This window comes from Bradyrhizobium sp. MI1.3, assembly GCF_055811695.1.
Genome location: NZ_JBVVPQ010000010.1, coordinates 112,086 through 168,953 on the forward strand (window position 1 = coordinate 112,086; position 56,868 = coordinate 168,953).

Genomic DNA, 56,868 nt, shown 5'->3' on the forward strand with positions numbered 1-56,868 from the left:
TGTTCGCATTTATCCTAGTCTTTGGCGAAAACGTCCAAGCCGCATCCTGCGGTTGACGTTACGCAAGGACGATGTTCGATATTCCCGCATTTCGTTCCAACGTTTTCTCCGCGTCGAAGGCGGCGATTGACCGGCCCGTCTCCTCCGCCTGGCCCCGGATCGCGATCTCTCTCTCGCGCGCGAGCCATAGGCAGATTGCATCGTCCGGCCGATGACAATCCTCCACGCAAATCGATTTTCGTCCCTCGTCGGCGAGATCTACGACGCGGCGGTCGATCCCGCGTTGCGCAGCGGGGTGCTGGAACAGGTTTCGCATTTCGTCGGTGGATGTGCCGCGACCATCCTGTCCAGGGACAGAGCCCGGCTCTCGATCGAGATCCACGAGCATTTTGGCACCGAATCCCGCTTCCGCCAGCTTTATCGCGACCGATACGTGGAGCTGGACCCTCTGCTCGATCGTCATCTCTCGCTCGCGGCGGAGCAGACGATCGGCGTAGCCGACATCATGCCTCAGGCGGATTTCCTGGCAACGAGCTTCTATCGCGAGTGGGTCGAACCACAAGGAGCGATTGACCTTGCAACCGTCGCGCTCGAGAAGTCGGAGACACGCACCACGATCCTGCAGGTGTTGCGCCACCGCTCGCGCGGACTCGTTGACGAGCCGATGCGCGAGCGCATGCGGCTGCTCGCTCCGCACCTCCAGCGTTCCAGAATCATGGGCCGGCAGATCAGGGCACGCTCGCATACCGTGGACGACCTTGCCGATGTCCTCGATGGGCTGAGCACGGCGATCTGCCTGCTCGACGCAGATGGCCGGGTCGTGCATGCCAACGCAGCATCCCGCGGGCTGTTCGCCGATGCCAGCCTGCTCGCAATGGTCGGTGACCGGATCGTGGCCCGCAACACCCAGACGGACAAAATATTCCGCGGCCTGTGCGAAATCGATGCGGGCAACGAAACTCGTTGCGCTGCCCGCCGTCAGGTCGAGCTTGCGACATCAGTTGATGGGCAGCACTATCTGCTCCACGCTTTTCCCTTGAAGCGCGATCGCACTCCATCGCGAGATGCTGCAGCCACGGTGCTGTTCGTTCAGAAGGCATCGGCGGCGACATGGCTCGCAGCCGATGCGATCGCTGCGGCCTTCAGGCTGACACCGTCCGAATTGCGCGTATTGATGGCAATTATCGAGATTGGCGGCGTTCCCGACATTGCGGCAAAGCTCGGCATCGCCGAAACGACCGTGAAGACGCATCTCGGTCGCCTGTTCGAGAAGACTGGCGCCGGCAGGCAGGCCGACTTGGTCAAGATTGCCACCGGCTTTGCCGTTCCATTCGCGCGTCGCACGAACGACGGTGACGATGCCTTGTGATTTATTTCACATGGTTCGCCGGCTATGTGCCGCAATCTCAATCCATTGTGATGAGCCGAGCTCCGGTGTCCTCCGAATGCAGGACGCGAGTCATTTGAGACTTTCGTATATCGCGTTCTAGAAAAGTGAAGAGCAGCGAGCGCCGGCGAAGAGATGCCGCGACGGCGTCGAACGCGAGTGTGAGGAAACGACAGCGCGCGGCCGGACCTGCTCGTCGGTTGGAGGATTGCAGTGACCCAGTTTGATTTTTCCGTTATCAATGTTTCAACGAACGAAATTCCCGAAAACGAGCGTATCCCGCTGCTTCGCGATTTCTACTGTCGCGGGGTGTTGAAGGCGGAGGTCGAGGTGAGGGAAGGAAAGCCGTTCGCGGCGAGCTTCACGTCCCACGTCTTGCCGGAAGCCCAATTGCTGATCGGAGGATTGTGCGGAGCGCGGATCATTCGCACCAAGCACCTGATTGCCGATGGCGATGATAGTCTGGCCCTGATCGTGAATCGATCCGGCGTGCTTGGGATATCCGAGCGAGGGCACGATCTGAGCCTCCGTGCCGGAGAGGCTGTCCTGACGAGCGCGGAGGACGTCACGACGTTCGAGCGATTGTCGCTGGGTAGCTGTTTCTCGCTGCGTGTGCCGAGACGCGTGCTGGCGCCGATGATCGTGGATGTCGATGACGCCGTGATGCGGGTCATGCCGGAGAGTTCAACGGGACTTCGGCTGCTGGTCGATTACGCGGTGACGCTGGTGCGGGAGAAGGCATTCGCGATGCCCAATTTGCGCAAGCTCGGGGTCGGGCATCTGCACGATCTTCTGGCAATCGTACTCGGTGCCACCAATGAGCCGCGGGAGATGGCCGGTCGGCGCGGCCTAAAGGCGGCACGGCTGCAGAAGGCCAAAGTCTCCATCGCCAACAATTGCTGGCGGCAGGACCTGTCGGTTGCCACGGTCGCCCAGGAGCTCGGCGTGACGCCGCGTTATCTCCAACGCCTGTTCGAGGCCGACGGCAAGACGTTCTCGTCGTTCCTGATCGAACAACGCGTCAAGCGTGCGCATCGCATGTTGCGCGAGCCCGGATACGCCGAGCGGACGGTGAGCTCGATCGCCTACGATGTCGGCTTCGGCGATCTCTCCTATTTCAACCGCTGCTTCCGGCGGACTTATGGCGCCACGCCCAGTGACGTCAGGAGCGGCGAGATGTCGTGACCGCGCGCGGCTGAATTTCAGGTCAAATGCCGATGGAGATGGCACGGGCGTGCGCCGCCCGCAGTTGGAGTATTGCATGCGTCGTTTTTTCTTTGATCTTATCGTCGGCAATATCGTGAAGATCGATCCGGGCGGCATGGTGTTCGAATGCCCCGAAGCGACGCTCGTGGTGGCCAACGAGATGGCAAGCCACCTGTTCGTCTGGCGCGACGATTTGCGCGACCGCGATGCCTGCATCCGGGTCAGAGACGCCGTCGGGCGCGAGATCTATCGTGCCGCGGTGTGGTCGGAGAATGCGGACAAGGTCGGTTGGGATCAGGCGTGAGCGCCGCGGTGCTGTATCGCGACTCTGCATCAGTAGCGCCCGAAACGGATGTCCGTTCGTTGCCCGGCCGGCGCCTCCTCCGATCGGAGGATGCCGCATAGTGCGGTTGTGGTATGCTTGGTGATATTGATCACATAGGCCATTTATAGCCATGCACGGACCGCGGAAGCTGCCCGATCTCGTCGAAGCCATCTACGATGCCGGACTCGATCCTTCGCTGTGGAACAATGTCGTCACCGGCATTCGTGACTTCGTCGGCGGCCAGGCCTGCGGACTGTTTTCCAAGGATTCCATCAGCAAATTCGGCGTCACGCACTATTATTGCGGGGCTGACCCGCACTACATCCAGCTCTATTCCGCGACGCATTCGAAGTGCGACCCGCTGACAGTCCTGCCGCCGCACGGCCAGATCGTCAGCATTCCGGATCTCGTCAATTTCGATGAATACCGGGGTGGACGCTTTTACCAGGAATGGATGCGGCCGCAGGGTTGCAGCGATGCGGCCAACGTCGTGCTCGAGAATTCGAATGCGAGCTGCCCCGTGATGATGACGGTGCTGTCGGGCCGCCGGATGGTGGATCCGGTGATGAAGCACCGCCTCTCGCTGATCGTGCCGCACGCCAGCCGTGCGTTGCTGATCAACCGTGCCATGACCTCGCAACTGACGTTGGCGACGGCGTTGGCGGAGGTCCTGGACAATCTTGCCTGCGGCATCTTCCTGCTTGATCGCTTCTGCCGGCTGGTGCACGCGAATTCCGCGGGGCACGACTTGCTTGCGGCCGACGATCTGGTTCGGTCCGTTGCCGGGCAACTGGTGACCGGCAGTGCGGAGGCCAATCAGACGCTGCGGGAAGCGTTCGCGACCCGCAATGAAATTGCCCAGCTTGCCGCGAAGGGGCAGGCGTTTTCGCTGCTTTCGCCCTCGGGCGAGCGCTACGTCGCGCACATCCTGCCGCTCTCCTCGGTCCTGCGGCACGGCAGCGAGCGGGTGGTCGATGCCGTCGGTGCGCTGCTCCTGCGCAAGGTATCGCTCGGCGGACAGTCCTACGGCGAATTGATCGCGCGGACTTTCGACCTTACACCGGCCGAGCTGCGCGTCTTCCTGTCGATCGTCGAGGTTGGCGGCGTCCCGGAGACGGCGGTCGCGCTCGGTATCGCAGAAACGACGGCGAAGACGCATCTGCATCGCGTGTTCGCCAAGACGGGCGTTTCGCGTCAGGCCGATCTCGTCAAGCTCGCGGCAGGATTCTCCAATCCGCTGGTCAACTAGGCGGCTCATTGCGCCCTCAGGATTGAACCTTTCCCTCCCTCGCCAGACTCACAGAAGCCGCCGGGCATGAAGAACATGTCGCCATCTCCATGTGTCACCATTGGCTCTTCCGATGCCCCGACTTCCAAAACCGTCCGAGTTGATTGAGACTATCTATGACGCAGGTCTCCACCCGGAGTTGTGGAGCGAGGTCGTTGTCAAGCTCAATGCCTTCATCGGCAGCCAGGCCTGTGGTCTGATTTCGAAGGACCCGGTCAGCAAATCAGGCGCGACGCATTATTATTGCGGGGTCGATCCGCACTACATTCAGCTCTATGCGGAGACCTACTCCCGGTACGACCCGCTTGCTCGGCTTCCGCGCTATGGCGAGGTGCGCAACATCCCCGATCTCGTGGATTTCGACGAATATCGCCGCGGCCGCTTCTACCAGGAATGGCTGCGCCCCCAGGGCTGCGTCGACGTCGCCAACGTGGTGCTGGAGCAGTCGGAGTCGCCGTCTCCGATGCTGATGACCGTGATCCCGGGCAGGGAGATGCTCGACACCGAGCAACGGGCGCGGATGCAGTTCCTGGCTCCGCATGCGAGCCGGGCGTTGCTGATCAACCGGGCAATCGAGCGGAAGCAGCAGCGCGCGATCGCGCTCGCCGACGTCGTGGACCAACTGAATGCCGGTGTCATCCTGCTCGATTCGACCTGTCATATCGTCCACAGCAATCCGGCCGCGGCGACGATCCTGGCCGTCGACGATGTCCTGCGGTCTGTCTCGGGCCGGCTGGTGGCAAGATCCTCCGCTGCTAATTCGGCCCTGCGCGATATTTTCCGTGACACAAGCGAGGTCGCGTTGGCGGCATCTTCGGGACGGAAAATTCCGCTGATGTCGCATGACGGTTCTTACTACGTCGCGCAAATCATCGCGCTGCCATCACTGCTGCGCGAGGGTAGGGCCGAGCGCAGTTCGGCCGTCGGAGCCTTGGTCATCTGGAAAGCGGAGCTCGACGGCCGCTCGTGTGCCGGTCTCATTGACCGGACCTTCGAACTCACGCCTGCGGAACTGAGGGTCTTGCAGTCGATCGTCGATGTCGGCGGCGTGCCGGAGACGGCGGTTGCGCTCGGTATCGCGGAGACGACGGTGAAGACGCATCTGCATCGCGTGTTCGCCAAGACCGGCGTTTCTCGTCAGGCCGATCTCGTCAAGCTCGCAGCTGGATTCTCCAATCCGCTCGTGCACTGAGACGCCTTCAAAAACACACGCGAGTCGCTGCAGCTCGCAATAGGTTCAATCAGAAGCATCATTAGAAAGTTATCGCACGTCGTTCGATCGAATGACGCGATTTTCCACGCGCTATTCTACTGAACATCACACGGTCTGTTGTTCGACGCGTCAGGCATTTGTGTGAAGCAACTCACTGTAGGCGGAAGTGGATCCCGTCAATCTCTCGAACAGGTTGAGAGGAGATTGTCATGCGAACGACGTCACCGGTTCTGACAGGCAGGTTCCGCGATATCGTCGCCCGCATAGGCGCGATACTCCGCGCGCAGCGGGAAATCGACGCGCAGCGCGTGTTGCAACGCTATCGCCACCTGCTGGACCAGCCGCACGAAGCGCCGTGTTTGAATGAAATCATTCCCGTCTCCCGCGAAGAGGATACTTTTGAAAATGCCAACGGAGTTGATCCGCGCGAGCGCACGACCGGCCATCCCAAATTCGAGCGTGCGTAACGTCAGCATCGTCGCCATTGCGCTGACCGCGGCGCTCGTTGCTCTCCAACTGGTCGGCCTCGCGATGCTGGAGCGATCGCACGCTTACGCGCATCCGTCGGTTCCACTCGTGCCGGTCGTTTGCACCGAGAGCGCCGATATCCCTGTCTCGCAAATTCCCTACGACTGACCGGAGGGCGAATTGTGCCTGATGTCACGACTCTGATGCTGCTCAGCGTTGCCGTGTTCGCCGGTGCCTTCGTCTCCGGGCTCTCAGGTTTTGCCTTCTCGGCTGTGGCCGGCGCTATTTTGCTCCGAGTATTTCAGCCGCTTGAAGCCGTGCCGCTGATGATGGCGTGCAGCATCGGCGTGCAGGCGACCAATCTGTGGGCGCTTCGGCGCAATATCCGCTGGGAAGGCAGTCTGCTGCTGATCGTCGGTGGCTTGATCGGCGTTCCCATCGCGGTATCGCTGCTCCAGAGCACAGATACGCATCTGCTCCGGCGCGGCTTCGGCATTATCGTTGCACTCTATGCGGCCTACATGCTGCTGCGGCCGACGCTGGTGACGGCCGGCGAGGCGGTCGGGCGGCACTGGGTCGCGTTGATCGGGTTCGGGGGAGGGCTGGTCGGCGGGCTGACCGCGATGCCCGGCGCCATCCCGACGATCTGGTGCGACATGCGCGGCATGCCCAAGAGCGAGCAGCGCGGCCTGGTGCAGCCGTTCATCGCCGCGATGCAGCTGTTCGCGATCGCGCTGCTGGTCGGACATCAGGACCTGTCGTCGAAAGTCTTCGTCGATCTCGCGGTCAGCCTGCCGGCGCTGTTCGCAGGCTCCGCGCTCGGCGTGATCGCCTTTCACCGAGTCAACGAGACGGTCTTTCGGAAGACCGTGCTCGTTCTGTTGTTGCTGTCGGGGATTTCCCTGATCTAGTGCCCGGCGCCCTGAACCGGTGCCGCGCTGATGTCGCTGCCGTGATGGACCAGCGGCTTCATGCCGGTAACGGTCCGCAGCAGCACATAGAACACCGGCGTCAGGAACAGGCCGAACACGGTGACGCCGATCATGCCGGAGAACACGGCAACGCCCATGGCGCGCCGCATCTCCGAGCCGGCACCGGTCGAGAGCACCAGCGGCAGCACGCCCATGATGAACGCCATCGAGGTCATCAGGATTGGACGAAGCCGTAAGCGGCTCGCCTCGATCGCAGCCCGGATCGGCGTGCGTCCCGCAAATTCGAGCTCGCGCGCGAATTCGACGATCAGGATCGCGTTCTTGGCCGAGAGGCCCACCAGCACGATCAAGCCGATCTGGGTGAAGACGTTGTTGTCGCCCTTGGAGATCCAGACGCCGAACATCGCAGCCAGCAGGCCCATCGGCACGATCATGATGATCGAGAGCGGCAGGGTCAGGCTCTCATAGAGCGCGGCCAGCACCAAGAACACCAGGAGGATCGCCAGCGGGAACACCCACAGTCCGGAATTGCCGGCGATGAACTCCTGATAGGTCAAGTCGGTCCATTCGAAGGCAAAGCCGGGCGGTAGCGTTTCCGCCGCGATCCGCGTCGCGACCTCCTGCGCCTGACCGGAGGAGAAGCCGGGCGCAGCCGCCGCGTTGATGTCGGAGGACAGGAAGCCGTTGTAGCGGATCGCGCGCTCGGGACCTGCGCTCTGGCGAACGCTCAACAGCGCCGAGAGCGGCACCATGTCGCCCGAGGCCGAGCGCACCTTCAACTGCCGGATGTCGTCGGCGCGGGCGCGGAACGGCGCGTCGGCCTGCACCCGGACCGAATAGGTGCGGCCAAACTTGTTGAAGTCGTTGACGTAGTAGGAGCCCAGGTAGATCTGCAGCGTGTTGAACACCTCCGTCACGGGCACGCCCAATTGGAGCGCCTTGGTGCGGTCGATGTCGGCGAACAGCTGGGGCACGTTGACCTGGAAGCTCGAGAACACGCCGGCGATCTCCGGCGCCTTCTGCATCGCCGCCATGAACGCCTTGGTCGCCTCGTTCAGCGCCTCATAGCCGAGACCGGCACGGTCCTCGATCTGCAGCTTGAAGCCGCCGATGGTGCCGAGGCCGTTGACCGGCGGCGGCGGGAACATGGCGATGAAGGCTTCCTGGATGCCGGCATATTTCTTGTTCAGCTCGGCCGCGAGCGCGGGGCCGCTGAGCGAAGGATCCTTGCGCTCGTCGAACGGCTTGAGCGTGGAGAACACGATGCCAGCATTGGAGGAGTTGGTGAAGCCGGCGATGGACAGGCCCGGAAAGGCGACCGAACTCTCGACACCGGGCTGGGTCAGCGCGATGTCGCTCATCTTGCGGATCACCTCTTCAGTGCGATCGAGCGCTGCACCGTCAGGCAGCCGCGAGAAGCCGACCAGATATTGCTTGTCCTGGCCCGGCACGAAGCCACTCGGCACCTGCTGGAACAGGAGCGCGGTCACGCCGACCAACACCACATAGAGCCCCATCACCGCAGCCTTGCCCGAGATCACCTTGGTGACGGTGCCGCTGTAATTCTCTGACGAGCGTGTGAACACCTTGTTGAATCCGCGGAAGAACCAGCCGAGGCCCTTTTCCATGATGATCGTCAGCCGGTCCTTAGGCTCATTGTGTCCCTTGAGCAGCAGCGCCGACAGGGCCGGCGACAGCGTCAGCGAATTGATGGCGGAGATCACGGTCGAGATCGCGATCGTCAGCGCGAACTGCTTGTAGAACTGCCCGGTGAGACCGGAGATGAAGGCGAGGGGCACGAAGACCGCGATCAGCACCATCGCGATCGCGATGATCGGGCCGGAAACCTCACGCATCGCCTGATAGGTCGCATCGCGCGGCGACAGCCCGCCCTCGATATTGCGCTCGACGTTCTCGACCACGACGATGGCGTCGTCGACCACGATACCGATCGCGAGCACGAGCCCGAACAGGCTGAGCGCGTTGATCGAGAAGCCGAACACGTGCATCACCGCGAACGTGCCGACGATCGATACCGGCACCGCAAGCAGGGGAATGATCGAAGCGCGCCAGGTCTGCAGGAACAGGATCACCACCAGCACCACCAGCGCGATCGCCTCCAGCAGCGTGTGGATGACGGCCTCGATCGAGGAGCGCACGAACTGGGTGGGATCGTAGACGATCTGGTAGGATACGCCTTCCGGCATGTTCTTCTTGATCTCGGCCATGGTGGCACGGACGTGATCGGAGATCTCCAGCGCATTGGAGCCGGGCGCCTGGAAGATCGGGATCGCCACCGCCTGCTTGTTGTCGAGCAGCGAGCGCAGGCCGTATTCGGACGCGCCGAGCTCGATGCGGGCGACGTCGCGCAAGCGCACGACTTCGCCACGCGTACCGGTCTTGACCACGATGTCGCCGAATTGCTCTTCGTTCGCGAGCCGCCCTTCCGCATTGACGGACAGCTGCAGGTCGATGCCCTTGACGTTCGGGGAGGAGCCGACCACGCCGGCAGCGGCCTCGACGTTCTGCGCCTGGATTGCCTTGACGATGTCGCTCGCAGTCAGTCCGTGTTCGGCGGCCTTCTGCGGATCGACCCAGACCCGCATCGAATAGTCGCCGGCGCCATAGAGCTGGACATCGCCGACGCCGTCGATCCGTGCAAGGCGGTCCTTGACGTTGAGCACGGCGTAATTGCGCAAATAGGTCATGTCGTAGCGCCCGTTGGGCGACAACAGATGCACGACCATGGTGAGGTCGGGCGACGACTTCTTGGTGATGATGCCGAGCTGGCGCACCACAGCGGGCAGGCGCGGCTCGGCCTGCTGCACGCGGTTCTGCACCAGCTGCGTCGCCTTATCGGGGTCGGTGCCGAGCCGGAACGTCACCGTCAGCGTCATCGCGCCGTCGGTGGTGGCCTGGCTCGACATGTAGAGCATGCCTTCGACGCCGTTGATCTGCTCCTCGATGGGAGTCGCCACCGTCTCGGCGATCACCTTGGGATTGGCGCCGGGATAGGTCGCGCGCACGAGGACGGAGGGCGGCACGACGTCGGGATATTCCGAGATCGGCATCGCGAACAGCGAGATCAGGCCGGCGAGGAAGATCAGGACCGACAAGACGCCGGCAAAAATCGGACGATCAATGAAGAACTTCGAGAGATTCATGGCTTTGCCCCTGCGCGAGAGACAGCTCTCCCGTCATTCCCGGGCGCGGGCAAAGCCCGCAAACCTGGAAATCCAGAAGTGATGTCTTGGTAGTTCAACCAATTCGACAATCCGGCTCGCGCTGCCCGCGCGTTCCGGCATGGCGGAGACGCTAACGCTGCACGACGTCCTGATTACTGTGGTTGGAGGCCTGCTGCGGCCCGCGCGCGCCCATTGCCGCGATCTCCGTCTTAAGCAGGGCGCCCGGGCGCACGCGCTGGAGGCCGTTAACGACGATGCGGTCGCCGGACTTCAGGCCCGCGGTGACGATGCGCAAGCCATCGACCGCGCCCCCGAGCGTGATCGGCCGATAGACCGCGCGGCTGTCGTCGCCGACCGCCATCACGAACTTCTTGTCCTGGTCGGTGCCGATCGCGCGCTCGTCGATCATGACCAGCGCCTGCTGCTTTGGCTGGCCCATGCGCACGCGGGCGAACTGACCGGGGATGAGACGCCCGTCCTCGTTTCTGAACACCGCGCGGACACGGATGGTGCCGCTCTGGCCGTTGACCTGGTTGTCGATGAGCTGGATGTGGCCCTTGGCCGAGAGGCCGCCTGAGGTCGTCATCTCCACCGGGATCTGGTCGAGATTGCCGCGCTTGCCGGTGCTATCTGCGATCGAGTTCAGCGCCCGCAGCACCACCTCCTCATCCGCATCGAACGACGCGTAGATCGGATTGACCGAGACCAGCGAGGTCAGCACGGGGGAGGCGGTGCCGGCGGCGACGAGATTGCCGACGGTGATCTCGATCTTGCCGACGCGGCCGTCCACGGGCGCGCGCACCTCGGTGTAGTCGAGATTGAGCTTTGCGGTCTGGAGCGTCGCCTCGGCCGCCTTCACGTTGGCGATGGCCTCGCGGTAGGCATTGTCGCGCTGGTCGTAGTCGCGCCGCGTCACCACGGCGTTGCCGACCAGCTGCGCGCCGCGCTCGAGCTCGCTCTGCGTGAACACCACGCGCGCTTTCGCCGCTTCGACCTGGGCGGCGGCCTTGTCGACCTCGGCCGCGTAAGGCGCCGGATCGATCTTGAACAGAACGTCACCGGCCTTCACCAGCGCGCCTTCGGTGAAGTTGGCCGACAGGATCGCGCCAGCCACGCGCGGGCGAAGCTCGACGCGTTGGATCGCCTCGAGCCGGCCGGAGAAATCGTCCCACAGCACCGTCTGCTTTGGTTCGATCAGCGCGACAGTGACAGGGACGGCTTGCTCGGCCGCGGCGGTCGCGGTCGCCTGCGCGGCACGAAAGTAATGGCCGGTCGCGATCGAGCCGGCTACGACGAGAGCGCCCACGATGGCGACACCGCCGAGAAGGCGGCGGACACGGCCAGGGCGAGAGGTATTTTGGGAGGGGGGCATTTGCGCGCTCCAGATATGTAGTGTTCACTACAGATGTGGAGCTGGATACCGCAGCGCAAGATACTTATGTACCGTTCACTAAGAAAATTGTAGCCGCTTACCGCAAGAGTTGGCAAGCGGAAGAGAAAATAAAGCGAGAACAAATAGATAGGATCAGGCGTTAGGTCAGGGACGACGCCGATTTCGAGGAGAACAGGCACATGGGCATGGGACGCCCCCGCGAATTCGACGCCGAAACGGCGTTGGATCAGGCGATGGAAGTGTTTTGGCGCCATGGCTATGAGGGTGCCACGATCGCTCAGTTGACCGAGGCTATGGGCATCAATCCGCCCAGCCTCTATGCCTGTTTCGGCAACAAGGAAGGGCTGCTGAAGGCCGCGCTCGACCGCTATACAAAACTGCGCAACGTCTGGATGGACGAGGTGGTGGCCGCGCCCACAGCCCGCGACGTCGCCGAACGGATGCTGATGGGCATCGCCGACAAGCAGACCGATCCGGCCAACCCGCCCGGCTGCCTGCTCGTGCAGGGCGGCATTGCGTGCGGCACCGGATCAGAGAGCGTCCCCTTCGAGCTCGCCGCCCGCCGCGCGGAGAACGAGGACCAGCTTCGCGACCGTTTCATCCGCGCCAAGGCCGAAGGCGATCTCAAGCCGACCTCGGATCCCGCGGCACTCGCGCGCTACGTCTCGGCCGTCTCGGTCGGCATGGGCGTGATGGCGTCCTCAGGCTCCGATCGCGAGGCATTGCAGCAGGTCGCGAGCGTGGCCGTGCAGGCGGTCGAGGCACAGTCGGCCGACAGAACTTAATCGCCCTCGATCAGCTCGCCATTACTTTGCAGCCAACAACGGCGGCGGGACGAAGCCGCCGAACTCGCGTTCGATCAGTCCGGCGAGCGCAATCGTCGTGCGATCCTCGAGATAAGGCCCGATGATCTGGACGCCGATTGGCAGGCCCGATGGCGTGCGCTCGATCGGAACGGCCGTTGCAGGCAGTCCGCAGGTCGAAGCGGGGTCTGCCCAGATGAAGCACGCATCGGCATAGGGATAGAGCTGTCCATCGATATCGAGTTGCCGCGCGTCGAACGGCTCGGACTGGTCCTGTGGAAAGGCCGGCACGGCGGCGGCCGGGTAGATCACTGCGTCGAAATCGCGGAACAGCTCCTGCCACCGTTGTTGCAGCCGCAAGCGCGTCGCATCGGTCGCGAGCCATTCGCGATGGATCATGCCCCAGCCGCGCGCGCGCGCGGCCTGCAGGCTGCGGTCGTCGGGCGAGAGTGCCGCGGCAACGCCTTGCGCCTCTGCGAAGGCGGCCGGTGTCAGGCGTGGACTTCGCGCCGCGTTCAACAGCTTCATGTAGAGCCGCGCGGATTCGGCGAGATCGGGCAGTGACGCACTCGAGCGCGCGACCCGTGCGCCTGATCGTTCGAGCCGTTCCGACAGCCGCCCGATGGCGGAACGCACGGCATCGCCCGTTGGCATCAACGGATGCGTATCGATCACGAGGATCCTGAAATCCCTGAGCTGGTCGTGTCGCGGGGCCGGCAGCGCAAGACGATAGCCGATCCCGTCGCGCGTCTCATCCGGCCCCGCGATCACGTCGAGCGCGAGTGCGAGATCCGAGGCGGTGCGCGTCATCGGCCCGACGACAGCCAGATCGCCCTGGCCAGGCACGGGCGGCGCCGGCGGCAGGTTGTATCCGCGCAGCGGGACCAGGCCGTGGCTCGGCTTGTGTCCGAACACACCGCAGAAATGTGCGGGCACCCGGATCGAGCCCCCGATATCCGAGCCGATCGAGAGCGGACCGAATCCCGCAGCCAGCGCCGCGCCCGATCCGCCTGAAGAGCCGCCGGGCGATCGGCCGAGATCCCACGGATTGTTCGTCGTCCCGTAGATCTCGTTGTAGCTCTGGAAATCCCGCAGACCGATCGGGATATTGGTCTTGCCGATGATGACAGCACCCGCCGCCTTCAACCGCGAGACGACAAGGGCGTCCTCCGCCGGTTGGAAATCTTTGAAATGCGGAAAGCCCCATGTCGTCGGCAGGCCGGCGACGTTGAACGGTTCTTTCAACGTCACGGGGATGCCGAGCAATGGCTGCCGCTCGCCGCGGCCAAGCGCGGCATCGGCGGCGCGCGCGGCGTCTCGTGCGTGATCGAAATCGCGAACGATGACGGCATTGATCCGCCCGTCCAGCGCCTCGATGCGCGCGATCGTATGCTCGATCAACTCCGACGCAGAAATGTTGCGCGCGTGTAGGGCGCTCAGCAATGTGCTGATCGAACCATAGTCCCGGTCAGCGGCGGTCGATCCGGGCGGCATCACGATCTCCATTGTCTTGCATCGCCGCGTCGATGTCGCTCGGCTGCAAATCGATCCGAGTATCGAGCATGCAATTTGGCAGATGGGATGAGGAGGCCGCGCAACGGGAACCAGATCTGTCCGCCGGTCGGGGGCCGAAGGCGGCGCCCGGCCATCAGATCGCGGGATACGCACTTCTTGCCCCGCTCTATGCGCGATCGATGGGCTCTGTACGCGCTGCTACTCACGTGGCATTGGGGGCGGTGAAGCCTGGATACTGACGAGCATGTTCGCCCTGACATTCCTTGGGACCTCCGCCAGCGTTCCGTCGGCGGAGCGCAACCATCCGGCTCTCCTGGTGGGGGCGGCGGGCAAGCGCGTCCTCATCGATTGCGGCGAGGGTACGCAGCGCCAGTTGCTGCGCAGCGGCGCGGGCTTTCGACGGCTTGACCGCATCCTGCTGACGCATGCCCATCTCGATCACGTGCTCGGCATCCCCGGTCTCTTCTCGACGCTGGGGTTGCGCCAGCAATCGGACGTGATGACCGTCCATGGAGGGCAGGGCACGCTCGACATCGTCACCCGCATGCTTGCCGGCCTGTGGGGCGCGGGCAGGGCGCCGATCCCCGTGGAGTTCGCACCGCTAGCCGAAGGACAGGTTATCGACGCCGGCGACTTCACCATCGACTGCTTTCCGGTTCGCCACCGCGACACCGACAGCTTTGGTTTTTGCTTCCAGAGTCCCGCACGTCGCCATCTTGAGCGGGAGCGCCTCGCCGAACTCGGTGTTCCCGATGGGCCGCTACGTGGAGAACTGGCCGCGGGACGACCAGTCGTGATCGCCGGCCGTACGATCGATTCGGAAGACGTTCTGGGGCCGCCGAGCGGCGGCAGGAAGCTCGTGGTCATCGGCGACACCGAAACTACCGACGGGCTGTCCGAACATGTCGCCAACGCCGATCTGCTGGTGATCGAGGCGACCTTCCTCGATCGAGACGCCGCGACCGCACGGGATTATGGCCATCTCACCGCACGCGAGGCGGCTTCATTTGCCGCTGCGAACAATGTCGGGCAACTCGTTTGCGCTCTATTTGAGCGGCCGCTAAATCACGATGCGATCGAAGTCGGCGGCGATCCGCGTGTTCGGAAAAATCATGGTCGCTTCGGCCAAAATCTCTTCGTCCCGATAACGCCCCGACATGTGATTCAGCACCTCTGACGATCTGATTGTGAGCTGCCTATCTGGAGTGGCTGGGGAACTAGGATTCGAACCTAGACAAACAGAGTCAGAGTCTGTTGTGCTACCGTTACACCATTCCCCAACGGAATAGACGAACAAATTCAATGACTTGTTGATTTGTCCGGCTGCGGCCGATGGCGCTTATCGCGCAAATCACGGCTCAGGCGTGGAGGGTTTCTACCCGCTCGGCTGTGGGCTGGCAAGCGCTGCGAGGCAGGGTGTTTTGCGGTCCACTTGGGGCGTGCGGGCCGTGGGATCGCGGACTCCGGCGGCGCGCCCCGGCGGCGCGCGACCGTTTGCCTCATCCGAAATCACGCTTCCTGGTCGGATCGTCAGGCGCCGCATCGTCCTTCGGACACACACACCAAGGAGATCCGTGATGCCCTATGTCGATGGTTTCGTGCTGGCCGTGCCGAAGGACAAGATCGAGGCTTACAAGGCGCTGGCGAAAACGGCCTGCGCGATCTGGATGGAGCACGGTGCGCTCGATTACGTCGAATGCATCGGCGACGACGTGCCCTATGGCGAGCTCACCTCGTTTCCGCGTGCCGTGATGGCGAAGGAGAACGAGATCGTGGTGTTTTCCTGGATCGTCTATCGCGACCGGGAGACTCGCGACGCCGTCAACAAGAAGGTGATGGCGGACCGGCGGCTGAAGTTGGACGGCATGCCGTTCGACGGCAAACGCATGATCTATGGCGGCTTCACGACGCTGCTGAGGGCGAGCGACCCCGTGTGGTGAGGGCGCTGACCAGGCCCACACGTCGCTGCTTGTCAATGCAGCCTCGTGGCAAGCCGTCACTTGCCGATATAGCCTTTACGTCAAGGCCGGCCATCTCGTGCACGACCTCAACATCGGCGGCAGTCATCAGATCGTCCGCTCGGAGCGCAAGATGCCGTCGGCCGCGACCGAGGCAGCCCGGTGTCGCATTGCGTGACGCCGTTCGAATTCGAAGGACGGCTCTCGCGCGTCACCGTCACCATGCACGACGACCAGAAGCTCGACGGCGACGCCGTCGGCAACGCGCAGATGGCGCGGCAGTGAACGCGCGAAAGAGCTACTTGATCTTGTCGTAGGCCGCCGCGAAATCGCCGAGCGGCATCGGGATCGCGATCGTTTCCTTGGCCATGTTCTGGAAGGAGACCTTGAGCTGTTTGCCCGACCGCAAGGTCGCAAGCAGGTCCGGTGCGATCGGCGTCGAGGCGTAGCAGCCGCGGTTCTCGCAGGTCTGGATTGGGAGATCGACCGTCTTGCCGTCGTCGACCTGGAGCTTGGCGCCGATGGGAAGGTTGAGGCCGAGCGGCAATTGCAGCAGCGCCACCGGTGTGCGGGTGTCGGGCGCGATGCGGATGTTGATCAGGACGATGGTCTGGCCGGTCTTGGTCAGGACCGCGTTCTGCTCCATCGCGCATTCGAGCGGTGCGTCGCGGCTGACGCTGGTGCAGCGCACGACCCAGCCGGGCTGCTGCGCCGGAGCGCCGTCAGCCTGCGGTTGCGCCGGAGCCGGTGCGGGCTGTGCCGCCGGGGCAGAGGGAGCCGCGTTCTTCTTGGCGCCTTGCTGGGCATGCGCGGCACCCGCCGACAACAGGACAGCGGCGATAAGGGCGACAAGTCTGGATTGCATGGGCATGGCAAAACCGCGTTGACGTGAAGCGAGGGCCTCGCTGTAACGTCGTGAGGCGCGCGGTGCAAGCTGCTACTACTCGGCAGCTTCCTTAACGGTGCCGTGCTCGACCGTCTCGTCGCCTTCGCCGTCACCCTTACGGCCCCAGCCCGAGAACCAGTTGTTGAGCTCGTCGAGATAGAGATAGACGACCGGGGTGGTGAACAGCGTCAGCGCCTGGCTGACGATCAGACCGCCGACCATGGCGTAGCCGAGCGGCTGGCGAATCTCGGCGCCGGTGCCGTGGCCGAGCATCAGCGGCACGCCGCCGAGCAGGGCAGCCATCGTTGTCATCATGATCGGACGGAAGCGCAACAGCGCCGCCTGCCGGATCGATTCGGCCGGCGTCTTGTGCTCGTCGCGCTCTGCGGCGATGGCGAAGTCCACCATCATGATGCCGTTCTTCTTCACGATGCCGATCAGCAGAATGACTCCGATCAGAGCAATGAGGCTGAACTCGAAACCGGCCGCCATCAGGATCGCGAGCGCGCCGACGCCGGCCGAGGGCAGGGTCGACAGAATCGTGATCGGATGGATGTAGCTCTCGTAGAGGATGCCGAGGATCAGATAGACCACGACCAGCGCGGCGAGGATGAGGAGCGGCACGGTGCCCAGCGACTGCTGGAACGCCTGTGCCGTGCCCTGGAAGCTCGAATTGAGCGTCGGCGGCGCGCCGAGATCGGCCATCGCCTTCTGCACGGCCTCCGTGGCCTGACCGAGCGCGACGCCCTGGGCGAGGTTGAAGCTGATCGTGATCGCCGGGAACTGGCCCTGGTGGCTGATCGAGAGCGGGCGGACCGGATCGGTGCTCCAGGTCGCAAATGTCGACAGCGGCACCTGGTCACCGGTCAGCGGAGATTTCAGGTAGAGCTTGTTCAGGCTCTCGAGGCTGCCCTGCATCTCCGGCAGGATCTCGAGGATCACCTTGTAGGTGTTGAGCTGGGTAAAATACTGCGTGACCTGACGCTGTCCGAAGGCATCGTACAGCGTGTCGTCGATCAGCTGCGGCTGGATTCCGTAACGCGCTGCGGTATCACGATTGATCTTGAGCTGAACCGTGGTGCCCTGGGTTTGCTGGTCTGTCGCGACGTCGCGCAGTTGCGGCAAGGTCTGCATCTTGGCGAGGATCTTCGGCGCCCAGTCGTTGAGCTCGGTGAGATCGGCGTCCTGTAGAGTGAACTCGAACTGCGTACGCGTCGGGCGGCCGCCGAGCCGAACGTCCTGAGCCGCCTGCATGTAAAGGCGGGCGCCGGACACCTTCTCGAGCTTGGGACGCAGCCGGGCGATGATCTGCTGCGCGGAGGCTTCGCGTTCGTTGCGCGGCTTCAGCGTGATGAACATGTTGCCGTTGTTGCCGGCGCGGCCGCTGCCGCCGATGTTCATCGCGATGGATGCGATGTCGGGATCGTCCATCACGATCTTGCCGAGCTCGACCTGGCGGCGCTGCATCTCCGCGAACGAGATGTCCTGGGAGGCTTCCGAGGTCGCGGTGATCAGGCCGACGTCCTGTTGCGGGAAGAACCCTTTCGGGATCAGCACGAACAGATAGACCGACAGGGCGAGAGTCGCGAAGAAGATCGTGAGCGTGGTGCGGCGCCAGGCCAGGGCATGGTCGAGCACCCATTCGTAGCCGCGCAACATCGCATCGAAGCCGCGCTCGCTCCACTGGTAGAATTTGCCGTGGGTGACCTCGCCATGGGCGCGTAGGAAGCGTGAGGCCATCATCGGCGTCAGGGTCAACGACACGAACATCGAGACGAAGATCGTCATCGCCAGCACGACGGCGAATTCGCGGAACAGGCGCCCGATGATCCCGCCCATCAGCAGCAGCGGAATCAGCACCGCGACCAGCGAGATGCTGATCGACACGATGGTGAAGCCGATTTCCTTCGAGCCCTTGAAGGCCGCCGCCATCGGCGATTCGCCTTCCTCGATGTAGCGCGTGATGTTCTCCAGCATCACGATGGCGTCGTCGACGACGAATCCGACCGCGATGGTGAGCGCCATCAGCGACAGATTGTCGAGCGAATAGCCGAACACCCACATCAGCGCGCAGGCGCCCAGCAGCGCCAGCGGCACCGTGATGGTGGGAATGACGGTCGCCCAGAAGCTGCGCAGGAAGATGAAGATGACCATGACCACCAGCGCAATGGTCAGCAGCAGCGTGAACTGGACGTCTTCGACCGCGGCGCGGATTGTGGTGGTGCGGTCGCTGATGACCTCGATCTTGATCGCGGGCGGGATCGCTGCGACGAGGCGAGGCAATGTCGCCTTGATCCGGTCGACGGTCTCGATGACGTTGGCGCCGGGCTGCTTGAACACCACCAGGAACACGCCGCGTTTGCCGTTGGCCCAGGCCGCCTGCTTGGCGTCCTCGGGGCCGCTGACCGCCTGGCCGATGTCGCGGATCCGCAACGGACCGCCGTTGCGATAGGCGATGATGACGTCGTTCCAGTCCTTGGACTGGGTCAGCTGGTCGTTGGCGTAGATCGTGTAGGCGCGTTTGTCGCCGTCGATGTTGCCCTTCGGACTGTCGACCGTGGTGATCGCGATCTGGCTGCGCACGTCCTCCATCGACAGGCCCTTGGCGACGAGTTTCGCCGGGTCGATCTGGATGCGGATAGACGGCTTCTGCTGGCCGCCGATGAAGACCTGCGCCACGCCGGAAAGCTGGCTGATCTGCTGGGCGAGCTGGGCATCGACCGCGTCGCTGACGCTGGTCAGCGGCATTGTCTCGGAGGTTGCCGACAACAGCAGGATCGGCGCGTCGGCCGGGTTGACCTTGCGGTAGGTCGGCGGCGAGGGCAGGTTCTTCGGCAGCTGACCGCTCGCGGCGTTGATGGCGCCCTGCACGTCGTTGGCGGCGCCGTCGATGCTGCGGTTGAGGTCGAACTGGATGGTGATCGACGCGGTGCCCAGATAGCTCGTCGAGGTCATCTGGGCGATGCCGGGAATCTGGGCGAATTGCCGTTCGAGCGGCTGGGCCACCGACGAGGCCATGGTCTCCGGGCTGCCGCCCGGCAGATTGGCGGTGATCTGGATGGTCGGGAAGTCCACCTGCGGCAGGGGCGCGACGGGCAGCAGGGGATAGGCGACGAGACCGACGAAGAGAATGCCGGCCATCAGCAGCGAGGTGCCGATGGGATAACGGATGAAAGGTGCCGAAATCCCGCCCGCGTTCATTCCCGTCGAACCTTGTTCTGGGCCGGATCCGTACTCGCCACGGCCGTGGAGACGAGGCTTCCGGGCTGGACTTTGAATTGGCCGCCGGTGATCACCTGCTGTCCGGGCGTGAGCCCTTCGTCGACGACCGAACGTCCGTCGATGGCGTAGCTGACCTTGATCTTGTGCACCTCAGCCTTGTTGTCCTGATTGACAGTATAAGCGTAGAGGCCGTTGGTGGAGTGCTGGACCGCGTCATCCGGGACAACGGTCGCATCCTTCAGGGTGCGCACCAGCAGGCGCGTCGACACCGATTGACCGGGCCAAAGCGCGTGGTCCTTGTTCTCGAACACCGCCTTGAGTCGGATCGTGCCGCTGCTCGTGTCGACCTGGTTGTTGATGACCGCGAGCTTGCCCTCGGCCAGCGTCTTCTTGCCGTCGGTGGTGAAGGCGATCACCCTGAGCGCGCCAGTTTTCTGGCCCTCGCTGATATAGGGCAACTGATCTTCCGGCGCGGTGAAGATCACCGAGATCGGCTCGACCTGCGAGATCGTGACGATGCCGGTCTGCGTCGAGGAATTGACGATGTTGCCGACGTCGACCTGGCGCAGGCCCGCGACGCCGGTGATCGGCGCCTTGACCTGGGTGTAGTCGAGCTGCGTCTGCGCGTTGGAGATCGAAGCTTCGTCGGCGGCGATCTGCGCGGTGAGCTGGGCGACCGTGGAGCGCTGGGTGTCGACCCGCTGTGCGGTGGCGAATTCGCCGAGTTTCATGGCGCGCTGGAGCTCGAGATTGGCGTTGGCCAGATTTGCCTCGTCCTGGGCCTTCTTGGCCTTGGCCTGGTCGAGCGTGGCCTGATAGGGGCGGGGATCGATCGAGGCGAGGAGTTCGCCCTCCTTGACGATCTGGCCTTCGGTGAAGGCGATCTTGTCGATCTGGCCGTCCACCCTGGTCCGGACTTGGACGGTGTTGAAGCCCGCAACCGTGCCGAGACCGGTCAGGTAAACCGGAAAGTCCACCTTCTGGACCGGCGAAACGCTCACGGGGACGGCGGGCGGGCGCTGCGGCCCCTTCTGTGCGGTCTGGGCTTTTCCGGCGTCGGGCGAGCCGAATTTCTGCCAACCATAGTAACCCGCGGAGGCCACGGCCGCGACGATCAGAATCCAGAGGATCGGCCGGGACTTTTTCATTTCGTCTCGTGTCGGCTGGTATGCCCTGAGTTACGAATTTTGGGGCAATCATAGGGTTCCAGCGCGCTTGTATAATACACGCCAAGTTCCAGTGTAAACAGCACTAACGGCTGAGAATCCTAAACAATTGGAAAGCTTTGCACTGCTTAGGCAGCTCCGTGTCACTACGGTGTGCAGTGCTGCATTCCCCCGCGACGAACGATCCGCGAGTAAATCTTGTGCAATGCTCGGAAGCGGTGTGCGCGGGATAGGGATGCGCTGCGCGGGGCGGCTCGCAAGAACGGTTCTAAGTCGCGCGGAGGCCGTTTCGGTTGTCAGGCAAACCGGCATCAGTCATATCGGCGCGCCACAACGGGAGCGCAGCATGGACGAACTGAACGGCAAGCTGATCGCGTGTCAAATCCTGATCACGGGACTGATCGCACGCGTCGCCAACGAGCAGCGTGATCCCTTGCGCTTTCTCACCGACTTCCGCGACGAGATCAGAGCCGTCGTCGGCGGCGTCAACATTGCCGGCATGGACAACAGCGATCGCGTGCGCGCCGTGGCGCAGAAGACCGTCGACGAATTGTTCTCGCTGATGAAGCCGCCAAGTAGCGATTGACGATGCGCGCGCGACCGCCGATCTCGCGGCATTTTCGTGCGCTCTTTAGAACGAATCCAATCGTGCTTTAGAACGATTTCAAACTGCAGTTTAGAATCGCTTTGATCTGGACTTATTCAAGGGTTCTCGCGGCTTACTCGCATTGACCCGCTATTTTGCGGTCGATACCAACACTCCAATCGCTCGTCGAAGTGAATGGGCGAACAGGAATATGGGGCGTGTTGGTAATGGGGCAGGTGGTCGCACCGAAGTCGTTGCGTTCGGTCGCAGCATTCGATGAGAAGTTGACGAGCGTTTCCGGCAAGAAGGTCTCCGCAGTCGCCGGCCTGATCGCAGCAGCATCGGTGTCGAGCGGTGCCGAGGCGCAGCAGTCGAACCTGCCGCCGGTAACGGTCGATGCGCCGGTCGCGCGTCCGCGCCCGGTGGCTTCGAAGCCGACGGCGGACCAGGTCCGCGCGCGCAATGCGCTTCGCCGCACCGCGCAGCGTCAGCAGGCGGCGCAGCAGACCGCTCCCACCACGCCGTCCGGCGAAGTCGACCGTAATCCGTATTCCGATCCGGCGGCGCCCTACAAGGTTGACCACGTCCAGGCCTCCGGCAAGTTTCCGGAGCCGATGCTGAACACGCCGAAGACCATCACCGTGCTCAGCAAGGAAGTGCTCGAGGACAAGAACGCCACGACGCTGAAGGAGATCGGGCGCTCGACCGCCGGCGTGACGCTGGGATCTGGGGAAGGCGGCAACGCGTTCGGGGATCGCTTCTTCATCCGCGGCTTCGATGCGCGCAACGACGTCTTCATCGACGGTATCCGCGATCCCGCGGTCTCGATCCGCGAGAACTTCTTCACCGAGCAGATTGAGATTCTGCGTGGGCCGGCCTCGTCCTACGCCGGCCGCGGCACCGCCGGCGGTGCCATCAACATCGTTACCAAGCAGGCTGGCGACGTCAATTTCAAGCGAATGGACACCGAGTTCGGCACCGACCGGACCAAGCGGGTCACGCTCGACGTCAACCAGGTCATCGATCCCACGTTCTCGGTGCGCGCCGGCGGCCTGTTCCAGGACGCCAACGTCGCCGGCCGCGATTACGTCACCGACAATCGCTGGGGTTCGTTCATCTCGACCAGGTATACCCCGACCAACGACATCAAGATCACGACGAACTACGTCCACACCGACCTCAGCGGCTATCCTGATTTCGGCGTGCCCTACTACAAGCAGGGCAACGTCCCAGTGACGTCGGCGGGCATTCCGCGTGGCAACTGGTACGGCTTCCTCAACCGCGACTTCCAGACCGCGCGGCAAGATTTCGGCACCGGCACGATCGAGTACAAGGTCAACGAGGCCATCACGCTGAGCAGCAAGGTGCGCGGCGAGCACTCGCTGCTGAATTATATCGGCACGCTGCCGCAGAACCCGGTTACGACGAGCCCCAATCCGCTGCTCTGGACGACGACGGCGAGCGCGCAGAGCCGCTACCAGAACGTGGACGTGTGGGCCAACCAGAACGAGGCCACCTTCAAGCTCGACACCGGCGGGGTCAAGCACACGGCGGTGTTCGGCGTCGAATATTCGAACGAGAATATCTCGATCGACCGTTACACCGGCCTCTCGTCGGAACTGTTCGGCGGCGGCTCGACCAGCAGCGGGGCGGTCACGGGGGTGAACCTTTACTCGCCGCAGTACACCTACATTCCCTTCAGCAACACGCCGTCGCTGGTTGGAAATCCGACGCGCTATGGCGTCAACACCAGCAGCGTCTACGTCATGGACACCGCGAACTGGCAGGACACGATCATCGTCAATGGTGGCGTGCGCTACGATGGCTACAGCCAGAGTTCGTCGACCAACGCGGACCATCTCAAGCAGAACGCCGATCTCGTCAATTACAACGTCGGCCTGGTCTACAAGCCGATGTCGATCGGCAGCCTCTATGCGGCCTATGCGACCTCCGCCAATCCGTTCGGATCGGAGCTTGATGCGACCGCCACCGATTACGGCGGCATTCCTGCCAACACGGCTATCTTGCTCGGGCCGGAGCGCAATAAGGCAGCCGAGCTCGGCACCAAATGGGAGCTAGCTGATCGCCATTTGCTGGTCAGCGCCGCGCTGTTCCAGACCACGAAGGACAATGCGCGCGAAACCGTCAGCGGCCTGCTGACTTCGGGCGCTGCCTACAGGATCCAGGGCATCGATATCGAGGCCGAAGGCAAGATCACCGATCGCTGGAGCATCTTCGGCGGCCTGGTGTTGATGCAATCGAAGGTCACGCAGAGCGGTGTCGCCTCAAATCTCGGCCTGCAGCTTGCCAACGTGGCTCATCAATCGTTCAGCATGCTGACCAAGTACAAGTTCGACGACGGCTGGGAGCTGGGCGGTCAGGCGGTGTACCGTTCGAAGGTGTATGGCGGCACGTTCGCCGCCAACACCGGCAACGAGCTGCCGAGCTACTGGCGCTTCGACGCGTTCGTCGAGAAGAAGATCGACAAGAACTGGACGATGAAGTTCTACGCCCAGAATCTCACCAACAAGCTCTACTACGACACGCTCTATCGCAGCGCGGTTCCCTTCGTCGCGGTCGCGCCGGGGCGGGCGTTCTACCTCATCACGACGGCGAAGTTCTGATCATGTTGACCTGCCTTCCTGGCGTCCTGAGCAAAGATGATGTGGCGGATTTCCGCCGCATCATGGATGCCAGCGAATGGGAGGACGGCCGTTCCACCGCCGGCTCGCAATCGGCCATGGTCAAGCGCAACGAGCAACTGCCGCCCGATAGCGAGATCGCGCGAAAACTCGGCAACCGCATCATCTCGGCGCTGACGTCGAATCCGCGCTTCATCGCGGCGGCGATCCCGCTCCAGATCTTCCCACCGCTGTTCAACCGCTATGCGGCCAGCAGCGGCCACCATTTTGGCCTGCATGTCGATAATGCCATCCGAGGCGACCGCCTGACCGGCCTTCGCATCCGCACAGACCTCTCGGTGACGCTGTTCCTGGCCGAGCCGGAGGAGTACGACGGTGGCGAACTTGTGATCGAGGACAGCTACGGTTCGCACGAAGTCAAGTTGCAAGCCGGGGACTGCGTGCTCTATCCCTCGACCAGCCTCCATCTCGTGACCCCGGTGACCAGGGGAACGCGGGTTGCATCTTTCTTCTGGCTTCAGAGCATGATACGGGACGATCAAGCCCGGAGCATGATCTTTGACCTCGACACCGCGATACAGGCGCTGGTGGAACGGCTCGGGCGTGACGATCCCGAAACGGTCAAATTGACGGGTATCTATCACAACCTCATTCGCTACTGGGCCGAAGTATGAAGATCATGTCCTTCCAAGCAAGCCTTGCCGCAGCTCTGGTGCTGGCGGCCGCCTGGCTTGCATCCCCTGTTTCTGCCCAGACGCAAGCCGCGCCCGCGGCACCGGTTCAATCGACGGCTCAGCCGTCAGCGGTCAGCCCGGCCCCGGTTGTTGCTCCGCCTGCGGCGCCCCAAGCTGCCGTGCCGGCGGCTGCAAAGTCCGATACGGCAGCCGGTATCGCGCCCGCCATGAAGGAATTGTCGCCCTGGGTGATGTTCATGTCGGCGGACATCATCGTGAAGGCGGTGATGATCGGGCTCGCTTTTGCATCGCTGATGACCTGGACGGTGCTGATCGCCAAGTCGATCGAATTGTCGATCGCCGCGACCAAGCTTCGTTCGGCGCTGAAGAGGATCGCAGAGGCGCGCTCGCTCGCGGAAGCGCAGATGGCGCTCGGCGCCAAGGAGGGCATCCTGCCGTCCTTCCTGGCGGCGGCGCTGCGGGAGGCGCGGATGTCGGCCGGCCTCTCCAGCGACAGCGGCATCAAGGAGCGGGCCGCTTCGAGCTTCTCCGAGATCATGCGCGCGGAGGCGCGGCGCATCCGCGTCGGCATGGGCGTGCTCGCGACCATCGGCTCGACCTCGCCCTTCGTCGGCCTGTTCGGCACCGTGTGGGGCATCATGAACAGCTTCATCGGCATCTCGAAGTCGCAGACCACGAACCTCGCCGTCGTCGCGCCCGGCATCGCCGAGGCGCTGCTCGCCACTGCGATCGGCCTGGTCGCCGCCATTCCCGCCGTCATCATCTACAACTACTTCTCGCGCGTGACGAAGAGCTATCTCGAGCTCGTCAGCCGTGCCTCGGGCGCTGCGGGGCGGTTGCTCTCGCGCGATCTCGACCGCAGTCACGGCAGCGTGCATTCGCGCGCGGCGGAGTGAACCATGGGCGTTTCGCTCGCAGACAATGATGACGACGACGATTTCGGCGAAACGCATGAAATCAACGTCACGCCGTTCATCGACGTCATCCTGGTGCTGCTGATCATCTTCATGGTCGCAGCGCCGCTCTCGACGGTCGACCTGCCGATCGATCTGCCGACGTCGAGCGCGACGCCGCAGAAGAAGCCGGACAAGCCGACCTATCTCAGCATCAAGCCCGATTTGACCCTTGCCATCGGGGAGAACCCGGTTCACCGCGCCGAGTTGATCGGCACGCTCGACGGTCTGTCCGACATGAGCAAGGACAAGTACGTCTTCCTGCGCGCCGATCGCTCGGTGCCGTACGGCGAGTTGATGGGCGTCATGGAGCTGTTGCGCTCCGGCGGCTATTCGCGGGTGAAGCTGGTTGCGCTGGAAGGCGCTCCGGGAGCGCCTGCGGCAGGCGCCGCTCAGCCTTAGAGGCCCGCGATGTCGGATGAGTCCAGACCAGCCCGGACGCTTTGGATTTTGGCAGCGCTGGCGGCGCTCGCGCTGCATCTCGGTGGTGCCGCGCTCGCGCTGGCGCACCTGCGGGCCGACGACGGCGACGATGGCCTCGGCGCGGCCGGCGCGGAGTTCGCTGTCGAGATGGCCTCGCCGAAGGCGCCTGACACCGACCTTCCGCCGGGACCGGATAGTGAGGCGATGCAGGAGCAGCAGGCGCTTCCCGAGCAAAAGGCCGAGACCAAGGAAACCGAGCTTCCAAAGGATCAGTCGCAACAGGTCGACGATCCCGATCGGGTCGTCACCGAGAACATCTCGAAGAAGCCGCAGGACGAGGATCCGAAGATTGCGGCGGTCGAAACGCCCGCTGCGGAAGCTTCGCCGAAGTCCGTTGCGACGGCGCGGCAGACGCTCGACGAGGACGCGCGCGAGGCCGAGAAGGCGCTGGCGCCTGTGCTCGGCATCGGTAAGGATATTCTGAAGCTCACGGCAGACTGGAATCGCAAGATCAGCGCGCATCTCACGGCCCACAAGGTCAACCCGGAGGGCAAGGAGCCCAACAATCAGAAGGTCAAGGTCAGCTTCGCGATCAACCGACGGGGTAACGTGCTTTCAGTCGACGTTGTCGAGTCGTCCGGGGATGCAGCTTACGATGCGGCTGCGATCTCGATTGTCCGCAAGTCCGATCCCATCCCGCAGCCGCCTGCCAGCCTGACCGACGACCGGTTCGAGCGCACCGTCGACATCATCTTCACGCCGCCGGACGCAAAGAAAAAGAAGAAGACGGCTCAGCGCCAGTAGAACCTGATCCCGACATAGACCACGACCAGGCAGGCGAAGATCAGCGCCACCGGGAGCGGCCGTTTCTGGCTTGCGCCCGCGGTCGCTGCCCCGAAGAAACTGGCCTTCTTCGGTTTCGGGTCTGGGCGACGGAAAGCGGTAACATTGTCCGCCGCCGGTTCGGCCGGACGGGGGCGGACGTCAGGCGGGGTTCCCGCGCCGCCCATCTCGGCATAGTAGGCCTTGTAGATGGCGCCGATGGTGGCCTCGGTCGCCTCACCCTCGTTCATCTGCGCCTGCAGGTTCTTGTAGCTCACGAGGAACTCCTGCGCCCCAGGAGGCAGCGCGGACGACCCGTTGAGCTTGGCCATCATCTTCCAGGTGGCGAAATCCGCGCGGGCGCGGGTATCGGCGCGTCGCGCGATCAGCATATCGGCAGCTTTGACCAAGTCGGCCTCGAGCCCTTCGGCTTGTGTTCGGGTGTGTCGCTGTTCAACTACGCATTGCCGGTCAGAATGAGAACACCCTGAATCACATAACCGGTCAACGTTCGCAGTATTGCTGAAATAACATCAAGATTTAGACCGAACTGGGAGCCCGCCAGCGGTAGCAGGATCAGCAGACCGATCAGGATCAGCATCCCGAACGGCTCGAGCCGCGCCAGGGGCAGGGCGAGCGGCCGGGGCAGCAGCCCGACCGCGACGCGTCCGCCGTCGAGCGGCGGGATCGGCATCATGTTGAACACCGCCAGCACCGCGTTGATCAGCAGTGCGTTCTTGAGATTGTCGAAGATCCATTGCGCCGAGTTGGCTGGAGCCCAGGGCAGGGCGTGCAGGGCAAGAGCTGCGGCCAGCGCCAGCAGGATGTTGGTGGCGGGCCCGGCCAGCGCCACCCACACCATGCCGAGCCTGGGGGCGTTGAGCTTGCGGAAATTCACCGGCACAGGCTTGGCATAGCCAAACAGGAACGGCGAATGCGCGAACAGCAGCATCGCCGGCAATATCAGCGTGCCGAACGGGTCGATGTGCCTGATAGGGTTGAAGCTGACACGGCCGAGCTGCCATGCCGTGTCGTCACCGAGACGATATGCGACGAAGGCGTGCGCAGCCTCGTGGAAGGTGATGGCGAGCACCAGCGGCAGCACCCACACCGAGAGGTCATACAAAGAAATGTTCACGGCTCGTCCGTCCCGATTTGCCTGCGGTCTTGCAGCCGACCCAGCCAACCGGTGGTGCAGCAACGCTTCACCTCAACATAGGGTGGCCGGTTCCGAAATGCCACGCCGCAAATAATCGGCGAGACCGGCGGCCATGACGTCGAGCCTTGGCGCCGGATGAGCTACGTCGGGATCGTCCCCTCATATCGGATCATGCCGTCCTCGATCGTCACCCAGCCCATCTTTTCGCTGACCCAGATGTGCTCGGTCGGCACAAACGCGTTGCGATCGTCGAAGGTCGCCAGTGCGACGCCAGCCAGCGTGCCGTTGCGCCGCCAGGCGAACAGGCGCGTGCCGCAGCGCTTGCAGAACACGCGGTCGATGTGCTCGGATGACGCATAGCGCTCGGTGTCGCCCTCGACGGTCAACGCGCGCTGGTCGAATTGCGCACGGGCGAAATAGGGCGAGCCCATCGCCTTCTGGCAGAGGCGGCAATGGCAGATGCGGACGTTGAGCGGCTCGCCCTCGGTCTTGAATCGCACCGCGCCGCACAGGCATCCGCCTTCCCGGATCATGCGACCCGCCACTCGGCGACCTGACGCGCCATGCTCCAGTTTAGCTTGTCGAGTTCGCCATCCATGTCGGAACTCCTGCGTCTGGTGTTGGTGAAGGCGGCCCAGCAGAAGCCGCCATGGGTCCGTGCCGCAATCGTGCTGGTGCCCGGCAGGCTGCCATTGTGCCACCAATTGTCTGACTTGTTGACGCAGAAGCCTTTGGCGTAGTTGGGGCTATCAGCGGGTGCGGTGGTCATGATCTCTATGGTGCGCAGCCGTAGGATGTTCACGGGCTTCGTGTAGCCGTCGACATGCATCAGAAACTGAACCAGGTCCGCCGGCGTCGCGATCCAGCCGCCGTGGGAATCCATCCGCGGGACGTTCATGCCGTAGGGATTTTCGCCCTGGCCGTAATAGACGACTTCGCCGTCCTGGCGCTGCTCGCGCGTGTCGCGCGCGATGGTCATGTCGGTGACGCCGCAGCGTGCGAGCACCTCGCTGCGGACATGCTCGGCATAGGATTGGCCAGTGAGCTTCTCGATGACGCGCCCCAGCACGCAATAGCCGAAATTCGAGTAGGCGTAGCGTTGGCCCGGCAAGAGGTCCAGCGGCCGGTTGGCGAGCGTCCAGGTGATCAGCCCGGCATGATCCATCCGGGTATGCGTGAACATGGGATCGCGGTTGTCGTTGCTCCAGCCGCCGGCGGTGTGCGTCAGGAGATGCTCGAGCGTGATCTGGTCGATACCGGCAGAGTAGGGCGGCGGCCCGTATTCGGTGCCGAGCAGCGCGCCGGGGCCGAACACCCGGTCCGTCAGCTTGAGGCGGCCCGCCTCGATCAGGCGGAAGATCGTGACCGACGTGATCATCTTGCTGACGCTGGCAATCCGGAACAGATGCCGCGGCGTCACGGCCTCGTTCCGCTCGATATCGGCAACACCGAAGGCGTCCTCGTGGACAACAGTGCCGGCATAGCCGATCGCAAAGGACAGCGCCGGCACGCCATATCTGTCCATGAAGCTGTGCGCGAGCCGTGCCATGGCGTCGCGCTCGGCCGGCGACGGCGGGCCGATGTTCGCCGGGTTGGGCGTGAGTTGCGCAAGCGCATCGTGCGAAAGCAACGGCAGCGCGCTCGCCGCGAGCTTCACAAAATCACGCCGCCCAAACCGCATGGTGCGCCCCTTCGGACGGCCGTTGCCTCAGTAGGTCGCCCGTCCGCCGGAGATATCAAACACCGCGCCGGTGGAGAAGGCACAATCTTCGGATGCGAGCCAGCTCACCATCGCGGCTAGCTCTTCCACCAGCACAAAGCGCGCTTTCGGAATCTTCGACAGCATGAAGTCGATATGCTGCTGCGTCATCTGGTCGAAGATCGCGGTCTTCGCAGCCGCGGGCGTGACCGCATTGACGAGGATGTCATGTGCCGCCAGTTCCTTGCCGAGCGACTTGGTCAGCGCGATCAGGCCGGCCTTGGAGGCCGAATAGTGCGAGGCGTTCGGGTTGCCTTCCTTGCCGGCGATCGAGGCGATGTTGACGATGCGCCCGTATTTCTGCTTGAGCATCGCGGGCACGATCGCCTTGCAGCAGATGAAGGGGCCGTCCAGGTTGATGCGCAGAACTTTGCGCCATTCCTCGAGATCGGTCTCCCAGACCGGCTTGTTGACCCCGGCAATGCCGGCATTGTTGACGAGGATGTCGATCTTGCCGAAGGCGGCAAGCGTCGCGTCGCGAGCCTGCTCGACGGCCGCGGTATCGGTGACGTCGACCTTGAAGACTTTTGTTTCGCCGCCAATTTCCTTTGACGTCTTCTCGGCCAGCGCGGCGTCGAAATCCCAGATCGCAACCTTGGCGCCGGAGGCGACGAAGCGCTGAACGATGGCGCGGCCGAAGCCCTGCGCGCCGCCGGTGACGATGGCGACACGGCCGTTGAGATCGATCTTGTTCATGCCAAATCCCCTTATCTATCCCCATGGTGAGGAGCGCGCACTTGCGCGCGTCTCGAACCATAGAGCCCGTGGCCTATCCCTCGAGACGTCGCTGACGCGCCTCCTCGGGATGAGGAGTGATCAGAGCATGTAGCCGCCGTCGACGACGAGGTCGACGCCGGTGGTGAAGGCGCTTTCGTCACTGCCGAGATAGACCGCCATCGACGCGATCTCGTCGGCGGTGCCGAGCCGGCCCATCTTCTGGCGGGAGACGAACATCTCCTTGCCCTGCGGCCCCTGCGCTGCGGCGCGGTCGAGCATCGAAGGCGTCTCGACGGTGCCCGGGCAGATGCTGTTGCAGCGGATGCCCTTGGTGATGAAGTCGAGTGCGACCGCGCGCGTCAGCAGCGACACCGCGGCCTTCGAGGAGCTGTAGACGTAGCGGTTGGCCGGCGGCCGCAGCGCAGCGCAGGAGGAGATGTTGACGATACTGCCGCCGCCGCCCGCGAGCATGTCCGGCAGGAAGGCTCTGATGGTCCGGTGCATCGACTTGACGTTGAGGTCGAACGAGAAATCAAAATCCTCTTCCGAACACTCCAGGATGGTGCCGTGGTGCACGAAGCCCGCTGCGTTGAGCAGGATGTCGACCTTGCCGACGCGCTTGGCGAAGGCGTTGACGTCGGCGGTGCTGCGCACGTCGAGCTTGGCGACCTCGGCGATGCCTTCCTTGGTCAGGCCCGCGATGCCGCTCTCGTTGATGTCGGTGGCGATGACGGTTGCGCCTTCACGCGCGAAGGCGACGGCGCATGCGCGTCCGATGCCTGCCGCTGCAGCCGTGACGACGGCGCGCTTTCCCTTGAGGCGGTCTGCCATTTTCTTCTTTCTCCTCGATGTGCTCAGTGCCGTAGCCCGGATGAGCGCGCGAGCGCGATATCCGGGAGCCGATGTCCCGGGTGTCGCTTCGCTCACCCGGGCTAAGTGTTCCTAATTCAGTGATTATCCCGCGCCACACCAAAGCTGCCGGCGACGTTCTGGTAGCGCGTGGCGAGCTCCATGCAGGCGCCGGTCGCGTGCTGGCCGACGGTGTTGCGATAAAGCTCCTGCCACGGCGTCTGGTTCGGCGGATGCTTGAAGCCGCCATTGGCCTTGAGCTCGGCGTGGCGCTTCTTCACCTCGTCGTCCGAGATGAGAATGTTGGCGCTGCCCTTGTTCAGATCGACGCGCACCTTGTCGCCGTTCCTGAGGATCGCGAGCCCGCCATTGGCGGCGGCTTCCGGCGAAGCATTGAGAATCGAAGGTGAGCCCGAGGTGCCTGACTGCCGGCCGTCGCCGATGCAGGGCAGGGACATGATGCCGCGCTTGATCAGCGCCGCAGGCGGCTGCATGTTCACGACCTCGGCGCCGCCGGGATAGCCGATCGGGCCGGTGCCGCGGATGAACAGCACGCAGCGCTCGTCGATCTCGAGCGAGGGATCGTCGATCCGCTCGTGATAGTCCTCAGGCCCCTCGAACACGACGGCGCGGCCCTCGAAGGCATTGAGATCGGTCGGATTGCTGAGGTAGCGATCGCGGAATTCCTTGGAGATCACGCTGGTCTTCATGATCGCGGAATCGAACAGATTGCCCTTCAGCACCAGGAAGCCGGCGTCCTTCACCAGCGGCTTGTCGTAAGCCCAGATCACGTCGTTGTCGGGCTTTGGTGCATTGGCGCAATTCTCGCCGATGCCGCGTCCGTTGACCGTGACCGCGTCCTCGTGGATGCGCTTGTGCTTCATCAACTCGCGCACCACGGCCGGCACGCCGCCGGCGCGGTGGAATTCCTCGCCGAGATAGAAGCCGGCCGGCTGCATGTTGACCAGCAGCGGCACGTCGTGACCGACCTTCTGCCAATCGTCGATGGAGAGCTCAACGCCGATGTGGCGCGCCAGCGCGTTGATGTGGATCGGTGCGTTGGTCGAGCCGCCGATCGCCGAATTGATCACGATACAGTTCTCGAACGCCTTGCGGGTCAGGATGTCCGAAGGCTTGAGGTCTTCCCAGACCATGTCGACGATGCGTTTTCCCGTCTCGTAGGCGATCTGGCCGCGCTCGCGATAGGGGGCGGGGATCGCCGCACAGCCCGGAAGCGAGAAGCCGAGCGCTTCGGCGAGCCCGTTCATGGTGGAGGCGGTGCCCATGGTGTTGCAATGGCCGACTGAGGGCGCCGATGACGCCACGATCTCCATGAACTCTTCATAGTCGATCTCGCCGGCGGCGAGGCGCTCGCGCGATTTCCAGACGATCGTGCCGGAGCCGGTGCGCTCGCCGTTGTGCCAGCCGTTCAGCATCGGCCCGCCCGACAGCACGATTGCAGGCAGGTTGACGGTTGCCGCCGCCATCATGCAGGCTGGCGTAGTCTTGTCGCAGCCGGTGGTTAGCACCACGCCGTCAAGCGGATAGCCGTAGAGGATCTCGACGAGGCCGAGATAAGCGAGGTTGCGGTCGAGCGCCGCGGTCGGGCGCTTTCCGGTCTCCTGGATCGGATGGGTCGGGAATTCCATCGCAATGCCGCCGGCCTCGCGGATGCCTTCGCGGACGCGATGGGCAAGCTCGATATGGTGGCGGTTGCAAGGGGAGAGGTCGTTGCCGGTCTGCGCGATGCCGATGATCGGTTTGCCGGACTGAAGCTCGGTGCGGGTGAGACCATAGTTCAGATAGCGCTCCATATAGAGCGCGGTCATGCCCGGATTATGCGGATTGTTGAACCATTCCTGCGAGCGGAGGTGGCGGCGAGCGCCATTGCCGGCGGGGGCATGCCCATTGGTTGGTTTTTTTGTCATTGGTTTCTCCTGCAATGCAAACGCACTGGCGTCCGTTTTATGGTATCGGCTTGTGCGATGCCCAACGGCGCGAGCGACGATTTGCCTGCCCGCTGGCGGGTCGTTTCCTCACAAATCCGATACTAGTCATGGCCGCTTGGTAACGCTACCATTTTGTTCGCAGCGCCTGTGCCTGAAGCGGCTGGCCGGTTGTCCGACCGCCGGGCCGACGAGCTTTGCCGCTCGATCACCTTGAAGCCAAGATCGAGCACCGGATGTTCCGGGCGCCGTCCGTCGATCGCGTCGATCAGCATGCTGGCGGCCGTGTTGCCCATCTCGTAGCGGTTGGTGCGCACGCTCGTCAGAGTCGGGACCGCGGAGGCCATGAATTCCAGATCGTTGAAGCCGACGATCGCGATCTGTTCGGGGATGGCGATCTCGCGGCGCCTGCATTCGAACAGCACACCCAGCGCGAGGTCGTCATTGGCGCAGAACACCGCATCCATGCCTGGCTCCCGCGCCAGGAGATCGGTGAACAGGGCGCCTCCGAGCGTCACCGAGGTCGGAGTCGCCGTCGTGACGACGAGGCGTTGCTCGAATAGTCCTGCGTCCTTCATGGCCGAGACGTATCCGTCGAGCCGCCGCTGTACCCGCGGATCCATCCGCGCGCCGACGAAGCCGATCTTGCGGTGACCTTGCGCGAACAGATGTGCAACCGCCGCACGGGCTGCGTCATAGTGCGAAAAGCCGATCATCATGTCGACCGGATGGGGCCCGATCTCCATGATTTGCACGATCGGGCAGTCGGCGGCATCGAGCATCGCGCGCGATTCCGTGGTCTGGTCGATGCCGGTGACGATCAGCCCGGCCGGCTTCTGCGCGAGAAACAGGCGCAGCAGCTTCTCCTCCTGGAGAATACTGTAGCGTGTGTTGGACAGCTGGATCGAGTAACGGCTGTTTTCGGAGGCGTCGTAGATGCCGCGCAGCACGTCGGAGAACACGTTATTGGTCAGTGACGGAATCAAGACACCGATCACCTCGGTGCGCTGCGAAGCCAACGCGCGCGCCGCCAGGTTCGGCACATAGCCGAGCTCCCTGGCCGCGCTCTCGACCCGTGTCCGTTTGGCGAGCGACAGCGCCTCGGGATTGCGGAAGAAGCGGGACGCTGTGATCGGGCTTACGCCGGCGAGCTCGGCGACTTCCGCCAGCCGGATTTTGCCTGACTTGGTGCGGTTTCGACCCATTTGCTGCTCTTAACACACTCACTGTCGCAAACAAAGGAACGTTGACAGCGCTACCAGCACGGACTAACCAAAGACAAATTGCCAAAACCGCACAAACTGCCGACAATGTCGCCCGCTAAGGTTGGGCTTCGTTCGGTGAAGTCTGAAAAAACAAGACGGTCGCGGCGCGAGATGCGTCGTGGACTTTCGAGGAGGGAGCTAGATGTCGTCTGTGCAAATCCGCGACGTGCGGAAATCGTTCGGCAATTTTGAAGTCCTGCACGGCGTTTCGATTCCGATCGAGGACGGCCAGTTCGTTGTCCTGGTTGGTCCCTCCGGCTGCGGCAAGTCGACGCTTCTGCGCATGCTCGCCGGTCTCGAGAATATCACCTCAGGCACGATCTCGATCGGCGACCGCGTCGTCAACAATGTCCAGCCGAAGGAGCGGGACATTGCGATGGTGTTCCAGAACTACGCGCTCTATCCGCACATGACGGTCGGCGAGAACATGGGCTTCTCGATGAAGCTGCGGGGCGAGAGCACCGAAGAGATCAACAAGCGCGTCAAGCGCGCCGCCGAGATCCTGGCACTGTCGCCGCTGCTCGAACGCTATCCGCGCCAGCTCTCCGGCGGCCAGCGCCAGCGCGTCGCCATGGGCCGCGCCATCGTGCGCGACCCGCAGGTCTTCCTGTTCGACGAGCCCTTGTCGAACCTCGACGCCAAGCTGCGCGTCGCGATGCGCACCGAGATCAAGGAGCTGCACCAGCGGCTGAAGACCACGACGGTCTACGTCACCCACGATCAGATCGAGGCCATGACCATGGCCGACAAGATCGTCGTCATGCATGACGGCATCGTCGAGCAGATGGGTACGCCGCTCGAGCTCTACGACAAGCCCGAGAACCAGTTCGTCGCCGGCTTTATCGGCTCGCCGTCCATGAACTTCCTGAAGGGGCATGTGCGCGTCAACGGCGTTGCGACCTTCGAGGGGCCGAATGGCGTGAAGCTGCCGCTCAGGAACGCGCCGGCGGCGTCCGACGGGCGTCCTGTCGTTTACGGCGTACGCCCAGAGCATTTCACCATCGCTGACGACGGCGCCGATGCCGAGATCGTCGTGGTCGAGCCGACCGGCTCGGAAACGCAGGTGTTTGCGAAGCTCGGTGGTGAGCAGGTCGTCGCGGTCTTCCGCGAACGTCACCAGTTCAACCCGGGTGACAAGGTCAAGCTGAAGCCCGATCCTTCCGTAATTCATCTGTTCGACGAGGCGACGGGCAAACGCGTGTAGCGACGCCGAAGAACTGCCCAATACAAGACGACCCAATACAAATATAAAATTTAGGGAGAGAACGATGAGCGATTTCGACAGGCGAAGTGTGCTTAAAGTCGGTCTGGGCGGCGCGGCGCTGCTGGCCGGCCCGGGCATCGTCCCGGTGCGCGCGGCGGAGTGGACCAACACGCCCGAGGCGAACGCCTCCATCCGCGTGCTGCGCTGGAAGCAGTTCATTCAGGCCGAGTTCGACAAATTCGCCGAGCAGACCAAGGCGTTTTCCGAGAAGACCGGCGTCAAGGTCAAGCTCGAGGCCGAGAGCTGGGAGGACATCCGCCCGAAAGCCGCGGTCGCCGCCAATGTCGGCGCCGGTCCCGACCTGATCATCGGCACGCTCGATGATCCCCACAAGTTCCCGGAAAAGCTGATCGACATGACTGACGTCGCCGACTATCTCGGCGCGCAATATGGCGGCTGGTATCCGGTTGCTGAACGCTACGGCAAGAAGGGCAACAGCTGGATCGCCATTCCCCAGGGCGCGACCGGCGGCTGCCTCAACTACCGCGTCAGTCACGTGAAGGCCGCCGGCTTCGATGAATTTCCCAAGGACACCGCCGGCTTCCTCAAGCTCTGCCAGGCGCTGAAGAAGAACAACACGCCGGCCGGCTTCGCGCTCGGCCACGCCACGGGTGACGCCAACGGTTGGTGCCAGTGGGCGCTGTGGGCCTTCGGCGGCAAGGTCGTCAACGAGAAGAACGAGGTCGTGATCGACTCGCCGGAGACGATCGCCGCGCTCGAATACGTCAAGCAGCTCTACGAGACCTTCATCCCCGGCGTGCTGTCGTGGAATGACTCGAACAACAACAAGGCGTTCCTCAACGGCGAGCTTAGCCTGACGCTGAACGGCATCTCGATCTGGACCGTCGGAAAGAACTCGACCGACCCGAAGCAGCAGGAGATCGCCAAGGACATGAACCACGCGCCGATGCCGATCGGGCCCGTGGGCGTGTCGACCGAGCAGCAGAACGTACTCGTCTATTACGGCTACAAGCACTCGAAGTATCCGAAGGCGGTCAAGGAATACATCAAGTTCATGATGGACAAGGCGAACTACGACGCCTGGGAGGTCTCCTCCAACGGCTACGTGTCGCCGCCGCTTCCGGCCTACAACGACAACCCGGTGTGGACCTCCGATCCCAAGATCACGCCGTATCGCGACTGCCTGAAGCGCTGCCGCGACAACGGTTATGCCGGCGATCTCGGCTATGCCTCCGCCGCCGTGATGGGCGACTTCGTCGTCGTCGACATGTTCGCCGAGGCGGCGTCGGGCTCCGTGACGCCGAAGGCGGCAGCCGCACGCGCAGCCGAGCGCGCCAAGCGCTACTACCAGGTCTGATCAGCTCCAATCTGCACGGCGTCCGGTTCGCCGGACGCCGCGACTTTTCGTCGAGGGGAATCCGACATGGCAGTTATGGCCGAGTCCACTGTCGCGCAGGCCAAGCGCAGCAGCTTGTGGACCAGAGCATTCGAGAGCCGGCATTTCCTCGGCGCGATGTTCATGGTGCCGGCGATCGCCATCCTCATTCTGTTTCTGGCTTACCCGCTGGCGCTCGGCTTCTGGCTCGGCATGACCGACACCAAGATCGGCGGTGCCGGACGCTACATCGGCTTCCAGAATTTCGTCTCGCTGGCGAAGGACTCGGTGTTCTGGCTGTCGGTGTTCAACACCATCTTCTACACGGTCGCCGCCAGCGCGGTGAAATTTGCTATCGGCCTCTATTTGGCGCTGCTGCTCAACGAGCGGCTGCCGATGAAGTCGATGATCCGGGCAATCGTGCTGTTGCCCTTCGTCGTGCCCACGGTACTCTCTGCGATCGCGTTCTGGTGGATCTATGACAGCCAGTTCTCGATCATCTCCTGGGTGTTGATCAAGGCCGGCCTGATCACACGCTATATCGATTTCCTTGGCGATCCCTGGAATGCGCGCTGGTCGGTCGTCGCCGCCAATATCTGGCGCGGCGTTCCTTTCGTGGCGATCACGCTGCTGGCGGGACTTCAGACCATCTCGCCCTCGCTCTATGAGGCCGCCAATCTCGACGGTGCCACCAATCTGCAGCGCTTCCGCCACATCACGCTGCCGATGCTGTCGCCGATCATCGCGGTCGTGATGACGTTCTCGGTGCTGATGACCTTCACCGACTTCCAGCTCATCTACACCATCACGCGGGGCGGGCCGATCAACTCCACCCATCTGATGGCGACGCTGTCGTTCCAGCGCGCCATCACCGGCGGCAATCTGGGCGAGGGCGCGGCGATCTCGAACGCGATGATTCCGTTCCTGGTCGCGGCGATCCTGCTCAGCTTTTTCGGGCTTCAGCGTTCCCGCTGGCAGCAGGGCGGGAGGGACTGACCATGACCACAGCGGACGACCAAAGCGTCGGAATGGACTATCTGGAAAGTTTTCCGCGGAAGTTTTTTCGCGTCTACCTTCCGCTCGGCCTGATCATCTTCTTCCTGCTATTCCCGTTCTACTGGATGGCGGTCGCGACGTTCAAGCCGGACGCCGAGATGTACGACTATGAAAAGTACAATCCGTTCTGGATTGTGCATCCGACGCTGGAGCACATCAAGAAGCTGTTCTTCGACACCGACTATCCGCTCTGGATGTGGAACACCGTGATCGTCTCGGTGTCCTCGACCTTCATCTCGCTGTTCGCCAGCGTCTGCGCCGCGTACGCGATCGAACGCCTGCGCTACAAAGGCTCGCGCTATGTCGGCCTTGCGATCTTCCTCGGCTATCTCGTGCCGCCCTCGATCCTGTTCATTCCGCTGGCGGCGATCGTGTTTCAGCTCGGGCTGTTCGACGGCAACCTGGCGCTGATCCTGACCTATCCGACCTTCCTGATCCCGTTCTGCACCTGGCTCCTGATGGGTTATTTCCGCACCATTCCCTATGAGTTGGAGGAGTGTGCGCTGATCGACGGGGCGACGCGGCTGCAGATTCTGATGAAGATCACGCTGCCGCTTTCGCTGCCGGGCGTGATCTCGGCGGGCATCTTCGCCTTCACGCTATCCTGGAACGAGTTCATCTACGCGCTGACCTTCATCTCGTCGTCCGAGAACAAGACGATCCCCGTCGGCGCGATCACCGAGCTCGTCAATGGCGACGTCTACCATTGGGGCGCGCTGATGGCGGCGGCCCTGACCGGCTCGGTTCCCGTAGTTATCCTTTATTCCTTCTTCGTGGAGTACTATGTGTCGGCGATGACCGGCGCCGTGAAGGAATGATCGCGGGGCCCGCCTTGAGAGCGCGCCAGGACGAATCGCCGAAATCGGCGCGTTCCGGCCAATAAAAAGGAGTAGGCTCTTGCACATTCTGGTTCTGGGCGCCGCCGGCATGGTCGGCCGCAAATTGTGCGAACGGTTGTTGCGCGACGGCCGGCTTGGCAAGAGCGACATCACCAAGCTGACCATGCATGACGTGGTCGAGCCGAAGGCGCCGGAAAAAGCCGGTTTTGCCGTCGAGACGGTGTCGAGCGATTTCGCCATGCCGGGTGCGGCCGAAAAGCTGATCGCCGGCCGTCCGGACGTGATCTTTCATCTCGCCGCGATCGTCTCGGGCGAAGCCGAGCTCGATTTCGACAAGGGCTACCGCATCAATCTCGACGGCACGCGGATGCTGCTCGATGCCGTCAGGCTCGCAGGCGGCGGCTACAAGCCGCGCGTGGTCTTCACGTCCTCGATTGCGGTGTTCGGCGCGCCGTTCCCCGATGCGATCGGCGACGAGTTCTTCCACACGCCGCTTCTGAGCTACGGCACGCAGAAGGCGATTGGCGAACTGCTGCTGGCCGACTATTCCCGCCGCGGCTTCCTCGACGGCATCGGCATCCGCCTGCCGACCATCTGCATCAGGCCCGGCCTGCCCAACAAGGCGGCATCGGGCTTCTTCTCCAATATTCTGCGCGAGCCGCTGGCCGGCAAGGAAGCGGTCCTTCCCGTGTCCGAGGACGTCCGCCATTGGCATGCCACGCCGCGCTCAGCCGTCGGCTTCCTGCTGCATGCCGGCACCATGGACCTCGCCGCGGTGGGGCCGCGCCGTAATTTGACCATGCCGGGCCTGTCGGCGACGGTTGGCGAGCAGATCGCTGCGCTGAAACGCGTCGCCGGCGACAAGGTCGCCGCCCGCATCAAGCGGGAGCCAGATCCTTTCATCGTCGGCATCGTCGGCGGCTGGCCGCGCAACTTCAATGCAAAGCGGTCGCTCGAGCTCGGCTTCACCACCGCTGAGAAGACTTTCGACGACATCATCCGCATTCACATCGAAGACGAGCTCGGCGGCAATTTCGTCGCGTGATCTCTGACTGAGCGGGTAAAGTGATGGCGAGCGTTGCTTGCATCGGCGAATGCATGGTCGAGCTCCGGCAGGCCCAGGGTGGACAATCCGCCGGACTTTCCGGCGGGCAGGGTGGCGGCCTCTACTCGCGTGGATTCGGCGGCGATACTCTCAACACGGCCGTGTACCTCGCGCGGCTCGAGGTCAAGGTCGACTATTTCACCGCGCTTGGCGACGATGCCCTGAGCGATGAGATGATCGCGGCCTGGACTGCGGAGGGCGTCGGCACGAGGCGCGTCGCGCGGCTGCCGGGCAAGCTGCCCGGCCTCTACATGATCCAGCTGGATGCGAAGGGCGAGCGCCAGTTCTTCCACTGGCGCGACAGTGCGGCGGCGCGCCAGCTGATGAATCTGCCGGAGACGGACGATCTCCTCAACTCCCTGATGAGCTACGACATCGTCTATCTCTCTGCGATCACGCTCTCGATCTACGACGCGGCCGGGCGCGAGCGCCTGTTCGCAGCGATCAAGCGTGCGCGCCTGCTCGGCACCCGCTTCGTGTTCGACACCAATTTCCGCGCGCGGGGATGGCCGGATCGCGACGTCGCGCGCGAGGTGTTTTCAGCCGCCTTCGCGGCTGCCGACATCGTGCTGACCTCGACCGAGGATCTGCTCGCCCTCTATCCCGGCGAAAGCCACGAACAGTTGATGGCGCGCATCCCGACCCCCGAGCTGGTGTTCCGGCTCGCGGAGCCGGTCAGCCTGCTGCGCTTTCCCGGGGGCCCCTACGAGGTCCGCGCCGAGCCCATGACCAAGCCCGTGGTCGACACCACCGCGGCCGGCGACAGCTTTGCGGCGGCCTATATCGCTGCACGGCTCGCCGGTTCCGACCCGGTCGAGGCCGCCCAGGCCGGGCACCGCCTCGCCAGCCTCGTGATCTGCTATTCCGGCGCCATCATTCCGGGTTATGCCATGCCACCGAAGAAACGGCACCGGCCGGCGACCACGCGTCAAGCGACCAAGTGAAACGAAAGCCAAGATGACCACGACTGCCCAACAGAACCACCTCGCCGCGCTGTTCAAGGCCGCGACCGTCATTCCCGTCCTCACCATCGAGCGTATCCAGGATGCTGTGCCGCTGGCGCGTGCGCTGGTCGCCGGCGGCGTCCGCACGCTGGAGGTGACCATGCGTACCCCCGTTGCGATCGAGGCGGCGAGGGCGATGATGGCCGAGGTGCCCGAGGCGATCGTCGGCATCGGCACGATTCTCAATCCGGCCGACTTCACGCGTGTCGAGAAGCTCGGTGTTGCGTTCGGCATCAGCCCCGGCTTGACCCCGGACCTGTTGAAGGCCGCCACCCATAGCTCCTTGCCGTTTGCGCCCGGTATCGCCACGGCGTCCGAGCTGATGATGGCGCTGTCCTACGGCTTCGACATCGCAAAATTTTTCCCGGCCGAGCAGGCTGGCGGCATCAAGGGGCTGCGCTCTCTGGGTGGGCCGTTCCCGAACGTGCGGTTCTGCCCCACTGGCGGGGTCGGCGAGGCCAATGCGGCAACCTGGCTCGCGGAGCCCAACGTGGTCGCGGTCGGCGGTTCCTGGCTGTGCCCGACGGCGGAGATCAGGGCCGGGAACTGGGCCGGCATAACTGCCATCTGCCAGCGCACCCTCCAGGCGCTTAAACCCGCGTGAAGTCTTGCCATCCCTGAGCTAAGACTTAGGTCAGCAAGAGACCGCCAGGGAGAAAGACCATGACCGCCAGCATCGTCGGATGGGCGCATACGCCGTTCGGCAAGTTCGACACCGAGACCGTGGAAAGCCTCGTGGTGAAGGTCGCCAATGAGGCGCTGGCGGATGCCGGCATTTCGGCTGGCGATGTCGACGAGATCGTGCTCGGCCATTTCAACGCTGGCTTCTCGCCGCAGGATTTTACCGCCTCGCTGGTGCTCCAGGCCGACCCGAAGCTGCGCTTCAAGCCGGCGACCCGGGTCGAGAACGCCTGCGCCACCGGCTCCGCCGCCGTCCATCAGGGCGTGCGCGCGATCGCGGCCGGCGCGGCCAGGATTGTTCTCGTTGTCGGCGTCGAACAGATGACGCGCACGCCGGGGCCGGAGATCGGCAAGAACCTGCTCAAGGCGTCCTATCTGCCCGAGGACGGCGACACCGTCGGCGGCTTCGCCGGCGTGTTCGGCAAGATCGCCAGCTCCTATTTCCAGAAATACGGCGACCAGTCCGACGCACTGGCGCTGATCGCGGCCAAGAACCACAAGAACGGTGTCGCCAATCCCTTCGCCCAGATGCGCAAGGACTTTGGCTTCGAGTTCTGCCGCGCCGAGAGCGAGAAGAACCCCTACGTTGCCGGCCCCCTGAAGCGCACCGATTGCTCGCTGGTCTCGGACGGTGCCGCTGCCCTGGTGCTGGCCGACGCGGAAACCGCCAAGGGCATGAGCAAGTCGATCGGCTTCCGCGCCACCGCGCACGCCCAGGATTTCCTGCCGATGTCCAAGCGCGACATCCTCCAGTTCGAGGGCTGCACGGTCGCCTGGCAGCGCGCGCTGGAGAAGGCGGGCGTTACACTGTCGGATCTCTCCTTCGTCGAGACCCATGACTGCTTCACCGTCGCCGAGCTGATCGAGTACGAAGCGATGGGGCTGACGCCGAGGGGGCAGGGCGCCCGCGCCATCAAGGAAGGCTGGACGCTCAAGGACGGTAAGCTCCCGGTCAATCCGTCCGGCGGCCTGAAGGCCAAGGGCCATCCGATCGGCGCCACCGGCGTCTCCATGCACGTGATGACCGCGATGCAGCTCGCCGGCCAAGCGCCCGAGGGCATGCAGCTCAAGAATGCAAAACTCGGCGGCATCTTCAACATGGGCGGTGCGGCGGTTGCCAACTACGTCTCCGTGCTGGAGCCGCTGAAGTAAGCTCCGACCTTGTGGGGTGGGCAAAGGCGCAGCCAGCGCCGTGCCCACCATCTTGTTTGCGCTAGATCATGGTGGGCACGCTTCGCTTTGCCCACCCTACGGCACTGATTGATTCGCGGGACATGCATCATGAGCAATGACTACGAAGATTCGCTGTCGATGGACGCACTCAACGATCGCATCGCGATTCTCGAGGACAATATCCGCCAGCTCATCGAGCAGGCCGCGGCCGCCTCGGGTGAGCAGAACGAGTCGCGGATCGCAGACCGCATCAACCAGCAGAACGAGGAGCTCGACCGTCTCCTCAAGGTTCGCGAATCCCGTCAGAAGAAATAGCCCTTAGCGGCCGGCGCATGCGGCCATACGCCGGCCGCCCTTGCGCATGCGCCGCCGCTGCCGTTAGCTGGACCGAAATCGCAGGGCTCGCTTGAGCCCGCGCAATCGGGAGTGAACGATGGGGCCGCTGAAGGGCATCAAGGTCGTCGACATGACCACCGTGTTGATGGGTCCCTATGCGACCCAGATGCTCGGCGACTATGGCGCAGACGTCATCAAGGTGGAGTCTCTGGACGGTGACGTCACCCGCCTGATCGGTCCGATGCGGCACGCCGGCATGGGCCCGGTGTTCCTCAACACCAACCGCAGCAAACGCTCGATCTGCCTCGACCTGAAGAAGCCCGCCGGCCGCGAGGCCGTGCTGCGCTTGCTGAAAGACGCCGACGTTCTCGTCTACAACGTCCGCCCGCAGGCGATGGCGCGGCTTCAACTGGGCTATGACGTTGTTTCCAAGATCAATCCGCGTCTGGTCTATGCCGGCGTGTTCGGCTTCGGCCAGGACGGGCCGTATGCTGCAAAACCCGCCTATGACGACCTGATCCAGGGCGCCACCGCGCTGCCGGCCTTGATGGCGCAGACGGGCGACGGCGTGCCGCGCTATGTGCCGAACGCACTGGTCGATCGCATCGTCGGCCTCACCGCCGTGGGCGCGATCTGCGCCAGCCTCGTGCATCGCGACCGCACCGGACGCGGCCAGCGCGTCGACATCCCGATGTTCGAGACCATGGCCGGCTTCGTCATGGGCGACCACATGGGCGGGCTCACCTACGAGCCCCCGCTCGACAAGGGCGGTTACGCCCGCCACCTCTCGCGCGATCGCCGGCCCTACAAGACCTCGGACGGTTATCTCAGCGTCATCGTCTACAACGACAAGCAGTGGGAGAACTTCTTCAAGGCGACGGGACGCGACGACCTGCGGGCCGACGCGATGTTCGCGACATTCGCCGGCCGCGCCGCCAATATCGACGTCGTCTATGCCGAGCTCGCGCGCATCTTCGAGACGCGCAGCACCGAGGAATGGATCGACCTGCTGACCAAGGCCGATGTGCCCGTGATGCCGATGCACGACCTCGCGTCGATGCTGCATGATGAGCATCTGGAGGCGACCAACTTTTTCCCGGTGGTGAACCATCCAACAGAAGGGCCGATCCGGAGCATGAGGGTGACGGCGACCTGGTCCGAGACCGGGGCCGAACCGGTGCGGCTCGCGCCGCAGCTCAACGAGCACGGCGCGGAAATCCTGCGTGAGATCGGCTATTCCGCCGACGAGATCGACGCCATGGTCCGCGATGGCGTCACCCGTTCGCCGCCCCGGAATGACGATGCACTGGTGCGCCCATGAGCTTTATCACCGGCGTCGGCCTCACGCCTTTCGGCAAGCACGAAGGCTCGTCCTCGCTGGACCTGATGAGCAAGGCCGCGCAGGCCGCGCTCGACGATGCCGGGCTCGAGCGCGCCGAGATCGACGGCATCCTCTGCGGCTACTCCACCGTTTCGCCGCACATCATGCTGGCGACCGTCTTTGCCGAGCATTTTGGCATCCGCCCCAGTTACGCCCATGCCGTCCAGGTCGGCGGCGCGACCGGGCTCGCGATGACCATGCTCGCCCATCATCTCGTCGAAGCAGGCGTCGCCCGCAATGTGCTCGTCGTCGCAGGCGAGAACCGTCTCACCGGACAGAGCCGCGATGCCTCGATCCAGGCGCTGGCGCAGGTCGGCCATCCCGATTACGAAGTGCCGCTCGGACCGACGATTCCCGCCTATTACGGCCTGGTCGCGAACAGGTACATGCACGAATACGGCGTGACGGAAGAAGACCTTGCCGAATTCGCGGTGCTGATGCGCACCCACGGCTGCACTCATCCCGGTGCGCAATTCCAAGATCGCATCGAGGTCGCCGACGTCATGGCCTCGAAGCCGGTGGCGATGCCGCTGAAGCTGCTCGATTGCTGCCCGGTGTCCGACGGCGGCGCAGCCTTCGTCGTTAGCCGCGAGCGGACCGGAGAGGCCGGCGTGCGCATTCGCGGCTGTGCCCAGGCCCATACCCATCAGCACGTCACTGCAGCGCCCGCCCTGAGCGAGCTCGGCGCGGAGATCTCCGTCGGCCGCGCCAAGGAGGCGACCGGCCTTGCGATCTCCGACGTGCGCTACGCCGCGATCTATGACAGCTTTACGATCACGCTCGCGATGCTGCTGGAAGACCTTGGCCTTGCTGGCCGGGGCGAGGCAGCCGCGCGCGTGCGCGCAGGCCATTTCAGCCGCGACGGCGCGATGCCGCTGAACACCCATGGCGGCCTGCTCAGCTACGGTCATTGCGGCGTCGGTGGCGCGATGGCGCATCTTGTCGAAACGCATCTGCAGATGACGGGGCGGGCGACGAATCGTCAAGTGCGTGACGCCTCGATCGCGCTCCTGCACGGCGACGGCGGCGTGCTGTCGTCTCACGTCAGCATGTTCCTGGAGCGGGTGCGATGAGCGAGCGAATCGCGGATTGGACCCAAGGTGTGCAAGTCATCACCTTTCAGACCTGCACCTCCTGCAGCCATGTGCAGTATTTCCATCGCACCTTCTGCGCCGCCTGCGGTGCGCCCGATCCGCGCGAGCAGCGTGCCAGCGGCAAGGGCAGGGTCTACGCGACGTCGCTGGTCTGCCGCGCCGCGACGCCTGAGACGCGGTCGCACGTGCCCTTCAACATCCTGCTGGTCGATTGCGCCGAGGGTTTTCGCATGATGGCGCATGGTGAGAATGATCTCGCCATCGGCGATGAGGTCAGTGCGAGCTTCAAACCGTTCGCTGGCAGGCTGGTGCCGTTCTTCGCCAAAGATGGATAGTGAAATTTGGATGCTCGAATGTAGCCCGGATGGAGCGCAGCGAAATCCGGAATTTTCACCTCACCGATAGACTTTCCCGATTGCGCTTCGCTCCATCCGGGCTACTGCAAAGCCAGCGGTGGGATTCGTCATTCGGGGGCGGTCCTGAGAGACCGAGCCTGGAACGGGAATTCTGGGCCTGGCCTGTGCGAGGGCCACCCTGGAATGACGAAAGCTCTCACCCGACTCTTAACTAGCGCCCGTAGAACAGGATGCTGGCGATGACGAGCATCGCCATCACCGCCAGCATATGCGCGAGCGCCTCCGAGGCCGCCCCCTTGGTGGCTTCCTTCATGCCATTTTCTCCCTAGACTTGGGCGTGACTCATCGATGCGCGGTTAGCGCCTAACGGCCAATTGTTTTTACTCGGAACACCCCTTGCGAGTATCCGCCGCGATCAAGTCCCCACGCGGCGAATATCGACTGTACCAAGGTCGTTCAGCAATGCGGCGGCATTTTGACTCGATGTTGTTGCTCCTGCGGACGCGCAAGAATACAGTTTCGTGGAACTTTCGCCGCTAACGACAAAAAGCATTAAAGGCTTAGGGAAAAACTTCAGGAAAATCATGGCCCGCATCAACTACAGCGACCCGTCCAAGGCATCCGACCGCACCCGCGAGATCCTCGACAAGAACCGCAACGCCAACATCTTCCGGATGATGTCGCATTCGCCGAGCTATTTCGAGCAGTACTGCCGGCTCGGCGGCGCCATCCGTCACAAGGGCGAGCTCGATCCGATCGTGCGCGAACTCGCGATCACCCGCACCGGAATTTTGTGCGAGGCGCCGTACGAGATCGTCGCGCACAAGCGCATCGGCAAGAATGTCGGCGTCACCGACGAGCAGAACGAAGCGCTCGAGAACTGGCAGGACGCCAAGTGCTTCGACGAGGTGCAGCGTGCCGCGCTCGCCTTCACTGACGAGATCGTGAAATTGAACAAGCCGACCGCGGCGATCTTCAACGCGATCGCATCGAAGCTGACACCCGCCGCACTCGTCGAGTTGCAGCTTTCGGTCGGCTTCTACATCATGACGTCAAAGTTTTTGGAGACGTTTGAGATCGATCTTCAGCCGGTCACGGAAGTGGTTGGCTGATCCAAAGCCGCGGCGAGGGATGCCGATGACAATCGATGAATATGCGGCCTGGGCCGCCACCGTTGCAAAAGTCGATGAGCATCCGTCCAACGAACGGCTGTCCTATCTGGGCCTCGGTCTCGCCGGCGAATCCGGCGAGGTCGCCGAGCACATCAAGAAGCTGCTGCGCGATGACTGGCTCGACCAGGCAGGCCTCGTCGAAGAGCTCGGCGATGTCATCTATTACTGGGCCTGCCTATGCGCAGCGACCGGCCAGCAGCCGTCCGAATTGCTCAAGGCGAGTGCGGCCAAGATCAATCGGCGGATCAGTGAGGCGGCGGGCCGCTAGGCCGCTCAGGTCGAGGTCAAGATATCCACCCTGGCGTTGGCGACGATCAGACGGTCGGCGAGAAGCTGCGCAAGATTGCGCATGATGCGTTCGCTGGCGTGCGGGTGCTGCTTGCGGAAGCGCTCGAACGCTTTCAGGGGCGCTTCGAACGCGGTCGCCGCCATGTCCACGAACACGTCGGCGGAGCGAGTGGTCTCGATCAGGGCCATTTCGCCGAAGGCCATGCCGGCGGTGAGCGTCGCCAGCCGCACGCCGTCGGGCAGCGTGACATGCACGGCGCCGCTGCGCAGGAAGAACAGAGCATCGGCGGGATCGCCCGTGGTGAGGATCTTTGTCCCGGATTGATAGGTCCGGATCGTGCAGATCGAGGCGAGGTCGGTCAGCTCTTCCTCGCTCATGCCGGCCAGCAGCGGCTGTTCGGCAAGCTCGGTGGTCTCGTGGAAATCGATCGAGCCTCCGTACCGATAGATGATCTGGTCTTCGGCCCATTCGATCGCGGTGTCGAGCAAATAGAAGTCGCGGACGTTCTTGAGCTCGGCGGTCCATTCCCGCAGGCTGTCCCATTCCTTGGAGGCGCGCCTGACGCCGGACAGTACGACGGTCACATTCAGCGCCGCCAGCTCCTCGAACGCTTCGGCCACCAGCCGCGCCCCGGCGCGCGTGGTGGAGGTGACGCGGTGGAGATCGAAGATCACGAATTGCGGCCGCGGCCGGCCCGCAAGGCGGCGCGAGACATAGTCGACCGCCGACAGCGACAGTGTGCCGACCAGCTCGATGATCCGCACCTCCTGCTCATGCGCCGCGAGAATATCGCGCTCCTGTGGGCGGCGCACGCGCCGCGACGGGCTCTTGCCGATGTCGTAATCGGCGATGACGGCATTGCGAGCATCGTCACTACGGTTGAGCATGTGCAAATCGTAGTGCGAGGACAGCGCCTCGCAGACCTTGATGCCGCGCACGCTGTTGCCATGCTTGTCGAGCCTTGGCGAATAGCTGCCGAGCCCGAGGCGCGCGGGGAGGGCTGCGAGAATTCCGCCGCCGACGCCGCTCTTGGCGGGGATGCCGATCCGGTAGATCCATTCGCCGGCATAGTCGTACATGCCCGACGACGTCATCACCGACAGCGTGCGCGAGATTGCGTAAGGCGTCAGCACCTGCTCGCCTGTGACCGGGTTGACGCCGCGGTTGGCGAGCGTTGCCGCCATCACCGCGATGTCGCGCGCGGTGACCAGCACCGCGCATTGCCGGAAATAGACGTCGAGCACGGCAGCGACATTGTCCGAGATCACCGCGTTGGTCTTGAGAAGATAGCCGATGGCGCGGTTGCGGTCGCCGGTCTGGCTTTCGGAAGCGTAGACGGCCTCGTCGACGGCGAGGTCGCGGCCGGCAAAACGACTGAGCGCGAGGCGAATTTGCTCGAAGGCGTCCGTACCCTTGCTGTCGTGGATCAGCCCCGTGCAGGCGATCGCGCCGGCATTGACCATCGGGTTGAACGGATGGTTCTCCGAGTTGAGCCGGATCGAGTTGAAGGGATCGCCTGAAGGCTCGACGCCGATCGCGCTCTCGACCCTGTTTGCGCCGAGCAGGTCCAGCGCGAGTGCGAACACGAACGGCTTTGACATCGACTGGATGGTGAAGGGCGCCCTGGAGTCGCCGACCTCGTAGACATGACCGTCCAGGGTCGCGAGGCTGATGCCGAAACAGGCAGGATCGGCCTTGCCGAGCTCGGGAATGTAGTCGGCGACCGCGCCCGAGGTCTCCGCCGAGAATTCGCTGAGGCAATTGTCCAGAAACCGCAGCAAAGGCGGCTTGGAGCGGGTCCAGGCGGTGGCGAGAGGCGAAAGCTGTTTCATCGCCTCTCTTTGTGCAACGCAATCAGGGCACGCGCAACCCGTCCGGCACCATGGTCTGCCGCCGGACCAGCAGCAGGGCGAGCAAAACCGTGGGGACGAGGATGGCGAGGCCGAGCAGCGTCACCTGCATCTGCGACAGCGGCATGATGCCGCCGCCGGGGGTGGCCACCACGAACCCGCCGATCACCAGCAGTACGCGGATCGGCCATTCCAGCGCACCGGCGCCGCGGAGATCGCCAACGAAGGGCTGGTAGCCCTGAATGCCGCCGCAGATGAACAGCGTGCCGAACGCCGCGAGCGCCATCAGCCCGAGACCGGCGAGATAGGGGCTCGGCCCCTGCAGCACCAGCGCGGGATTGAGCACGAAGAAGAACGGGATGAAATAGATGATGCTGCCGACCCACATCGATTCCCAGCCCGTCTTCATCGCCGGCGAACCGGCAATGCCTGCGGCCGCGAACGAGGCGATCGCGACCGGCGGGGTGATCGACGACAGCATGCCCCAGTAGAAGATGAACATGTGCACGGCCATCTTGTTCAGCCCGAGTTTCTCCAGCGCCGGTGCGACCAGGATGGCGAGGAAGATGTAGCAGGCCGTCGTGGTCAACCCGAGGCCGAGGATCAGGCTGGTGAGGGCGCACATGCCGAGCAGCAGGAACGGATTGTCACCGGCAATGCGCAGCAGGTCGTTGGCAAGGCTCGACACCACGCCTGTCATCGAGAAGGCGCCGATCAGCAGGCCGCAGCCGGCGAGGATGCCGACAAGCTCGACGAAGGTGCGGCCGTTGACCTCGAGGAATTTGCCGATGGTCGCGACAGTCCAGCGCGTGTCCTTCGAGAACAGCTGGTTGAGGACCAGAAGCAGGGCGGTAGCGTAGAACGGCGCATGGCTCTCGCGCTTGAAGTAGAGCAGCATCACGATCAGCAGCGCGATCACGAAGACGTAGTACCAGCCGTCCTTGATTGTATCCATGACCCGCGGCAGCTCCGCGCGCGGAATGCCCTTCAGCCCGTGTCGTGCGGCGTAGGAATCGACCTGCATGAACAAGCCGACGTAATAGAGCGCGGCGGGAATGATGGCCGCAATCGCGACGTCGGCGTAGCTGACATTGAGGAACTGCGCGATCACGAACGCGGTCGCACCCATCACCGGCGGAGCCAGCACCGCGCCGGTCGAGGCACACGCCTCGATCGCGCCGGCGTAGGAGGCGCGGAAGCCGCTCTTCTTCATCACCGGAATGGTCATGGTGCCGGCGGTGAGCACGTTGGAGATGATCGAGCCCGACATCATGCCGAGCAGGCCGCTGGCGAAGATGCAGACTTTCGCCGCGCCGCCGCGGAAGGTGCCGCACAGCGCGAAGGCGAGATTGATGAAGAACTTTCCGGCGCCGGTCATCATCAGCGCCGTGCCGAATACCAGGAAGCCGATCACGGTGTCGGCAAACGCCTGGATGGGAATGCCGAGCAGGCTCTCGCCCGACAGCACGTGATAGGCGGTCGCCTGCTCCAGCGTCGATTGTGTGCCGCGGAACGGCCCGAGCCAGCTGGATTCCGCGAACAGCGGATAGACGGTGAAGGGGAGCACGCTCAGTAGCAGGCTCCAGCCCCCGGTCCGCCGCAGCGCCTCCATCAGCATCACCCACATCACGAGACCCGCCGCGGTCACGCTGTTCGGCGCGCCGCCGAATTCCCAGCCGGCCTCCGCGGCTTTGCGCACGTTCAACATCAGCAGCAGCGCCGCGGCAAAAGTTACGACGAAGCAGAGAAGGTCGTACCAGGGAATGCGGTCGAGCGGCGCGCGCGGGGTTCCCGGGAAGATCAGGAACGTGAACGGCAGCATCAGGGCGATCAGGAGATAGAAATACTCCGTGTTGAGCTGGGTGTAGCCGACGAAGAAGCGCAGCGAGAATTGCTGGTTGATGCAGAGCAGGACGGTCGCGGCGGTCGCGACGACGAGCGTCCAGCGCCAGGCGCCGCGCAAGCTTCGCACGCGCGTGACCTCCGCTTCCTGCATGTTGGCGGCGGCGCCATGCGGGTCCTCGAACACGATCCGCTTGCCCTCGTCCTGCGGAGCGGTGGACTCTGAAGCAGACGACATGATCGACCCCGCGCGTGGGTTGCTAAGTGCTGACGAATGCGAATGGGTTGAAGCGGTCGGGCCGTGGGCTCCTCAACCTCTCCCGCTTGCGGGAGAGGTTGCGCCGAAGGCGCGGGTGAGGGCTCTCTCCTCTGGGGGAATCCCAACGTTGAGGCACCCTCTCCCCAACCCTCTCCCGCAAGCGGGAGAGGGAGCGCAGCTCGCGCGTGGCAACCATCAGGCCCATCGCGAAATTATTCCTCGAACCCGTTCGGCATGTCGGCCTTCGCAAGCGCTGCGGCACGCGCTTTCATCCAGCCGTCGAGAAACGCCTTGTCATCCGCAGGCGGGTTGGACTTTCCGTAGTCGGTCCACGCTGCGCCAAGCACCTCCTGGCGCTTGATCAGTCTGTTGTTGTGCGTGTCCTGCGCGTCGCTCCATTGCCCGGCTTCCTTCAGCGCCTTTACCGCGCCGGGATGCACCGGCACCACCCAGTTCTTGGTCTGGCGATCGGCCTCAAGCCCGCCGGCGCCGGGTGCGGCGTCCTTGTAGGAATCGTAGTTCACGATCATCGCTTTGGTGATCGCATAGACCTGGTCGGGGGCTTGCGAGGCGTAGGCGACGAAAATCGGGTAGGGGTAGTTGCCGAGCTCGATCGGTTTGTCCGGCGAGATGCCGGCGCCGCAGGTCGCGGTCTGCGGGAAGAAGAACGAGCCGACCTTCTGCATCCGCGCCCAGCCTTCCTTGTCCTTGGCGGGCAGCGGCGGCCAGATCAGGCCGCGCGGCGAGGTCTCGGCTTCCTTGGCGGGGCCGGTGATGGTGGTGCCGAAGGCTGCGTCGGTGTCGTTGTTGATCAGGCCCTTCCACATCGCGCCGTAGCTTGCGAACTCGACGACCTTGACGTCCTTCTGCGTCAGGCCGGCGAAGGCGAGCACCGCGAGCGAGTTCTGGTTCAGCGCCGGCGAGCCGACGACGAAGCCGACGCGCTTTCCCTTGAGGTCCTTGAGCTCCTTCACGCCTGTGTCCGCGGCCACGCCGAGCGTGCCGCAATTGCAGTCGACGGATGAGAGCATGATCTGGAGCGGTTGCGGGCCCCATTCCCTGGAGCCGAACTCGAACACGCCTTCCTGCGCGAAATAGGTACCCGATCCCATCGCGGAAGAAACCGCGCGCTTGGCGCGCAACGGCGCGAGACGCGCGACGTCGTTGCCTGCGGGGAGCACGCGCACGTCGGTTGAGTATTTGTCCTTCATCATTTTGCCGACGCCGACCGCGATGTTGAAGCCGGCGGTGCCGGTGTCATAGGCCGTGAACGTCAATGTCGCCGGCAGCTTGATGTCTTCGGCGGCTGCATAGCGTGTAGACGCAAAAGAAAGGCCCGCGACCAAGGCAGGCGCGAGCATGACCAGCCCACGACGCATGTTTCCCTCCAATGATCCTCGCGTTTGCCGCGACGATTTTCTTTCTTTGTTTGAAACAGGTTTTGTTTGAAACGGATCATGTCATCGCGATCAGGCGATGGCAACGGCGTACCGCGAACGCAGCAATGAGGCTGACAGATTGTCGCGGAAACGACGGGTAATGCAGTCAGTTCGCGACGATCGCGATCGTCTGTCCCTCGGCAACGACGTCGTCGAGCTTCACCAGAAGCGATGTGATCTTGCCGCTCGCAGGAGAAAGCACAGGGATCTCCATCTTCATCGCTTCGACCACCACAATCTCATCACCATCCGCAACGGTTCCTCCAACTTGCACGGGAGTTGAGCAGATGCGACCCGCGATCTCCGTGACGATCTTAATCTCTGGCATGCCATCGCCTTCTTCTTGTGGTCGCAAAATGCCTGAGGTAGTTTCTTCTGCAAGCGGAATTTAATTCCGCACAGCGGAACAAGCGGTAGGGATCATGGGACGACGTTCAGAGCGGTTGAGTAGGCAAGGTGCGCTCGCTGGCGAAGCCGGTGAGGGTGATGTCATCCAGGTGGTGTCGCGCGCGTTCGACGTGTTGCGATGCTTCGAGGGCCACGATAGCAGGCTCGGCAATCTCGAAATTTCAAACCGCTGCGGCCTGCCGCGCTCGACCGTGTCGCGGCTCACGCACACGCTAACGCGGATGGGTCAGCTCGTGTACCTGCCGCGCGATCAGAAATACCGCATCGGTCCAAGCGCTGTGGCGATGAGCGCCTCGATGATGAAGGGCGCGCAGCTGCGCAGCATGATCCGTCAGCGGCTCCAGGAAGTCGCTGAGCAATTGCCCGGCACCGTCGGCTTCGTGGTCCCCGATCGCTTCCATCTGGTCTATCTCCAGTTCGCGCGTTCGGCGACTGCACTGGGCCTGCACGAGGGCACCGGCAGCCGCATCTCGATGGCTTCGACCGCTGCGGGCGCGGCCTATACCGCGGCACTAGCGCCCGAGGTCGGCGATGCCTTCATCGCGGACATGGAGCGGGAAGCTCCCGAGGCTGCAAAGATCCTCAAGCCCCGCATCGAGGCCAACCGGCAGTCGCTGCGCGAGCGCGGCTATGTCGTGGCCTGCGGCTTGTGGAGCCCACATATCAACGGCCTCGCGATGCCGATCTGGTCGCCGCAGTACCAGACCTTCGTTGTCATCACGATCGGTCTGCTCTCGGCGATGTATGACGAAGAGCGTCTGCATGCCGAAGTCGCGCCGCTGATGCTCGCGCTCGGCCGCTCGCTCGGCAGCCTGATGGATGGTGCAGAGGGCGACGTATTCAACGCCCGCATCCCGCGCAAACCGGTCGCCATGGCCATGCACAACAATAACAAGCCGATCAATTCGGAGGGAGTGAATGAACTGGAAGCCGGAACTCGACGAGCTCGCCCGGCGCGAAGCCTTCGCGCGGGAGATGGGCGGCGTTGACAAGGTCAAGCGTCAGCATGACCAGGGCCGACTGACTGTTCGGGAACGTATCGACAGACTGACCGACAAAGGCAGCTTTCACGAGATCGGCGCCGTCTCCGGCGTCGGCGAATACGATTCCAGCGGCGAGTTGCAGAAATTGACGCCAGCGAACTGCGTGTTCGGCCGCGCGCGCGTCGAGGGCCGCACCGTCGTTGTGGTCGGCGACGATTTCACCGTGCGCGGCGGCTCGGCGGACGCGTCCATCTCCGCAAAACCGCTGATGGCGGAGGAGATGGCGCATGATCTCCGCCTGCCCATCGTCCGCATCATCGAAGGCTCCGGCGGCGGCGGCTCGGTCAAGACCATCGAGACCAAGGGCGCGGCGAACTTGCCGGGTGGCATCGGCGGCACACGCTGGTATCGCTTCACAACGGAGAATTTGTCGCGCGTGCCCGTGGTCGCGCTCGGCCTCGGCTCGGTCGCAGGGCTCGGTGCCGCGCGTCTTGCCGCCAGCCACTATTCCATCATGACCCGGAAGTCCGCGATGTTCGTCGCAGGCCCGCCGGTGGTGAAGGCGCTGGGGCAGGACCTCTCGAAGGAAGAGCTCGGCGGCGCCGACATCCAGACCCGCGCCGGCGCGGTCGATCATGCTGTCGACACCGAGGAGGAGGCCTTTGCCTGCGCGCGGCGATTCCTGTCTTATCTGCCGTCGTCGGTTGACGGGCTGCCGCCGACCTTGCCCTGCACCGACAATCCGGAGCGCACCGAAGAGGCGCTGATGAGCGCAGTGCCGCGTAATCGCAAGCAGGTCTACAAGATACGGCCGATCGTCGAACAAGTCGTGGACAAGGGCTCGTTTTTCGAGGTCGGCAAGAATTTCGGCAAGCCGATCATTGTCGGTCTCGCGCGGCTCGAGGGCAGGGCGGTGATGGTGCTTGCCAGTGACAGCTTTCACTATGGCGGCTCCTGGACGGCGGACGCCTGCCAGAAGGTGGTCCGCTGGGTCGACTTCGCCGAGACCTTCCATTTGCCGATCGTCTATCTCATGGACTGCCCCGGCTTCATGATCGGGCTCGATGCGGAGAAGGCGGGCACCATCCGCCATGGCGTTCGCGCCATGGCCGCGGTCAACCAGACCACGGTGCCCTGGTGCACGGTGATCCTGCGCAATGCCTTCGGCGTCGCCGGCGTGGTGCATCAGCCGGCCGACCGCTTCTCGATCCGCTACGCCTGGCCGTCGGCCTATTGGGGCTCGCTCCCACTGGAAGGCGGCATCGAAGCCGCCTACCGCGCGGACATCGACGCGGCCGAAGACAAGGCGGAGAAACTGAAAGAGATCGAGGACCGCCTTAACAAGCTGCGCTCGCCGTTCCGCTCCGCCGAAAAATTCTGGGTCGAAGAGATCATCGATCCCAGGAAGACGCGGTCGCTGCTGTGCGAGTTCGCGCGGCTGGCGGAGCCATTGCGAAAGCCAGGGCCGCCGGGGAATTTTTCGATCAGGCCGTAGCTTCAGCGGCCCCTGCGAGCCGCGGATGCCGACCTCAGCCCAATTGCATTTGGGCAAAATTGATCTAGCGCAACGCCACGCGTCCCATTGTCTGCAAGCGTCTCGTTTGGAACGAGGGAGAGACGTCATGACAAATGCGGGTAACGCGCTGCTTTGGACGGCTATATTTTTCTGTCTGTCGTTCGCTGCAATTTTTGTAGTCTGGTTTGCCGAGCGGTTGCGCGCGGGCTTCGTGAGGAAGCCGTAAAGCGCCCTGGGTTCGCCCCCTCGTCACCTGCTGACCGGACGGCGGATGCCTGCCGCCGGGCGGTGCCTTCGGCGTCGCCGGCATCTGTGCTCGCGCTTTGCCGTGGCAGCGATGACGTGACCTCAAAACAATAACGCGCTACGCTTCCCGGGCAAGAACAAGGGAAGCGCCAATCGTGTACGACTTCATTATCGTGGGCGGCGGCTCGGCGGGGTCCGTGCTGGCCCACCGGCTCTCGGCGAGGAGCGCCAACAAGGTCCTGCTCTGCGAGGCGGGACAGGACACACCGCCCGGAGACGAGCCGGCCGAGATCAGGGACAGCTATCCGGGGACGGCCTATTTCGATCCGCGCTTCCACTGGACCGAGCTCAAGGTCACGACCCAGATCGTCAGCCACAACAATCCGAACGAAGGACGTCCGCCCTTACGCAAATACGAGCAGGCACGCGTGCTTGGCGGCGGCTCCTCGATCAACGGCCAGATGGCCAACCGCGGC

General features: G+C 63.6%; 53 protein-coding genes and 1 tRNA gene (1 of these 54 cut by a window edge). 34 read left to right on the top strand and 20 right to left on the bottom strand.

All coding sequences use genetic code 11. From position 1 onward, the window contains the following. Positions 1-58: 58 nt before the first annotated feature. Complete coding sequence (locus AC0L3A_RS09945; RefSeq protein ID WP_473254266.1) at positions 59-463, bottom strand: hypothetical protein; 405 nt, start codon at positions 461-463, stop codon at positions 59-61. Here AC0L3A_RS09945 and AC0L3A_RS09950 point away from each other — a divergent pair. The 8 genes from AC0L3A_RS09950 (at position 434) to AC0L3A_RS09985 (ending at position 6,798) form a co-directional block, all read left to right on the top strand. After that, positions 434-1,369 (top strand): helix-turn-helix transcriptional regulator, encoded by a 936-nt coding sequence (locus tag AC0L3A_RS09950; RefSeq protein ID WP_473254267.1) that lies wholly within the window; start codon positions 434-436, stop codon positions 1,367-1,369. The two genes, AC0L3A_RS09945 and AC0L3A_RS09950, sit on opposite strands and share 30 nt — an antisense overlap. A gap of 231 nt (positions 1,370-1,600) precedes the next feature. Beyond that, on the top strand, positions 1,601-2,572 hold the full coding sequence (locus AC0L3A_RS09955) for a helix-turn-helix transcriptional regulator (RefSeq protein ID WP_219684629.1): 972 nt from the start codon (positions 1,601-1,603) through the stop codon (positions 2,570-2,572). A gap of 76 nt (positions 2,573-2,648) precedes the next feature. Next, a complete protein-coding gene (locus AC0L3A_RS09960; RefSeq protein WP_354127885.1) occupies positions 2,649-2,897 on the top strand; it encodes a DUF6894 family protein in 249 nt (82 codons plus the stop codon). Positions 2,898-3,048: 151 nt separating this feature from the next. Beyond that, positions 3,049-4,167, top strand: coding sequence for a helix-turn-helix transcriptional regulator (locus tag AC0L3A_RS09965; protein ID WP_473254268.1), 1,119 nt, complete (start codon positions 3,049-3,051; stop codon positions 4,165-4,167). Positions 4,168-4,279: 112 nt separating this feature from the next. Next, the gene (locus AC0L3A_RS09970) at positions 4,280-5,398 is read left to right on the top strand and encodes a helix-turn-helix transcriptional regulator (RefSeq protein ID WP_473254269.1); all 1,119 of its coding nucleotides are present in this window, start codon (positions 4,280-4,282) and stop codon (positions 5,396-5,398) included. A 230-nt stretch (positions 5,399-5,628) separates the two neighbouring features. Next, positions 5,629-5,886, top strand: coding sequence for a hypothetical protein (locus AC0L3A_RS09975; protein WP_007592378.1), 258 nt, complete (start codon positions 5,629-5,631; stop codon positions 5,884-5,886). Continuing rightward, positions 5,879-6,055: a hypothetical protein gene (locus AC0L3A_RS09980; protein WP_354127888.1), complete on the top strand. Its 177-nt coding sequence runs from the start codon at positions 5,879-5,881 to the stop codon at positions 6,053-6,055. Before AC0L3A_RS09975 ends, AC0L3A_RS09980 begins: the two co-directional genes overlap by 8 nt. Before the next feature lie 14 nt (positions 6,056-6,069). Then, complete coding sequence (locus tag AC0L3A_RS09985; protein ID WP_007592375.1) at positions 6,070-6,798, top strand: sulfite exporter TauE/SafE family protein; 729 nt, start codon at positions 6,070-6,072, stop codon at positions 6,796-6,798. Here the strand turns inward: AC0L3A_RS09985 and AC0L3A_RS09990 are convergent. Both AC0L3A_RS09990 and AC0L3A_RS09995 read right to left on the bottom strand, forming a co-directional pair. Beyond that, complete coding sequence (locus tag AC0L3A_RS09990; protein ID WP_473254270.1) at positions 6,795-9,983, bottom strand: efflux RND transporter permease subunit; 3,189 nt, start codon at positions 9,981-9,983, stop codon at positions 6,795-6,797. The two genes, AC0L3A_RS09985 and AC0L3A_RS09990, sit on opposite strands and share 4 nt — an antisense overlap. Before the next feature lie 151 nt (positions 9,984-10,134). Then, positions 10,135-11,376: an efflux RND transporter periplasmic adaptor subunit gene (locus AC0L3A_RS09995; protein WP_473254271.1), complete on the bottom strand. Its 1,242-nt coding sequence runs from the start codon at positions 11,374-11,376 to the stop codon at positions 10,135-10,137. 200 nt (positions 11,377-11,576) lie between these two features. Here AC0L3A_RS09995 and AC0L3A_RS10000 point away from each other — a divergent pair, with 200 nt between their 5' ends. Beyond that, a complete protein-coding gene (locus tag AC0L3A_RS10000; protein ID WP_007592368.1) occupies positions 11,577-12,182 on the top strand; it encodes a TetR/AcrR family transcriptional regulator in 606 nt (201 codons plus the stop codon). Positions 12,183-12,203: 21 nt separating this feature from the next. Here AC0L3A_RS10000 and AC0L3A_RS10005 read toward each other — a convergent pair whose 3' ends face one another. Next, the gene (locus AC0L3A_RS10005) at positions 12,204-13,694 is read right to left on the bottom strand and encodes an amidase (protein WP_473254272.1); all 1,491 of its coding nucleotides are present in this window, start codon (positions 13,692-13,694) and stop codon (positions 12,204-12,206) included. 265 nt (positions 13,695-13,959) lie between these two features. On the opposite strand from AC0L3A_RS10005, the gene AC0L3A_RS10010 reads away from it, so the two are divergent. Beyond that, complete coding sequence (locus AC0L3A_RS10010) at positions 13,960-14,892, top strand: MBL fold metallo-hydrolase (protein WP_473254273.1); 933 nt, start codon at positions 13,960-13,962, stop codon at positions 14,890-14,892. Between the two features lie 29 nt (positions 14,893-14,921). Here AC0L3A_RS10010 and AC0L3A_RS10015 read toward each other — a convergent pair. After that, a tRNA-Gln gene (locus AC0L3A_RS10015) sits at positions 14,922-14,995 on the bottom strand. Positions 14,996-15,292: 297 nt separating this feature from the next. On the opposite strand from AC0L3A_RS10015, the gene AC0L3A_RS10020 reads away from it, so the two are divergent. After that, positions 15,293-15,655, top strand: coding sequence for a DUF1428 domain-containing protein (locus tag AC0L3A_RS10020; protein ID WP_473254274.1), 363 nt, complete (start codon positions 15,293-15,295; stop codon positions 15,653-15,655). A 316-nt stretch (positions 15,656-15,971) separates the two neighbouring features. Here AC0L3A_RS10020 and AC0L3A_RS10025 read toward each other — a convergent pair whose 3' ends face one another. From AC0L3A_RS10025 to AC0L3A_RS10035, 3 genes are all read right to left on the bottom strand, one after another. Next, positions 15,972-16,544, bottom strand: a complete 573-nt coding sequence (locus tag AC0L3A_RS10025) for an invasion associated locus B family protein (protein WP_473254275.1) — start codon at positions 16,542-16,544, stop codon at positions 15,972-15,974. Positions 16,545-16,613: 69 nt separating this feature from the next. Then, positions 16,614-19,760: a multidrug efflux RND transporter permease subunit gene (locus AC0L3A_RS10030; protein WP_007592357.1), complete on the bottom strand. Its 3,147-nt coding sequence runs from the start codon at positions 19,758-19,760 to the stop codon at positions 16,614-16,616. Beyond that, positions 19,757-20,929, bottom strand: coding sequence for an efflux RND transporter periplasmic adaptor subunit (locus AC0L3A_RS10035; RefSeq protein ID WP_473254276.1), 1,173 nt, complete (start codon positions 20,927-20,929; stop codon positions 19,757-19,759). Before AC0L3A_RS10035 ends, AC0L3A_RS10030 begins: the two co-directional genes overlap by 4 nt. A 364-nt stretch (positions 20,930-21,293) precedes the next feature. On the opposite strand from AC0L3A_RS10035, the gene AC0L3A_RS10040 reads away from it, so the two are divergent. From AC0L3A_RS10040 to AC0L3A_RS10065, 6 genes are all read left to right on the top strand, one after another. After that, positions 21,294-21,533, top strand: a complete 240-nt coding sequence (locus tag AC0L3A_RS10040) for a hypothetical protein (RefSeq protein ID WP_007592354.1) — start codon at positions 21,294-21,296, stop codon at positions 21,531-21,533. 227 nt (positions 21,534-21,760) lie between these two features. Beyond that, complete coding sequence (locus AC0L3A_RS10045; RefSeq protein WP_473254290.1) at positions 21,761-24,157, top strand: TonB-dependent receptor; 2,397 nt, start codon at positions 21,761-21,763, stop codon at positions 24,155-24,157. A 2-nt stretch (positions 24,158-24,159) separates the two neighbouring features. Next, positions 24,160-24,849, top strand: coding sequence for a Fe2+-dependent dioxygenase (locus AC0L3A_RS10050; protein WP_219684641.1), 690 nt, complete (start codon positions 24,160-24,162; stop codon positions 24,847-24,849). Next, on the top strand, positions 24,846-25,766 hold the full coding sequence (gene exbB, locus AC0L3A_RS10055; protein ID WP_473254277.1) for a tonB-system energizer ExbB: 921 nt from the start codon (positions 24,846-24,848) through the stop codon (positions 25,764-25,766). The genes AC0L3A_RS10050 and exbB overlap by 4 nt, the downstream gene beginning before the upstream one ends. 3 nt (positions 25,767-25,769) lie before the next feature. Then, complete coding sequence (exbD, locus tag AC0L3A_RS10060) at positions 25,770-26,225, top strand: TonB system transport protein ExbD (protein WP_018459254.1); 456 nt, start codon at positions 25,770-25,772, stop codon at positions 26,223-26,225. Between the two features lie 9 nt (positions 26,226-26,234). Continuing rightward, on the top strand, positions 26,235-27,050 hold the full coding sequence (locus AC0L3A_RS10065) for an energy transducer TonB (RefSeq protein WP_007592345.1): 816 nt from the start codon (positions 26,235-26,237) through the stop codon (positions 27,048-27,050). On the opposite strand, the gene AC0L3A_RS10070 is transcribed toward AC0L3A_RS10065, so the two are convergent. From AC0L3A_RS10070 to gntR, 8 genes are all read right to left on the bottom strand, one after another. Then, entirely contained in the window at positions 27,038-27,460 is a 423-nt protein-coding gene (locus AC0L3A_RS10070) for a hypothetical protein (protein WP_219684657.1), read from the bottom strand. The genes AC0L3A_RS10065 and AC0L3A_RS10070 overlap by 13 nt on opposite strands. 65 nt (positions 27,461-27,525) lie before the next feature. Beyond that, a complete protein-coding gene (locus AC0L3A_RS10075) occupies positions 27,526-28,206 on the bottom strand; it encodes a site-2 protease family protein (RefSeq protein ID WP_354127898.1) in 681 nt (226 codons plus the stop codon). 161 nt (positions 28,207-28,367) lie between these two features. Further along, positions 28,368-28,760 (bottom strand): GFA family protein, encoded by a 393-nt coding sequence (locus AC0L3A_RS10080; protein WP_473254278.1) that lies wholly within the window; start codon positions 28,758-28,760, stop codon positions 28,368-28,370. Then, positions 28,757-29,908 (bottom strand): serine hydrolase domain-containing protein, encoded by a 1,152-nt coding sequence (locus AC0L3A_RS10085; RefSeq protein WP_473254279.1) that lies wholly within the window; start codon positions 29,906-29,908, stop codon positions 28,757-28,759. Before AC0L3A_RS10085 ends, AC0L3A_RS10080 begins: the two co-directional genes overlap by 4 nt. 27 nt (positions 29,909-29,935) lie before the next feature. Next, positions 29,936-30,682, bottom strand: a complete 747-nt coding sequence (locus tag AC0L3A_RS10090; RefSeq protein WP_219684647.1) for an SDR family NAD(P)-dependent oxidoreductase — start codon at positions 30,680-30,682, stop codon at positions 29,936-29,938. A 120-nt stretch (positions 30,683-30,802) separates the two neighbouring features. Beyond that, positions 30,803-31,534, bottom strand: coding sequence for an SDR family oxidoreductase (locus tag AC0L3A_RS10095; protein ID WP_473254280.1), 732 nt, complete (start codon positions 31,532-31,534; stop codon positions 30,803-30,805). A gap of 116 nt (positions 31,535-31,650) precedes the next feature. Beyond that, a complete protein-coding gene (locus tag AC0L3A_RS10100; protein WP_354161366.1) occupies positions 31,651-33,480 on the bottom strand; it encodes an IlvD/Edd family dehydratase in 1,830 nt (609 codons plus the stop codon). Between the two features lie 122 nt (positions 33,481-33,602). Beyond that, complete coding sequence (gene gntR, locus AC0L3A_RS10105; protein ID WP_007592329.1) at positions 33,603-34,703, bottom strand: HTH-type transcriptional regulator GntR; 1,101 nt, start codon at positions 34,701-34,703, stop codon at positions 33,603-33,605. 202 nt (positions 34,704-34,905) lie between these two features. Between gntR and AC0L3A_RS10110 the strand changes: the two genes are divergently transcribed. The 14 genes from AC0L3A_RS10110 to AC0L3A_RS10175 all read left to right on the top strand — a co-directional run bounded on the left by AC0L3A_RS10110 (position 34,906) and on the right by AC0L3A_RS10175 (position 47,828). Further along, positions 34,906-35,967, top strand: coding sequence for an ABC transporter ATP-binding protein (locus AC0L3A_RS10110; RefSeq protein ID WP_007592328.1), 1,062 nt, complete (start codon positions 34,906-34,908; stop codon positions 35,965-35,967). Positions 35,968-36,031: 64 nt separating this feature from the next. After that, a complete protein-coding gene (locus tag AC0L3A_RS10115) occupies positions 36,032-37,345 on the top strand; it encodes an ABC transporter substrate-binding protein (protein ID WP_354127903.1) in 1,314 nt (437 codons plus the stop codon). Positions 37,346-37,411: 66 nt separating this feature from the next. Next, entirely contained in the window at positions 37,412-38,359 is a 948-nt protein-coding gene (locus AC0L3A_RS10120; protein ID WP_007592324.1) for a carbohydrate ABC transporter permease, read from the top strand. A gap of 2 nt (positions 38,360-38,361) precedes the next feature. Next, complete coding sequence (locus tag AC0L3A_RS10125) at positions 38,362-39,237, top strand: carbohydrate ABC transporter permease (RefSeq protein WP_007592322.1); 876 nt, start codon at positions 38,362-38,364, stop codon at positions 39,235-39,237. 79 nt (positions 39,238-39,316) lie between these two features. Continuing rightward, entirely contained in the window at positions 39,317-40,303 is a 987-nt protein-coding gene (gene denD / locus AC0L3A_RS10130; protein ID WP_219684650.1) for a D-erythronate dehydrogenase, read from the top strand. Positions 40,304-40,326: 23 nt separating this feature from the next. Next, entirely contained in the window at positions 40,327-41,307 is a 981-nt protein-coding gene (locus AC0L3A_RS10135) for a sugar kinase (RefSeq protein WP_473254281.1), read from the top strand. Positions 41,308-41,320: 13 nt separating this feature from the next. Continuing rightward, the gene (gene eda / locus AC0L3A_RS10140; protein WP_007592316.1) at positions 41,321-41,971 is read left to right on the top strand and encodes a bifunctional 4-hydroxy-2-oxoglutarate aldolase/2-dehydro-3-deoxy-phosphogluconate aldolase; all 651 of its coding nucleotides are present in this window, start codon (positions 41,321-41,323) and stop codon (positions 41,969-41,971) included. Between the two features lie 59 nt (positions 41,972-42,030). Beyond that, on the top strand, positions 42,031-43,200 hold the full coding sequence (locus tag AC0L3A_RS10145) for an acetyl-CoA acetyltransferase (protein WP_027569542.1): 1,170 nt from the start codon (positions 42,031-42,033) through the stop codon (positions 43,198-43,200). A gap of 129 nt (positions 43,201-43,329) precedes the next feature. Then, positions 43,330-43,536, top strand: a complete 207-nt coding sequence (locus tag AC0L3A_RS10150) for a hypothetical protein (RefSeq protein ID WP_007592312.1) — start codon at positions 43,330-43,332, stop codon at positions 43,534-43,536. A gap of 118 nt (positions 43,537-43,654) precedes the next feature. After that, complete coding sequence (locus AC0L3A_RS10155; RefSeq protein WP_007592310.1) at positions 43,655-44,878, top strand: CaiB/BaiF CoA transferase family protein; 1,224 nt, start codon at positions 43,655-43,657, stop codon at positions 44,876-44,878. Next, positions 44,875-46,011: a thiolase family protein gene (locus AC0L3A_RS10160; RefSeq protein WP_473254282.1), complete on the top strand. Its 1,137-nt coding sequence runs from the start codon at positions 44,875-44,877 to the stop codon at positions 46,009-46,011. The genes AC0L3A_RS10155 and AC0L3A_RS10160 overlap by 4 nt, the downstream gene beginning before the upstream one ends. After that, complete coding sequence (locus AC0L3A_RS10165; protein ID WP_473254283.1) at positions 46,008-46,367, top strand: Zn-ribbon domain-containing OB-fold protein; 360 nt, start codon at positions 46,008-46,010, stop codon at positions 46,365-46,367. Before AC0L3A_RS10160 ends, AC0L3A_RS10165 begins: the two co-directional genes overlap by 4 nt. A 605-nt stretch (positions 46,368-46,972) precedes the next feature. Further along, positions 46,973-47,500, top strand: coding sequence for a carboxymuconolactone decarboxylase family protein (locus AC0L3A_RS10170; protein ID WP_007592305.1), 528 nt, complete (start codon positions 46,973-46,975; stop codon positions 47,498-47,500). Between the two features lie 25 nt (positions 47,501-47,525). Further along, positions 47,526-47,828 carry a nucleoside triphosphate pyrophosphohydrolase family protein gene (locus tag AC0L3A_RS10175; protein ID WP_007592303.1) on the top strand — a complete coding sequence of 101 codons (303 nt, stop codon included), beginning with the start codon at positions 47,526-47,528 and terminating at the stop codon, positions 47,826-47,828. A 5-nt stretch (positions 47,829-47,833) separates the two neighbouring features. On the opposite strand, the gene glsA is transcribed toward AC0L3A_RS10175, so the two are convergent. The 4 genes from glsA to AC0L3A_RS10195 form a co-directional block, all read right to left on the bottom strand. Further along, the gene (glsA, locus tag AC0L3A_RS10180; RefSeq protein ID WP_354127905.1) at positions 47,834-49,681 is read right to left on the bottom strand and encodes a glutaminase A; all 1,848 of its coding nucleotides are present in this window, start codon (positions 49,679-49,681) and stop codon (positions 47,834-47,836) included. 22 nt (positions 49,682-49,703) lie between these two features. Continuing rightward, positions 49,704-51,779: a TRAP transporter permease gene (locus tag AC0L3A_RS10185; RefSeq protein WP_473254284.1), complete on the bottom strand. Its 2,076-nt coding sequence runs from the start codon at positions 51,777-51,779 to the stop codon at positions 49,704-49,706. Between the two features lie 233 nt (positions 51,780-52,012). After that, positions 52,013-53,179: a TAXI family TRAP transporter solute-binding subunit gene (locus AC0L3A_RS10190; protein ID WP_473254285.1), complete on the bottom strand. Its 1,167-nt coding sequence runs from the start codon at positions 53,177-53,179 to the stop codon at positions 52,013-52,015. 166 nt (positions 53,180-53,345) lie between these two features. Continuing rightward, positions 53,346-53,567, bottom strand: a complete 222-nt coding sequence (locus AC0L3A_RS10195; RefSeq protein WP_219683333.1) for an acyl-CoA carboxylase biotin carboxyl carrier protein subunit — start codon at positions 53,565-53,567, stop codon at positions 53,346-53,348. Positions 53,568-53,661: 94 nt separating this feature from the next. Between AC0L3A_RS10195 and AC0L3A_RS10200 the strand changes: the two genes are divergently transcribed. From AC0L3A_RS10200 to AC0L3A_RS10210, 3 genes are all read left to right on the top strand, one after another. Further along, positions 53,662-54,636, top strand: coding sequence for an IclR family transcriptional regulator (locus AC0L3A_RS10200; RefSeq protein WP_473254286.1), 975 nt, complete (start codon positions 53,662-53,664; stop codon positions 54,634-54,636). Further along, positions 54,566-56,125 (top strand): acyl-CoA carboxylase subunit beta, encoded by a 1,560-nt coding sequence (locus AC0L3A_RS10205; protein WP_035992865.1) that lies wholly within the window; start codon positions 54,566-54,568, stop codon positions 56,123-56,125. Before AC0L3A_RS10200 ends, AC0L3A_RS10205 begins: the two co-directional genes overlap by 71 nt. 422 nt (positions 56,126-56,547) lie before the next feature. Then, positions 56,548-56,868, top strand: the 5' end (the start) of a protein-coding gene (locus AC0L3A_RS10210) for a GMC family oxidoreductase (protein WP_473254287.1). 1,377 nt of this gene lie beyond the right edge of the window; only the first 321 of its 1,698 coding nucleotides appear in the window; it begins with the start codon at positions 56,548-56,550; the stop codon falls past the right edge of the window.

Excerpts from the sequence above, each read along its gene's own strand:
- AC0L3A_RS09945 (WP_473254266.1), bottom strand. The coding sequence starts at position 463 with ATGACGATCGAGCAGAGGGTCCAGCTCCACGTATCGGTCGCGATAAAG.
- AC0L3A_RS09960 (WP_354127885.1), top strand. The coding sequence starts at position 2,649 with ATGCGTCGTTTTTTCTTTGATCTTATCGTCGGCAATATCGTGAAGATC.
- AC0L3A_RS09965 (WP_473254268.1), top strand. The coding sequence starts at position 3,049 with ATGCACGGACCGCGGAAGCTGCCCGATCTCGTCGAAGCCATCTACGAT.
- AC0L3A_RS09970 (WP_473254269.1), top strand. The coding sequence starts at position 4,280 with ATGCCCCGACTTCCAAAACCGTCCGAGTTGATTGAGACTATCTATGAC.
- AC0L3A_RS09975 (WP_007592378.1), top strand. The coding sequence starts at position 5,629 with ATGCGAACGACGTCACCGGTTCTGACAGGCAGGTTCCGCGATATCGTC.
- AC0L3A_RS09990 (WP_473254270.1), bottom strand. The coding sequence starts at position 9,983 with ATGAATCTCTCGAAGTTCTTCATTGATCGTCCGATTTTTGCCGGCGTC.
- AC0L3A_RS09995 (WP_473254271.1), bottom strand. The coding sequence starts at position 11,376 with ATGCCCCCCTCCCAAAATACCTCTCGCCCTGGCCGTGTCCGCCGCCTT.
- AC0L3A_RS10000 (WP_007592368.1), top strand. The coding sequence starts at position 11,577 with ATGGGCATGGGACGCCCCCGCGAATTCGACGCCGAAACGGCGTTGGAT.
- AC0L3A_RS10005 (WP_473254272.1), bottom strand. The coding sequence starts at position 13,694 with ATGCCGCCCGGATCGACCGCCGCTGACCGGGACTATGGTTCGATCAGC.
- AC0L3A_RS10010 (WP_473254273.1), top strand. The coding sequence starts at position 13,960 with ATGTTCGCCCTGACATTCCTTGGGACCTCCGCCAGCGTTCCGTCGGCG.
- AC0L3A_RS10020 (WP_473254274.1), top strand. The coding sequence starts at position 15,293 with ATGCCCTATGTCGATGGTTTCGTGCTGGCCGTGCCGAAGGACAAGATC.
- AC0L3A_RS10025 (WP_473254275.1), bottom strand. The coding sequence starts at position 16,544 with ATGCCCATGCAATCCAGACTTGTCGCCCTTATCGCCGCTGTCCTGTTG.
- AC0L3A_RS10030 (WP_007592357.1), bottom strand. The coding sequence starts at position 19,760 with ATGAACGCGGGCGGGATTTCGGCACCTTTCATCCGTTATCCCATCGGC.
- AC0L3A_RS10035 (WP_473254276.1), bottom strand. The coding sequence starts at position 20,929 with ATGAAAAAGTCCCGGCCGATCCTCTGGATTCTGATCGTCGCGGCCGTG.
- AC0L3A_RS10040 (WP_007592354.1), top strand. The coding sequence starts at position 21,294 with ATGGACGAACTGAACGGCAAGCTGATCGCGTGTCAAATCCTGATCACG.
- AC0L3A_RS10045 (WP_473254290.1), top strand. The coding sequence starts at position 21,761 with ATGGGGCAGGTGGTCGCACCGAAGTCGTTGCGTTCGGTCGCAGCATTC.
- AC0L3A_RS10050 (WP_219684641.1), top strand. The coding sequence starts at position 24,160 with ATGTTGACCTGCCTTCCTGGCGTCCTGAGCAAAGATGATGTGGCGGAT.
- exbB (WP_473254277.1), top strand. The coding sequence starts at position 24,846 with ATGAAGATCATGTCCTTCCAAGCAAGCCTTGCCGCAGCTCTGGTGCTG.
- exbD (WP_018459254.1), top strand. The coding sequence starts at position 25,770 with ATGGGCGTTTCGCTCGCAGACAATGATGACGACGACGATTTCGGCGAA.
- AC0L3A_RS10065 (WP_007592345.1), top strand. The coding sequence starts at position 26,235 with ATGTCGGATGAGTCCAGACCAGCCCGGACGCTTTGGATTTTGGCAGCG.
- AC0L3A_RS10070 (WP_219684657.1), bottom strand. The coding sequence starts at position 27,460 with ATGCTGATCGCGCGACGCGCCGATACCCGCGCCCGCGCGGATTTCGCC.
- AC0L3A_RS10080 (WP_473254278.1), bottom strand. The coding sequence starts at position 28,760 with ATGATCCGGGAAGGCGGATGCCTGTGCGGCGCGGTGCGATTCAAGACC.
- AC0L3A_RS10085 (WP_473254279.1), bottom strand. The coding sequence starts at position 29,908 with ATGCGGTTTGGGCGGCGTGATTTTGTGAAGCTCGCGGCGAGCGCGCTG.
- AC0L3A_RS10090 (WP_219684647.1), bottom strand. The coding sequence starts at position 30,682 with ATGAACAAGATCGATCTCAACGGCCGTGTCGCCATCGTCACCGGCGGC.
- AC0L3A_RS10095 (WP_473254280.1), bottom strand. The coding sequence starts at position 31,534 with ATGGCAGACCGCCTCAAGGGAAAGCGCGCCGTCGTCACGGCTGCAGCG.
- AC0L3A_RS10100 (WP_354161366.1), bottom strand. The coding sequence starts at position 33,480 with ATGACAAAAAAACCAACCAATGGGCATGCCCCCGCCGGCAATGGCGCT.
- gntR (WP_007592329.1), bottom strand. The coding sequence starts at position 34,703 with ATGGGTCGAAACCGCACCAAGTCAGGCAAAATCCGGCTGGCGGAAGTC.
- AC0L3A_RS10110 (WP_007592328.1), top strand. The coding sequence starts at position 34,906 with ATGTCGTCTGTGCAAATCCGCGACGTGCGGAAATCGTTCGGCAATTTT.
- AC0L3A_RS10115 (WP_354127903.1), top strand. The coding sequence starts at position 36,032 with ATGAGCGATTTCGACAGGCGAAGTGTGCTTAAAGTCGGTCTGGGCGGC.
- AC0L3A_RS10120 (WP_007592324.1), top strand. The coding sequence starts at position 37,412 with ATGGCAGTTATGGCCGAGTCCACTGTCGCGCAGGCCAAGCGCAGCAGC.
- AC0L3A_RS10125 (WP_007592322.1), top strand. The coding sequence starts at position 38,362 with ATGACCACAGCGGACGACCAAAGCGTCGGAATGGACTATCTGGAAAGT.
- AC0L3A_RS10135 (WP_473254281.1), top strand. The coding sequence starts at position 40,327 with ATGGCGAGCGTTGCTTGCATCGGCGAATGCATGGTCGAGCTCCGGCAG.
- eda (WP_007592316.1), top strand. The coding sequence starts at position 41,321 with ATGACCACGACTGCCCAACAGAACCACCTCGCCGCGCTGTTCAAGGCC.
- AC0L3A_RS10145 (WP_027569542.1), top strand. The coding sequence starts at position 42,031 with ATGACCGCCAGCATCGTCGGATGGGCGCATACGCCGTTCGGCAAGTTC.
- AC0L3A_RS10150 (WP_007592312.1), top strand. The coding sequence starts at position 43,330 with ATGAGCAATGACTACGAAGATTCGCTGTCGATGGACGCACTCAACGAT.
- AC0L3A_RS10155 (WP_007592310.1), top strand. The coding sequence starts at position 43,655 with ATGGGGCCGCTGAAGGGCATCAAGGTCGTCGACATGACCACCGTGTTG.
- AC0L3A_RS10160 (WP_473254282.1), top strand. The coding sequence starts at position 44,875 with ATGAGCTTTATCACCGGCGTCGGCCTCACGCCTTTCGGCAAGCACGAA.
- AC0L3A_RS10165 (WP_473254283.1), top strand. The coding sequence starts at position 46,008 with ATGAGCGAGCGAATCGCGGATTGGACCCAAGGTGTGCAAGTCATCACC.
- AC0L3A_RS10170 (WP_007592305.1), top strand. The coding sequence starts at position 46,973 with ATGGCCCGCATCAACTACAGCGACCCGTCCAAGGCATCCGACCGCACC.
- AC0L3A_RS10175 (WP_007592303.1), top strand. The coding sequence starts at position 47,526 with ATGACAATCGATGAATATGCGGCCTGGGCCGCCACCGTTGCAAAAGTC.
- glsA (WP_354127905.1), bottom strand. The coding sequence starts at position 49,681 with ATGAAACAGCTTTCGCCTCTCGCCACCGCCTGGACCCGCTCCAAGCCG.
- AC0L3A_RS10185 (WP_473254284.1), bottom strand. The coding sequence starts at position 51,779 with ATGTCGTCTGCTTCAGAGTCCACCGCTCCGCAGGACGAGGGCAAGCGG.
- AC0L3A_RS10190 (WP_473254285.1), bottom strand. The coding sequence starts at position 53,179 with ATGCGTCGTGGGCTGGTCATGCTCGCGCCTGCCTTGGTCGCGGGCCTT.
- AC0L3A_RS10195 (WP_219683333.1), bottom strand. The coding sequence starts at position 53,567 with ATGCCAGAGATTAAGATCGTCACGGAGATCGCGGGTCGCATCTGCTCA.
- AC0L3A_RS10200 (WP_473254286.1), top strand. The coding sequence starts at position 53,662 with ATGGGACGACGTTCAGAGCGGTTGAGTAGGCAAGGTGCGCTCGCTGGC.
- AC0L3A_RS10205 (WP_035992865.1), top strand. The coding sequence starts at position 54,566 with ATGAACTGGAAGCCGGAACTCGACGAGCTCGCCCGGCGCGAAGCCTTC.